Source organism: Paenibacillus sp. FJAT-27812 (assembly GCF_001273905.1).
Classification (GTDB): domain Bacteria; phylum Bacillota; class Bacilli; order Paenibacillales; family Paenibacillaceae; genus Pristimantibacillus.
In genome coordinates this window covers 6,482,461-6,538,063 of sequence record NZ_LIGH01000001.1, presented here as the reverse complement: position 1 = coordinate 6,538,063, position 55,603 = coordinate 6,482,461, and the positions used below count along the sequence as shown (strand labels likewise).

Here is a 55,603-nt window from a genome sequence, read left to right as displayed (position 1 = left end):
TGTCGTATTTATGTTTATACTAAACAAGTGGTATCTATAGCATTTCTATAGCTGATCACAACCGGAGGTAGTAGCTTGTTCTGGACAGTCATTTGGTTTTTCGTTAACATGCTGTTTGTCGCTTCGATTATTACCTATATGTTCATGCACCGATCCTTTACGGAAACAAAACGGCAATCAGGTGATATGGCGCTTATCAACAGGCTGAATACTAGGCGCAAGCTGTTTGGCATTCTTAGTATCGTTCTGTTCGTCGCGATGTCGGCAAGCTTTATGATTAACATGAGATTAAACGGTTAAGAGGCTCTCATTGACGAGAGCTTTTTTTTTCGTCATTATGGAGATAGACATTATAGAGTCCGGAGGTTCGACATATGCATACAATGGAAGACATTATAAGACGCATGTCAAGTCAAGGATTGCGAATTACCGATCAAAGAAAGACGCTGGCCAAGCTGTTTTCGGAGACGCAGGGTTATTTGGCTCCGAAGGAAGTTTACGAATATATGGGAAAATCCTATACCGGCTTAAGTTTTGATACCGTTTACCGAAACCTGCGTGTCATGGAAGAGCTGGGCGTGCTGGAGCAGGTCATTTTCGAGGATGGCGGCAAGTTTAAGCTTCACTGCAGAGAAAATGATCATCATCACCATATGATTTGTTTGCAATGCGGCATGACCTATCCGATTACATTCTGTCCGATGGAGCAGACTAACGTACCCGAGGATTTCCGAGTGGTGAAGCATAAATTCGAGGTATTCGGCTACTGCAAGGAATGTGCTCAGGATGAGCCGGCCGTAAGCGAGACCTAATGCCCAAACAGCGAATGATGCAACGGGTGACGCTGGCGCCGATTCATTTTTACCGCAAGGTCATCTCACCGCTCACCCCGCCGTCATGCCGTTTTTATCCGACCTGCTCGATGTATGCGCTGGAAGCGATTGAGAAGCATGGGGCTGCTAAAGGCTCATGGCTTGCGGCCAAGCGCATTGCGCGCTGCCATCCGTTTAATGCTGGGGGATACGATCCGGTACCGCCCGCAAAAAACGACAAGGCAGATGCTCCTTGACAGAGAGGGTTCTGTTTCGGTATATTTTGATTTATAAAGCATTCAAGTTATTTCTAGTAATCTCCATATATCCGAGGAATGGATAAGTACAATAGAACAACTTTTGCAGAGAGCCGGGATTGTTGGTGGAAGCCGGTAGGGGACACTATTGGAAAATGGTCCGGGAGGATTCGTTTTCGAGCCGCAGCATTTTTAATGGCTGGGTAAGGGGCGACGCGAAGCTGGCGTTAACGGCGACAGCCGCCATGAAGGCGGCACACGAAGCTTTCTCGATAAGCCCGATTTTACCGGCTGTTTTCGAGATCGAAATTTGGGTGGTACCGCGTGAGTTCAAACTCTCGTCCCATGATGGACGGGAGTTTTTTGCGTTTTTTTAAACCAAAAAAATCAAATAGGGGGATTCACATGACAAGTAAAAACACGTTTTATATTACGACGCCGATTTATTATCCAAGCGATAAGCTTCATATCGGCCATGCATATACGACGGTTGCCGGTGATGCAATGGCGCGTTACAAGCGGCTTCGCGGCTATGACGTATGGTATTTGACAGGGACGGACGAACATGGCCAGAAGATCGAGCGCAAAGCGAAGGAAAAGGATCAAACGCCGCAGCAGTTCGTCGATGATATCGTGGTAGGCATTAAGGATCTATGGGCGAAGCTTGAAATTTCCAATGATGATTTCATTCGCACGACTGAAGAGCGCCATAAGCTGGTTGTTGAGAAAATTTTCGCCAGGTTTTTGGAGCAGGACGATATTTACAAAAGCACCTATGAAGGCTGGTATTGTACGCCGTGCGAATCCTTTTTCCTTGAGCGTCAGCTCGTAGATGGCAATTGTCCGGACTGCGGCCGTCCGGTTGAGCTTGTGAAGGAGGAGAGTTATTTCTTCCGCATGAGCAAATATGCAGTCCGCCTGCTGAAGTACTATGAGGATAACCCGGATTTCATTCAGCCGGAATCGCGCAAAAACGAGATGATCAACAACTTTATCAAACCTGGCCTTGAGGACTTGGCTGTTTCGCGCACGACATTCGATTGGGGCGTTAAAGTGCCTGGAGATCCGAAGCATGTCGTTTATGTGTGGATCGACGCTTTGTCTAACTATATTACAGCGCTTGGCTACGCCAATGAGGGCAATGATCAGAAATTCCAAGATTTCTGGCCTGCTGACGTTCATTTGGTCGGGAAAGAAATTGTTCGTTTCCATACGATTTATTGGCCGATCATGTTGATGGCGCTTGAGCTGCCGCTTCCTAAGAAGGTATTTGCGCATGGCTGGCTCTTGATGAAGGATGGCAAAATGTCGAAGTCCAAGGGCAACGTCGTAGACCCGGTAATGCTGATTGACCGTTACGGCCTTGACGCGCTCCGTTATTATTTGCTGCGCGAGGTGCCATTCGGAGCGGACGGGACGTTTACGCCGGAAAACTTCGTTGAGCGGATCAACTTTGACCTTGCCAACGACCTTGGCAATCTGCTGAACCGGACCATTGCGATGATCGACAAATATTTTGACGGCGTCGTTCCGAACTTCGCAGGCACCGTTACAGCTTTCGACGATTCCTTGCAGAAGCTTGCGAGCGAAACCATCGTGCAAGTGGAGGCAGCGCTGGAAACGATGGAGTTTTCGGTGGCGCTGGCAACTTTGTGGCAGCTCGTAAGCCGTACAAACAAATATATCGATGAAACGCAGCCGTGGGCGCTTGCGAAGGATGAGGCAAAGAGCGGAGAGCTTGCTTCCGTTATGTACCATTTGGCGGAATCGCTTCGCATCGCATCGATTCTGCTTCAACCATTCTTAACGCATGCTCCGCGTGAAATGTGGAAGCAGCTTGGCCTTGAGCAGGGCGAGTTGACGGCGTGGGAGAGCACCAAGCAATTCGGATCGCTGCCAGGCGGAACGAAAGTAGTCAAAGGCTCGCCATTATTCCCTCGCCTTGATACGGCGGAGGAAGCTGCTTTTATCGCAGCGGCAATGGGCGGCGGTGCGCAGGCTGAGCCGGCTGCAGCGGAAGCAAAGGCAGAAAGCGAAACGCCGCAGGCAGCCGTAGAGTCGAAGGAAGAGATCGCGATTGATGACTTTGCGAAGGTAGAGCTGCGCGTAGCGCAAGTTATCGCGGCAGAGCCTGTGAACAAAGCGGATAAGCTGCTAAAGCTGCAGCTGGATCTAGGTTATGAGCAGCGCCAGGTTGTTTCCGGCATCGCTAAGTTTTACACGCCGGAGCAAATGGTAGGCCGTAAAGTGATTTGCGTGACGAACCTGAAGCCGGTGAAGCTGCGCGGGGAATGGTCGCAAGGAATGATCCTTGCTGCTTCGCATGGCGATCAGCTGACGCTTGCTACTGTGCCGGATGACATGCCAAATGGCGCGGTTGTTAAATAAAGCATACAGCCTATCTACGAAACGGAGTCGCCCTAAAAGTCATAAAGACTTTTAGGGCGATTCTATTTTTGTTACACGATTCTCAGTCGTTGCGAGCGACTACAGTATCCTGTCATATTTTTCTTTATTTTTGTCCATACAAGTAATTGAAGGGCAGTAGCTTTTCATGTCGCCTCTTTTTTTTGCGAAAGAAATAAGGTTGACAGTCTATTTAAAGGCATCGTATAATACAAAACGTAATAGTAACGATTACGAAGAAGAGAGAAACGGAATGGAGAGAACACCAAATGAAAGATTCGAAATCATCGATACGTAGGATGGCGCTTAGCCTGCTGCTGACAGCTATGCTGCTAGTGACGGCAGCTTGCGGCAATAGCAACCATGCAGGCTCACCGAATAATGCAGCGAATCCAACAAATGATAGCTCGGCTGCTGCAAACAAAGCAGAGAAAAATCAAGTCAGCGTCGTCACGAGCTTTTATCCTTTATATTTTCTAGCATCGGAAATCGGCGGGGAACATATTAAAGCCGTAAACCTTATCGCTGCCGGCGTCGAGCCGCATGACTGGACACCGAAAAGCCGGGATTTGGACACAGCTTCGAAGGCACGGCTGTTTCTGTATCACGGAGCGGGCCTTGAGGGCTGGGTGGATGGATTTTTGAAGGGATTATCCAAGGATAGCGCGGTCGTAACTAAAGAGATTAGCGACGGGATAACGCTTATCGAGGGCACGGAAGAAGAGCATGAAGAAGAGCATGCGGATGAAGCAGGACATGATCATGGCAGCATTGATCCGCATACTTGGGTTAGCCCAAAATCAGCGCTTAAGCTAGCTGAGAATGTGAAAAATAGTTTAATTGAAACCGATAGCGCAAACCAAGCCGATTACGAGAAAAACTATGCGGCGCTCAAAACAAAGCTGGAAGCTATCGATGCGGATTATTCCGCCAAGCTTGCACAGGTCGCAAACAAAAATATTGTGACATCTCATCAAGCATTCGGGTACTTAGCACGCGACTACGGCTTAAAGCAAATATCCATTATGGGTCTTAGCCCGGATGCCGAGCCGCGCGCGCAGGATTTGCTGGACATCGCGAAGTATGTTAAAGCAAACAACGTCAAATATATTTTCTTTGAAGAGCTGGTATCCGATCAACTGGCTAAGACGCTCGCAAGCGAAGCTGATGTCGAGACAATGGTGCTTAACCCGCTTGAAGGCTTAACGCCAGAGCAGGATAAGAAAGGCGAAACCTACTTAACGCTTATGGAGCGCAACTTGCAAAATCTTGTGCAAGCATTACAATAGAACAAAAGGCTAGCCTGCGGAGCTGATCTAAGCTCCGTATTGCTGTGAGGAGAGAAATTATGGCGCAATCGAATCGAATAACTAACGCCGACACTAGCTGCCACCAAGAGGTTATCTCATTGGAGGACGTCTCCTTTTCTTTTCAGCAGCAGAATGTCATTACGGATTTAAGCTTTGCGGTGAAGGAACGTGACTTCATTGGCTTAATAGGTACGAATGGCGCTGGAAAAACAACGCTGCTGCGCATGATTGTTGGCTTGCTCAAGCCAACGAGCGGCACGATCCGTTTATTTGGAGAGAGAGTGGATAAGTTTAAGCAGTGGGAGCGCATCGGCTACGTTCCGCAAAAAAATTCTTTAAATCCTTTGTTTCCGGCAACCGTGCGCGAGGTCGTGATGTCGGGACTTTATGGGCGAAGCAAGCTGTTTAAGAAGATGAACAAAGCGGATTTCATTAAGTGCGAGGACGCGCTTCATGCGATGGGCATCGAGGATTTACAAGGTAAACGAATCGGCCAGCTGTCAGGCGGCCAGCAGCAGCGTGTGTTTCTAGCCAGAGCGCTGATCAACAGCCCGTCATTGCTCATTTTGGATGAGCCTACGGTAGGCATCGATACGGAAACGCAGGAGAGCTTCTTCCATATGATCAAGCATATGCATCAGCATCATAATATTACGTTTCTGATGGTTTCTCATGATTTGGATATGATTCGTTCTTATTTAGGGCAAGAACCGGCGGCATCGAACGGGAAGCTCAAGTTTCACATTAAGCATTCGCATGAAACGCAGGATTGCGTGGAAAATGACCTTGCGCATAGCCTGAAAGGGCTTAGGAAGCAAATGGAGAGCAGGAAAGAGGTTGTTTTGATTGGAGATCGTAACTAGCGAATTTTTTCAACGAGCCCTAATTGGCGGGTTGCTTATCGGCGTAACTGCCCCGCTAATGGGCTTATTTCTTGTGCTGCGCAGACTGTCCATGATAGGAGACACCTTATCTCATGTCTCTATTGCCGGCGTAGCGCTCGGTTTTTTGATCGGCGTATATCCCATTGCTGTGGGGCTGCTGTTCGCCATCGTTGCATCCTTTGCGATCGAGAAGCTTAGGAAAGCTTACAAATCCTATGCTGAGCTGTCCATCGCCATTATCATGTCCGGAGGGGTTGCCCTTGCCTCCTTGCTCTTTACGATGGGAAAAGGATTCAACAATAATGTGAACAGTTATTTGTTCGGCAGCATCTACACCCTCAATAACACCGATCTGTATGTGATAGGAGGCGTTACCATCATTGTGCTTGCGGCGATTTGGCTGCAGGTCAAGGAGCTTTTCCTCATTACGTTTGATGAAGACGCGGCTGCTGTGAGCGGCTTGCCCGTGAAATTTTATAATGTTATGATTAGCGTGCTTACCGCACTTATTATTAGCGTTTCTATCAAAATCGTAGGTGCGCTGCTCGTATCCGCATTGCTCACAATACCTGCTGCATGCAGCTTGATCATTGCCCGCAGCTTCCGTCAAAGCGTCATTACTGTCGTCATTATCGGCGAGCTGGCTGTAATCATCGGGCTGTTAATCGCAGGCGTATGGAATTTAGCGCCAGGCGGTACGATCGTATTGCTGCTAATTGCGGTGCTGCTATTGCTGCTTGTGTTCAGGCGTGGTGTTCGGGCAGGCAGTTGATTCGAATCGGGGTGAGAGAACTTGTCTGATATTAACATTTGGCTGGCTTTCGGCGCCGGCTTTGCATCGTTTATTTCGCCTTGCTGCCTGCCGCTGTACCCCTCCTATTTATCGTACATAACGGGTATATCGGTAGCGGACTTAAAGGAGAATTCGAATGCAAAACAAAAACGTATGCGAACGATGTCGCATACGCTGTTTTTCATTTTGGGCTTTTGCACCGTTTATTACGCATTGGGCTACGGAACAAACGTGTTTGCCGAGTTTTTCAGTGAATACAGGCAGCTTATAAGGCAGCTATCGGCTATTTTGATCATTTTGATGGGGCTTTTTCTAATCGGTTTATTCCAGCCGCAGCTTCTCATGAAGGAGCGAAGAATGAATCTGATTCCTAAGAAAGCGAACTATGTCAGCTCGTTTATTTTTGGAATCGGCTTTTCGGCAGGCTGGACGCCTTGTATGGGTCCTGCTTTGACCGCGATTTTGGGCCTCGCTGCAACGGAGCCTGGCACTTGGTTTCAGCTGACGACGGCATATGCGCTTGGGTTCGCGATCCCGTTTTTTGTGCTCGCTTTTTTCCTAGGGACGGCAAGATGGATATTAAAGTATTCCGCAACCGTGATGAAGATCGGCGGAGCGGTTATGATTTTGATGGGAATATTGCTGTTTACCGATCAGATGACAAAAATAACGATTTGGCTGAACGTCATTACACCCGAGTGGCTTACCTTTTAAGAGTCGCTGCTCACGTGAAATATTCGATTTTAGCTTCTGGAAAATGCTCAAAGATGCGCTCCGATATATACATACGGAGCGCATTTGCTTGTTCATCCGGGTAAACGTATTTCCCTTGGCCCCAGCGCCCCCATTTATATTTTCGTTTTTCGATGTCCATCTCAAGCTTTGTGCGCGGATATCGTTTTTCGATTACCGATTTTGCCGTTTTAGTAAAACGATGCTGGATCAGCTCGAAGGTGAGATCTTTCGTTACCTCGGCAGGGAGTGCAGCCGCAAGCGATGATATAAGCTCCCCATAGCCTTCCTCCCAGCCTTCATGCCAAATAATCGGAGCAATAATGAAGCCCATTGGGTAACCTGCTCTTGCCACCTTAGCGGCGGCCTCAATTCGTTGTTCGAATTTTGACGTGGCAGGCTCAAAATGTTTAATGACGTATTTATCGTTGACGCTGAAGCGTATGCGCGTATGGCCGTTATGCTTGGCGTCAAGGAGCGAGTCCACATGATGGAATTTGGTTACGAATCGCAGCCTGCCATATTCCAGTTTGCCCATAAATTCAATTAATTCGCGCAGGCTGCCCGAAATGGGCTCAAGCCCAACAGGATCAGAGGTACAGGCCGCTTCAAATCGCGTAATCTCAGGCTTTCTTTCGTCAATGTAACCCTGTGCAGCCTCCATAATATCGTCAATATTGACATACACTCGGATATAAGGCTTAGCGCCTAATGTCGTTTGCAAATAGCAATAATGGCAATGTGCCATACAGCCTGTCGCGATGGGAATGGCATATTCGGCTGAAGGCTTGGAGGTGTCGAATTTCAACGTTTTGCGAATGCCAACGACAAGCGTGCGCTTGGCGATTTTATATTGCTCCAGCTCCGTATCGCCAGGCAAATTCGTAATGCGGTTATGCGAGGTCGTCATTCGGTAAGGTATGCCTTCCTTCTTCACCCAGTCAAAAATACGCTGACCTTTTGGATAATCGAGCGCAGAAGGCTCAAAATAAACGAGCTCAGGAACGAAGGAGAGGGTGGAGCGATCTGTTTTTGGCCGGTCTGTAATGGCTGTACTCATCAGTCATTCCTCCTGTTGATCAATCACAAACGAAATCATCTTATTGTATGGAGGAGGTGATCGCGTCAAACTGGTAAGTTCAAGCTTGGTTTGCGCTTCATAATCGATTGAGGAATCGTGAACAGGTTGCAGTGAACATAATGAACAGTGTATGATACATAGAGTAACGCCTAAGAGACAAGGTGAAGAAGTATGGTTAGGGGGTTCTTCAGTGCCGACACCGAGCATGGAAGACTACTTGGAAAGAATTTATAAGCTGATTGATGAAAAAGGGTATGCGCGTGTTTCAGACATAGCAGAAGGACTCGAGGTGCATCCTTCATCGGTCACCAAAATGATTCAAAAGCTCGACAAAGATAATTATTTGATCTATGAGAAGTATCGCGGGCTTGTCCTAACCAATAAAGGCAAGAAAATGGGGAAACGGCTTGTAGACCGCCATCAGCTGCTGGAATCGTTCCTAACGACAATTGGCGTACAGGACGAAAATATTTATCAGGATGTCGAAGGCATCGAGCACCACTTGAGCTGGGATTCAATTACTTGCATTGAGACGCTGGTTGAATATTTTCGCCGGGACTCACAAAGAATGGACGAGCTTCGCGCTGTTCGTGCGGAAATGGACAGTGAGTAATTACATAGGGTGTAGGATGAGCGAACAAAAAGAAGGTCTGCAGCAATTATGCCGCAGACCTTCTTTTTGTTCATTAATGATATTTTGGCAGATCGTCGTCATCCTTGCCGCCTTCAATAACGCGGAACGGCACGGTTTTGGAACGGGGTTTGTTTGCTTTCATTTTAGCAGCGGTCGCACGGCTTTGCTTAACCTGAGTCCGGCCCTGCTGCGTGCTGTTTCCTCTTAAGAAGGAAGGCGGGTATTTATAAAGCAGGAAAATACCGCCTAGCACCACGATCGGAATAATAAATGCTGCCGGGCTTTGAAGAACACTGTACACGAGGCCAATCGCCAGCAACGCCAGTAAAGTGATGGACCAAACATTCCATTTGCTCGGTATTCTGCTCATTGTAATACCGCCTTTCCTTTTTTAAACTTCGTTTCGATTATTTCATTTGTTTATCAAGCTCAAGCATCCGTTTAAAAGAAGCAATGGACACGGCTACTTGCTCGTCACGGGGCTCTTTGGTCGTAAGCAGCTGCAGCCACAATCCCGGATATCCGAGGTAGCGCAGAACTGGAATCTCACGCAAAGCGTTCGTCCAGCGAAGCACCTCATAGGAAATGCCCAGAACGAGCGGGAGCAGAAGAATGCGAATGTAGACGCGTTCCCAAATGCTATCCCATGTAAAGAACGGAAGCGAGTAGACAACCACGCCTACGATAACTGTAAATACGATAAAGCTGGAGCCGCAGCGATAGTGAAGACGGCTGTATTTTTGCACATTGCTAATACTAAGGTCTTCGCCGGCTTCATAAGCACTAATCACTTTATGCTCGGCACCGTGATACTGGAACAAACGCTTGATCAGCGGAGTCATTGAAATAAAGTATAAATAAGCGAGCAACAATATAATTTTGATAAGTCCTTCTAATAAGTTATGACCAACTTTGTTTTCAAATACCCCAGAAAATAGCAATTCTTCGAGCGCAGCAGGGGCTGCGGTGAAAATAAGCTTACCGAAAACAAATGAAAGCACGCCTGCGACGGCTACGCCAACCAGCATGCTGAGACTCCAGCCTTGTTTTTTCTCTTCCTTCGGCTTGACGGCTTGTTGTGCTGGCGCTGCTTCTTTTTCTTCGCCGGCTTCATCCTCTGCATAAGTCTCCATTGAGAAGTTCAAATGCTGCGAGCCTTTGGCGCTTGATTCCAAAATGCCGACAACGCCTCGAACGAGCGGGATTTTCTTTAGCGCTTGAATCCAGTTCTTCGATGTACGGGGCACCTCATAAAATACGATTTCATCATTTTTGCGTCGGACAGCCGTTACGTTAACGTGTTTGCCAGCAAACATTACGCCTTCAATAACCGCTTGTCCGCCATATATACTTCGGGAGTCTTGCGGCAAGTGCTTGTCACCTTCCTTGAGTGGAATATCGTCTTAGCTGATACGACGAATGTACCTTTAACTTTGTAAGTCTATTGTACTTTATCTATAGGCCAATTGCCAACGTCAGCATGTTGGAAGCGGACTCGCATTAATGGAAGCAGCGGTTATGGATCGGAATTATTTCACATACTAAGCTTAGCAAAGATGAAAATAGAATGGAGGCTCTTTCGTTATGGGCATGCAGAAGCAGAAAAGCGACTATGAGGAGCATCATACGAACCCATGGTTATTTTCGATAAAAATCGGTTTTTTCGCAGGCCTCATCTGGGGCATTGTACGCTGGATGTTTTATGAAATGAAGTTTACGAGCGTGCTTCCCGGGTTTGCCGCAGATCCTTTCTTCAAGGCTTCCTTTCTAAAAACTGCATGGGGCGAGGTCGTAGGAATTGGCTTTTACGTCCTCTTCTCCATCCTTGCTGCATTACTTTATAAGGTGGTGCTCGGCCGATTGCGAGGGGCGTGGCCGGGAGTTTTGTACGGCGCAGTATGGTGGGCAATCCTCTTTGCCGCTATAGGCCCGATGCTCGGCATTATGAACGTCGTAACGAAAGCAGGCTGGAATACGCTTTATACCGAGCTTTGCGTCTCCTTGTTATGGGGCGTGTTCATCGGTTACTCCATCGCGTTCGAGTTTACGGATGAGGCATCGAGGGAGCCGATTAAAGCACAATAATGAGTTCTACTTCTCAAGGCACGGACATTTGTGGTAAAATGGCTAATGATCTTTGAACCTATGATGGATTCGGTTGCTTGGGAGGTGCATTCATGCACAAAATCGTTGTATTAAACGGACCGAACCTTAACATGCTCGGCATTCGCGAGCCTGGTGTGTACGGGACAGAAACGCTTGGATTCATTGAATCGCTCTTGAGGGATAAAGCCGAGGCGCTTGGCGTCTCCGTTGAATTTTTCCAAACGAATCATGAGGGCGAAATGATTGATCGAATACATAGTGCGTATGGAAAGGCTGACGGTATTCTCATAAACCCTGGCGCTTGGACGCATTACAGCTATGCGCTGCGCGATGCACTAAGCACGGTAGGGCTGCCGATTATCGAAGTGCATATGTCGAACATTCATAAGAGAGAATCGTTCCGGCATGTATCCGTAGTGGCTGCGATCGCGGTCGGTCAAATTGCCGGCTTCGGGTCACAGAGCTACGAGCTCGGACTTACTGCACTCGCACGTCATTTGCAAAAATCGTAAACGATTTAAGAAAGGGTGAAGCGGTTATGCCAAACGATAGAGTAAAGCGATTGCGCAAGCTGATGGAAGAACATCGCTTTGAAGCGATATTAATTGGAAGCGAGCATAATCGTCGCTACATAAGCGGCTTCACTGGCTCGTCAGGCATGGTGCTGATTACGCTTAGCGAAAGCTATTTGCTAACTGATTTCCGCTATCGCACACAAGCGCCGCAGCAAGCGGTTGGCTTTCAAATTATCGAGCATGGGGCAAACCCGCTTGAGAATGTGCACGAGCTGCTTAAAGAAGGCAAGCTGACAAAGCTGGCATTCGAACAGGATCATGTCGTGTACAGTGAATTCACTGCGTGGTCAAAAACATTGAGCGGCATTACGCTTGAGCCTGCTACGGGTCTAGTAGAGAAGCTTCGCATTATTAAAGACGAGTCTGAGCTCAGAATTATGCAAGAAGCCGCTGACCTTGCGGACAGCACCTTCAACCATATTTTGAAGATCATCCGTCCTGGCGTCCGTGAAACCGATATTGCCCTTGAGATGGAAGTGTATATGCGCAGTCATGGCGCGACATCCTCTTCCTTCGATACCATCGTTGCGTCGGGCGAGCGTTCCGCGCTGCCGCATGGCGTAGCCAGCGACCGCATTATCGGCAATAACGAGTTCGTTAAGCTTGACTTTGGCGCCTATTACAATGGCTATTGCTCCGATCTGACGAGAACAGTCGTAGTAGGCACACCGACAGCCAAGCATCTGGAAATTTACAACATCGTGCTCGAAGCGCAGCTGCATGCGCTTGAGAACATCAAGCCGGGAATGACTGGCCGCGAAGCCGATGCTTTGTGCCGCGACATCATTACGAAATACGGCTATGGCGATCTATTTGGACATGGCACCGGTCATGGGCTTGGCATGGAGATTCACGAAGCGCCAAGATTGTCCAAATTAAGCGAATCGATTTTAACCCCCGGCATGACGGTCACGGTTGAACCCGGCATTTACGTACCAGGCTTCGGCGGCGTACGCATTGAGGATGATATCGTTATAACGGAAACCGGTATTAAAATATTAACCTCGTCCCCGAAGGATCTAATCACTCTGGGGTAAGGACTATTCATTCAGGAGGGAATCAGCAATGATTTCAGTAAACGATTTTAAAACAGGCTTGACCGTGCAAGTAGACACAGATATTTTCACCGTTCTTGACTTTCAACACGTTAAGCCGGGTAAAGGCGCGGCTTTTGTACGCTCCAAGCTGAAAAACCTTCGCAACGGCAACGTTGTTGAGAAAACATTCCGCGCTGGCGAGAGCATCGGACGCGCGATCATCGAGAACCGTGAAGTACAATACTTGTACAACTCCGGTTCGGAGTACACGTTCATGGATAACGAAACGTTTGACCAGTTCAACTTGGACAAGAAGCAGCTTGAATGGGAGCTTAACTTCCTGAAAGAGAACATGAACGTAAACATTTCGAGCTACCAAGGCGAAATTCTTGGTATTCAAATGCAAAACAGCGTTGAGCTGAAAGTTATTGAAACAGAGCCGGGCGTTAAGGGCAACACGGCGCAAGGCGCAACAAAAACAGCTAAGGTTGAAACTGGCCTTAACGTTCAAGTTCCACTGTTCATTAACGAAGGCGACGTTTTGCTGATCGACACTCGTGAAGGCAAATACATCTCGCGCGCTTAGCAGCAGCTTGATTTAACCGTCCGATGCAACTCGGACGGTTATTTTTTTGGAGGCGGATATACCCATAAGGGCGCCTGTTGTGGTATAATATTGACTTGTATGTACATGTCAGGGTTGGGAGTGAATCGGCTTTGTCGTTAATCGTGATGAAGTTTGGCGGCAGCTCCGTAGGAACGCCGGAGCGGATGCAGCGCGTAGCAAAACGTATAATTGATCGGCAGCAGGAGGGCAACGATATCGTCGTTGTCGTCTCTGCCATGGGAGATACGACTGACGATTTAATCGATCAGTCCAAACAGCTTAATCCAAATCCGCCGGCGCGGGAAATGGATATGCTATTAACGGTTGGCGAGCAGATTTCGATAGCTTTGCTGTCGATGACCGTTCACGAGCTAGGAGCAAAAGCCGTATCCTTTACCGGATGGCAAGCAGGCATTCGCACAGAAGCGGTGCATGGCAAAGCGAAGATGACGAATATTCATCCGGAGCGTGTGTTCAAAGCGCTGGAGCAGGGCAATGTAGCTATTATCGCAGGCTTCCAAGGGATGACGGAAGACGGAGAAATAACGACGCTTGGTCGCGGCGGCTCCGATACAACGGCGGTCGCAATGGCAGCTGCTATGAACGCTGACGTTTGCGAGATTTATACGGACGTGGACGGCATTTATTCTACCGATCCCCGCGTCGTAAAAAATGCCCGAAAGCTAAACGAAATTTCTTACGATGAAATGCTTGAGCTCGCAAATCTGGGCGCTGCTGTATTGCATCCGCGTGCAGTGGAATACGCTAAGCATAACAATGTGAAGCTTGTCGTGCGTTCAAGCTTTACCCAAAACGAAGGTACAAGTGTGAAGGAGGAAGCGGTCATGGAGCAAGGCGTGGTCGTTCGCGGCATCGCGTTTGACAAAAATGTAGCTAGAATTAGCATTATGGGTGTTGAGGATGTACCGGGCGTGCTTGCAAATGTGTTCGGCGCGTTGGCAAAGAACGGCATCGACGTCGACATTATCGTACAAAGCGGCGTGCAGGACGGCAAGGCCGACTTCTCCTTTACGGTATCCGGTGATGACGAGGATAAAGCAATCTCGGTTATCGAAGGCATTCGCAGCACGGTTCCATACCGTGAGACAACTTCGGAATCCAACCTTGTGAAAATATCCATCGTGGGCGCAGGCATGGTCAGCAATCCAGGCGTTGCAGCCAAAATGTTCGAAACGATTTCTACGCTTGGCGTAAGCATCAAGATGGTAAGCACTTCGGAAATCAAATGCTCATGCGTCATTACGTCTGAGCCGCTGAGCGATGTTGTGCGCGCGCTTCATACGGCGTACGGACTTGATACGGCAGAGCAAGCATTCGTTGGCGGTCCTCAAGACCGTCGCTAATAGATTAGCGCATGTTCCTACAATAGCAAACGAGCCATAGAAGCGATTCTGTGGCTCGTTTTTTTGTTGCCTTGCCTACATTTTGTCTTCGTGCATTCTAAAGGCTCATTCTTGTTAATTGATCGCCATTTAATCGAGGGACCTCGTTATATATGTCAATAGCGGAGCAAGCTTCAATATCTTTTCGCATCCCCAGCTTCAATAGTTTTTTCCCCGTCATTCCATTCATGATCGTATCTCTGACTTGGCTTGAGCGATTTCGGTACAAAGCCAGCATCGCTGATCCAAAATCATCCATTTCAACTGTAATTTGACTTAATGCTTGAAGCCTATCGAGCACAAGCCCTGCGCATAATCCATCCTCAATCGCAAATTCATCATGACTGCCCGCGCACAAAATAACGACATCGCGCCGCAGTTCGATCGCCGTGCGGGCACACGCCTCAGCATTCAGAAGCGAAGCGGTTATCACATGATCCGCCCGCATCGATTTGTGGATGGCACGCGTGCCGTTGGTCGTGGTAAGCACAATTCTTTTGCCCGCAACGACCTGCTCCGTATACTCCTCCGGCGAATTGCCCAGATCGAACCCAGCAATTTTTCGGCAAAAGCGCTCGCCGCCAAGCAAATCGCCCGGACGCTGCAGCGCTCGCGCTTCCATAACCGTCTCAGCCGGGATAATGCACGATGCGCCGGCAGCAATCGCGGTAACGATGGTGCTTGTCGCTCTAAGAACGTCGATGATGATCGCCGTTTTATGATGAAATCTTGCTGAGCTAGCCTCGTTTACACTTGAAATAACCTGTACTTGCATGCTCATTACTCCGCCCTTCCTTCATTCCATGCTGTACTATATGCGTTTGCTTATGGGCAGGTGCCCGTCATGAAAGGTAGACAAGCGTGCATATGAATAAGGAACAGTTGGAAATGTGAAGGGAGGTCATATAATCATGCTGAACAAAATTGTATTGACGATGGCGTCACTGCGTCTTACTTCTGGCACGATCGAAATCTGCGCTGCGCTGCTGATGCTGCGACTAAACCAAATCGACAAAGCGCTGATCGTTAATTCGTCGCTAGCTTTGGTTGGTCCGCTCATTCTAATCGCGACAACAACGGTTGGGCTTGTTGGAATGTCAGACAAGCTGTCGCCGTCCAAGTTTCTATGGGTGGGAGCGGGCGTTATCTGCTTGATGATAGGCATTATTAAGAAATAATAGAGTTGACTCTAGCAATTGATAGATGAAGCAGTCATATTTTCGCCGCGCAAGCATACAAATAGGAACTACGAAGGACAAACATCCGGGAGTGAGGATAACATGCTGGCACGCGTAGCACATTTATTGCCCCTAGAGCTGAAGTCGCTGCTGGAGCGCCTTCCTGAACAAATGCAGGAGCAGCTTGAGGAAATTCGGATTCGAGAGGGACGGCCGCTTGAAATAGGCTTTCGCGGACAGTCTCGATTTATGATGATTGACGGGACGCTGCGCCAAGCTGCAGATGGAGCATACAAGCCATCGGCAGACACATGCCGCAAGCTGCTCGAGCGCATAACCAACTATTCGTTGTACGCAATGGAGGAGGAGCTGCGCAGAGGCTTCATAACCGTATCAGGTGGCCATCGGATTGGACTTGCTGGCAGAACGATCTTGGACAGCGGAGTGGTACGCGGCATTCGCGACATTGGCGCATTCAATATCCGAGTTGCTAGAGAAGTGATCGGAGCGAGTACGCATCTGCTTCCGAAGCTAATTGACCGAACAAGAAAAACGCTGCACTCGACGCTTATACTGGCTCCTCCGCAGCAGGGAAAGACGACGCTAGTAAGGGACATCGCCAGGTCCGTCAGCTATGGCTTGTGGCCTACGCTTGAGGCTAGCGGCTGGCAGGGAAGAAAGGTCGGCATCGTAGACGAGCGTTCGGAGATTGCGGCTTGCGTCCGCGGCATCCCAACGTTCGATGTTGGGCCAAGAACGGATGTGATGGACGCTTGTCCGAAGGCGGAAGGCATGATGATGCTGCTTCGATCGATGTCCCCCGAGGTGCTGATTGCCGATGAGATCGGCAGGCCGGAGGACGGGGAGGCCATTCGCGAGGCCAGCCATGCTGGAATAAGCGTAGTCGCAACGGCGCATGCCTACGATTTGCAGGATGCAAGAGGCAGGCCCGTCCTGCTGAAGCTGCTGGAAGAGGGCGCTTTTACGTACGTCGTTGAGCTGAAGCGGACCGAGCAAGGCATTATGCACCGCGTTGTGCCTGCCGAAACGATTGCTCTACGGACATCCTCCCGCGAGCATGCGCCATCGCATCGCGCGGTGGCGGATTCGGCGCACGCCTTTGCCGGACGGCATCGAGCTGATGATCCGTGATTAAGCTGCTGGGAGCTGTACTGGTTTTGTTTGCAGGCACGATGATCGGCTTCCAGCAAGCGGCGAAATTCGCCGAGCGCCCAAGGCAGCTAAGACAGCTTGCACATGCGCTGCAGCGGCTGGAGACGGAAATCGGATATGGGCATACCCCGCTGCCGGAGGCGCTGGAGAGAACGGCATCGGCTACGCCGGAGCCGCTCGCGACCATTTTTCGCAAGGCGGCAAGCGGCGTTTGGGAGACGGAGAGCTTTACCTTCCGCGACAGCTGGGAGCAGGCGATTCAATCGCAATGGGATTCCACCTCCATGCGGAAGAATGAGCAATCCGTGCTCATACGGCTAGGCTCAACACTCGGAATTAGCGATAAGGAAGACCAAATGAAGCATATACATCTTGCGTTGTTGCAGTTGAAGGCTGAGGAGGACGCAGCGAGAGACGATCAGGGGCGTTACGAGAAGATGTGGAAGAGTCTCGGTATTTTGATCGCTGTGCTGGTCGTCATTTTGATGGTGTAGTGGGGTGCCGCATAGATGAACATGGATGTGAGCGCCATTTTCCAAATTGCCGGGATCGGAATTGTTATCGCCATGATACATTCGGTGCTTAAGCAAATGGGAAAGGAAGATATGGCGCATTGGGTTACGGTCATTGGTTTTGTTGTCGTCTTGTTTATGGTTGTTCGGCTCCTGAATGAATTGTTCCAAGAAATAAAAACGATATTTTTGTTCCAGTAGACGTCTTCAGTCGGACGTGCATGCAAGCAGGTGAGCGAGATGGAAATGATTCAAATTGTCGGCCTTGGCCTGATGGCTACAGTACTCATACTTGTCGTTCGGGAGCAAAAGCCGATGTTCGCTTTTTTGCTCGCTGCATTTACGGGCTTGTTCATCTTCCTGTATTTGATCGGCAAAATCGAAATCGTCATTACCGTGCTGGAGGATCTGGCTAATCGATCGGGCATTCCTTCCATTTACTTGAAGACGATCTTGAAAATTATCGGGATCGCGTACATTGCGGAGTTTGGAGCTCAAATCGTCAGGGACGCAGGCCAAGAGGGTATCGCATCAAAAATCGAATTTGCCGGCAAAGTGTTTATTCTCGTCATGGCCGTTCCGATTATTAGCGTGATCGTCGAGACGGTTATCGGGCTGCTGCCGGAGGGGGGCTGAGGCGTATGATCAAGCTCACTCCCGCACGGGACAGGGCCAAGCTGCTCCTCCTCATCCTTGCAGCGACGTTTCTGTTCTCCTTTGTTCCAAATGTCGGTTATGCCATCAGCGGAGAAAGCTCTCTGCCCGCTGCGGATGATCAAGCTAGGGCTGATCAGCTTTCCAAGGAGCTGGCAGCCGAGCAGGTGGGCGGATTGGAGACAGAAGCTGTTGAGTCTTATTGGAATAAGCTTCGGAACGAGTACGGCGGCTACTTTCCGCAGGAGCATATTCCAAGCTTTATGGAGATGATCGTTCCAGGCGGCAAAGGGCTTAAGTTTACCGATATGGCGCAAGGATTAGTGAAGTACTTGTGGCATGAGGTGTTATATAACGGCAAGCTGCTCGTAACCATAGTGATGCTGACGGTGTTCAGCATGGTGCTGGAGACGCTGCAAAACGCATTTGAGAGAAATGCAGTCAGCAAAGTTGCCTACTCAATCACGTATATGGTTCTCATCATTATTGCGGTGAACAGCTTCCATGTTGCGATGGGCTACGCCAAAGGCGCGATAGAGAGCATGATCCAGTTCATGCTGGCGATGGTTCCGCTGCTGCTTACACTGCTTGCCTCGATGGGCAACGTCGTTACGGTATCGGTTCTGCACCCGCTGATCATTTTTATGATACATGCCGTCGGTACGCTCATTTACACGCTTGTTTTTCCGTTGTTGTTTTTCTCGGCGGTCCTTCATATCACGAGTGCATTGTCGGAAAAATTCAAGGTTACGCAGCTGGCAAATCTGCTTCGCAACATTGGCGTAGGCGTACTGGGCATTCTGCTGACCGTTTTTCTCGGAGTCATCTCCGTGCAAGGGGCAACCGGTGCAGTCACGGACGGCGTAACGCTTCGAACGGCAAAATTCGTTACGGGAAACTTCGTTCCGGTCGTAGGCAGAATGTTCTCCGATGCGGCGGATACCGTTATCTCGGCGTCCATGCTAGCCAAAAATGCGATAGGTCTCGCCGGCGTAATCATACTGCTCTTCATCAGCGCGTTCCCTGCAATCAAAATATTGACGCTGGCGCTCATTTACAACATAGCCGCTGCGGTCATGCAGCCATTGGGAGATTCGCCGATTGTAACCTGCCTGGAGACGATCGGTAAGACGATGATTTATGTTTTTGCAGCGCTGGCTGCGGTCAGTCTCATGTTTTTCCTCGCGGTAACGATCATTTTGACTGCAGGAAATGCGGCATTGATGGTGAGGTAAGGAAGGAGACGAGAGCTGTGATTGCTTGGTTAAGCGATTGGCTGAGAGACATCATCGCAGTCATCCTGCTGGCGGTGTTCGTCGAGCTGCTGCTCCCAAACAAAGCGATGCAGCGTTATGCGCGGCTCGTGGTCGGCTTGTTCATTTTGCTGACGATACTCTCTCCGATATTGAAGCTCATCCAAAGTGATATAGGAGCGAAGCTGGATGAAGGAATGAAAAGCTGGAGTGAATCTGCCATGACCAAAGAAGTTCAGATGACAAGTTTAAACCAAATTAAGCGGGATGCGGAAGCGATGAGCGAGAAGCGTACGCTCGAAGCGGCTAAGCTAACCGAACGGACGCTAGAAGCATCGATTCAAAACGAGCTGAACGAGCGTACGAAAGTGCCGGTCGCCGAGGTGGATGCGCTGCTGAAGTGGGTGACCATTTCGGGCAAGCAAACGCCATATATCAGCCAAGTGGTTGTCACGCTTAAAGCGGCAGACGAGAAAAACGGATCAGGGAATGCCCCTGCGGTAGAAGCTGTGCAGCCCGTTATCGTGGATGTGACAATCGATCCGGTTGGCGAGAATGAAGCAGCATCGCCAAGCGGTAAAGATGAAAGCAAAGATCCCGACAAAGCGGGAGAGGCGGATCAGCCAGAGGGCAGGTGGTCTAGGGCCGATCCTGCCACTGCTTCCGCAATCAGCAGCGTTATCGTGAAAGGGTGGGGCGTTGATGTAGACCAAATCGTCGTAAGGCAGCCGGCGCAGCAGAAGATTGCCAGGTGAGAGGTTAGGTATGGAGAGGAGGTAAGGCGCGGTGGCCAAATGGCTGGAAGGCATAGAATCAGCGGTTGGCGGCGGTCCCAGCGGTCCGAAGCGTGTGCGGACGCTGCGAATTTTGCTAATCGTTGGGGGGATTGGCGCGGCGCTAATGATTATGAATTCATTTTTAACCTATAAGCAAGTAGAACCCTCGGCACAGGACCCGAACCCGCCGCCTCAAACGGAGGAAGCTTGGAGTGGTTCGGTTTCTTCGTCGGGATCCGTGTTTGCCGTGATCGAGCATTCGATGGAAACAAGGCTGAAGGAGATTTTGGAGAAAATCGTAGGCGTTGGTACGGTTGACGTGCTCATCACGGTTGATTCTACGGAAGAAATCGTCGTGCAGAAAGAAGGACAGGATTCACAGCAGGTAACTGACGAGAATGATCCAAACGGCGGCAGGCGGCATATAACCTCGATAACCAATGATGGACGGGTCGTATTGTATGAGGTTTCGGGCGACCAGAAGCCCATCGTGACCAAAACGATTAACCCTCGCATACGCGGCATTCTGATCGTCGCCAAGGGCGCTGAAAACGCGACGGTAAGACGCCTCATCATCAGCGCGGTCGAGAAGGGCGTCAACGTGCCGGTTAACCGAATATCTGTTGTGCCAAGCAAGCAATAAACCAAATTCAATTGTTGGGGAGGGTGTTCTCATGAACACGAAAAGACAAACGGTATGGCTCGTATCAATGCTTAGCTTAATGGTGGTATTGTCCGCATATTACTTATTTACTCAGGATATAGAATCGCCGGATGTGCTGACAGACGGCACGAAAACAGAGCAAGCGGCACAAAATGCGACAGAGGCGGCAACCAAAGGTGATGGGCTTGTTGTCAATGAAGTACAGCAGCCTTCCGGCGAAGTCGCGCTAAGTGATGCAGATAAAGAGGCATTGAATTTAGTCGAGGAGCAAGGGCTTGCGGCAGGCGGGTTGTTCAGCGAACTGCTTGCGAAGCGGGAACTGAAAAACTCTGAGGATGAGAACCGCATCATGGCGGCCATTGCTGAAACGCAAACGAAGCAAGAGGAATCCGTAGCTGCGATTGCGGAGCTGGATATGCTCGAGGAGAAAAATTCGAAATTGACCGGCATTGAATCAGAGCTGTTGAAGCAATTTGAAAATGTTGTCATCGATGAAGCAAATGACAAGTTCAATGTTGTTGTATCAAGCGAAAAGCTGGAGAAAAAGCAAGCGGCCGACATCATCAAATTGGTGATGAGCACGCTTGATGTAGGAGCGGATCAAGTATCCGTTCGTTATATTCCTTAAGGAAACAATTGCTTTAGTCCTTAATTGAGGTCCTGTCGTTCCCTGCATGATGCGGGGGGCGGCAGGGGCTTTTTTTGTGGCAGCGCAGATGCTTGTACAAAAAATGATTCGTGTTCAGGCGTGTTTATGATATAATGTTAAACGTTATGTGAAAGAATTGGTTATATTGGTATGGAAACTATTTATGCTTTCACGCTATGGAAGCCATTGTGCTATCGCAAATTTAAGGAGTGAAAATATTCATGTTCAAATTGAGCGAGATCAAAGAGTTGATCAAATTGGTTGATCAAACTTCCGTTCATGAGCTGGAGATCGAAAACGAAGGGACACGCCTGCTCATCCGCAAGCCTGGCAAAACAGAAGTGGTGAATGTGCAAGCGGCCCCACTTACGCATACATACGCGCCTGCACCATTACAAGCTCAGCCGACTGCTCCGGCAGCGCAGCCGCAAGCCGCGCAAGAAACGGCGCCAGCACGTCCATCTACAGACCATCTGCATCAAATCGTATCGCCTATGGTAGGCACATTCTACAGCTCGCCGACTCCAGAAGCGGCTGCTTTCGTCAAAATCGGCGATCGCGTCAACGATAAGAGCGTCGTTTGCATTTTGGAAGCGATGAAGCTAATGAATGAGCTGGAAGCGGAAGTACGCGGCGAAATCGTGGAAATTTTGGTTTCTAACGGACAGCTCGTTGAGTATGGTCAGCCTTTGTTTCTTGTTAAACCAGAATAATGAAGTGAGTTAACGTCCGAACAGGGAAACTGTCGTTTGAAAGGGGTTCCTACGTGAAATTTCACAAAATATTAATTGCTAACCGCGGCGAAATCGCGGTCCGAATTATTCGCGCTTGCCGCGAGCTTGGTATTAGCACTGTCGCTGTTTATTCGGAAGCGGATCGCGATTCGCTTCATGTGCGCTTAGCCGACGAAGCTTATTGCATCGGGCCTACCGCGTCGAAGGACAGCTATTTAAACTTAACGAATATTATGAGCGTTGCCACGATCACAGAATGTGATGCGATTCATCCCGGTTATGGCTTCCTAGCTGAAAATGCTGACTTTGCAGAAATTTGCGAGTCATGCAACATCACTTTTATCGGTCCTTCCCCGGAAGCGATTAATAAAATGGGTGACAAAGCGGTTGCCAAGCTGACGATGAGAACGGCAGATGTGCCAATCATCCCCGGCTCTGACGGACTTGTCGAGAGCATGGATGAAGCCATCAGCGTTGCGCGCGAAATTGGATATCCTGTCATTATTAAAGCGACTGCAGGCGGCGGCGGCAAAGGCATCCGGATTGCGGATGACGAGACGACGCTTGTCGCGCAGATTACGACTGCTCAGCAGGAAGCCCAAAAGGCATTCGGCAACGCCGGCGTATATCTCGAGAAATATTTGACGGGCATGAAGCATGTTGAAATTCAAATTATGGCGGACAAGCACGGCAATGCGGTTCATTTGTTTGAACGCGATTGCTCGGTTCAGCGCAGACGCCAAAAGCTGGTCGAAGAAGCGCCGTGCTCGGTACTTACTCCTGAGCTTCGTGATCGAATGGGGCAAGCAGCCGTTCGCGCCGCGCTCGCGGTAAACTACTCAGGCGCAGGAACGCTTGAATTTTTGCTCGGACCTGACGGTAACTTCTATTTCATGGAAATGAATACGCGCATTCAAGTAGAGCATCCCGTAACCGAGATGATCACGAACGTGGATTTAATTAAAGAAATGATTTCCGTCGCGGAAGGCAATCCGCTTTCCTTCGCTCAAAGCGATTTGAAAATTAACGGCTGGTCGATTGAGTGCCGAATTAACGCAGAGGATTCCGAGCGTAACTTCATGCCATCGCCAGGCAACATTCCCTTTTACTTGCCGCCAGGCGGGGCAGGGGTTCGTGTGGACAGCGCGGTATATCCGGGCTATACGATTTCGCCGCATTATGATTCGATGATTGCGAAGCTTATCGTCTGGGGCGCGACACGCGAGGAAGCGATCGCAAGAATGAAGCGGGCATTGTCTGAGTTTGCTATTGAAGGCATTCGGACGACGATCCCATTCCATTTGAAGCTGCTGAATCACCCTAAATTCGTAAGCGGAGACTTCGACATTAAGTTCCTTGAAGAGCATGATATTAACGCTCCGGAATAGAATTACGACAAAGATGTGAACAAGTTGTATCGATTGTCATATTTCTTGCCGAATGTTATAGTATATTAACAAGATGCGGTTAATTGCTTGGCTTCTTGCCGGGTACGCGCAACTTTAAGGAGGTGTACAGCCATCATGAGTACAATCGCTGCGGAGTATGAGAAAACGGACATTGGCACGATTCAAATTGCACCTGAAGTCATCGAAGTAATCGCTGGACTAGCGACGATCGAGGTGGATGGAGTCGCTGGAATGAGCGGTGGATTTGCCGGAGGCATTGTTGAGCTCCTTGGTCGCAAAAATTTATCCAAAGGCGTTAAAGTTGAAGTGGGTCAGCGCGAAGCTGCGGTAGATGTGTCCATTATCGTTGAATACGGAAACCGCATTCCAGAGATCGCTTCGGAAATTCAACGTAATGTGAAACGTTCTATTGAAATGATGACGGGACTCCACGTCGTTGAAGTGAACGTACATATTCACGACGTACATTTCAAGACGCCTGATAAACCGGAAGAAGAAGAATCCCAAAACCGAGTTAAATAAATATAAGAGTGTTAAATTAAATTCCGTACAACCCCCTCGTGAATGGGCATGCCGCTCGGCGCAAGGGGGTTTTCATTCGGCTTGGCAGGAGGAGGCGCTACGTTGGTTAAAGTCGTGGACAAGCTGCTTTTGTTTTTGTACAGCATCGTAATTGGTTGTTTATCCATCTTTCTGCTGGCAGTTGGATTTGGCGGGATATCTGAAGAGCTATTGAACGACTTCGTAGGCGATTTATATCGTAACAATCCTATCCAGATCACGCTTATTGTTACGGCCGTCATCGTCCTATTACTTAGCTTGAGATTTATCGTTGTATCGCTTCATCGCGGTTCGGCATCTGCTCCGTCTATTGACCAAAGAACGGATTTCGGCGACATTCGCATTTCTCTTGAAACGATCGAAAATTTGGCATTGAAGGCTGCTTCCCGCCAGCGCGGCGTAAAAGATTTGCGCGCTCGCATTCGTGCGACGGATGCAGGGCTAGATATCGTCATTCGTGCGGTTGTTGACGGCGAAAGCTCCATTCCTGTGCTTACTGAAGAAATTCAGCGCTCCGTGAAAGAGCATGTTGAGGATATTGCCGGCATACCGGTAACGAATGTTGCGGTCTATGTTGCGAACATCATTCAAACGGGGACATTTAAGAGTCGCGTGGAATAGAGGTGAGTTTGCTCATGTGGAGGGAGTTCCTAGCCATCTATGGGAAGCGCGCTGCTGGCGCTGCAATTGGATTGTTTTTTGGTTTGCTATATTGTTTTGTCGGTTTTTGGGACATGCTTTTTGTAGGGCTGCTTGTCTCAATCGGTTATTGGATCGGCTTACAGAAGGAAACAAGCAGCGGGCCTATTTTTCCTTGGCAGCGGCTTTGGTATGCTTTGCTAGAAAGATTTCGACCGTTTAAATGATCCTGTGGTCTCCTCCGTACTCCGGATTTCGGAAAGCCGCTAATTCGGGGCAGGGAGGAGATCATAGGTTTTTTTTGGAATATTGAGTTTACAAGAATTTAACCATTTTATCGGCAGAAAGCTGCCGCGGAGGTCACATGAAACGTAGATTAGCACGGGAAATTGCAGTATCAAGCTTATACCAAATGGAAATGAATGAGGTTTCGGCAGCAGAAGCCGTTGATATGCTAATGGACGAGCTTCGTCAAGAGAATGAAATTGGAGCCGATCCATCCGAGATTGGCAGCACAGACGAGTTCGCTCGTGAGATCGTATTAGGCGTAATGGAGCACAGACAGGCGATTGACGGCATGCTGCAGCAATATTTGACCGGCTGGCACATCGACCGTTTGTCGCGGGTTGATCGTCAAGTACTCAGATTAGCTTGCTATGAGATGGTATTCCGCGATGACGTTCCGCCTAAAGCAACAATTAATGAAGCGATTGAGCTTGCTAAACATTTTGGCACCGAGGAGTCCGGAAAGTTTGTTAATGGCGTACTCGGTAAATTGCTGACTGAAATTGAAGAGTTGAAATCTTAATCGCATTAAGCTAAACACGATCAATTGAAATCCAACATTCATCGATGCAAAAGGAGACTGGAGCTATGTGCGCACAAATCATTGAAGGAAAGAAAATATCCGACCTTATCCGTGAGGAAATGATTACGGAAACTGCAGACTTAAAAGAAAAAGGGATCATCCCTGGTTTGGCAGTTGTACTCGTAGGCGAAGATCCTGCTTCTAAAGTTTACGTTGGCTCGAAGGAAAAAGCTTGCCAGCAGCTAGGCTTCTATTCCGAGGTCCATCGTCTTGCGGCTGACACAAGCGAAGAAGAGCTGCTTGCCGTAATCGACCGTTTAAACAACCAAGCATCCATTAACGGTATTCTTGTTCAATTGCCGCTTCCTAAGCATATTAACGAGAAAGCTGTTATTGATGCCATTCATGTAGATAAGGATGTTGACGGCTTCCATCCGGAGAGCGTAGGCAATCTGGTTATTGGAGACGACAGCTTGCTGCCATGTACGCCTGCTGGCGTAATCGAGCTCATCAAACGCAGCGGTGTTGACATTTCAGGGAAACATGCCGTAGTTATCGGCAGAAGCAACATCGTCGGCAAGCCGGTAGCGATGCTGCTGCTGCGCGAGAATGCGACGGTTACGATTTGCCATTCGCGTACAGCGAACATGGAAGAAATCGCTAAACAAGCGGATATTCTTGTCGTTGCCATCGGCAAAGCGAAAGCGATCGACAGCAAATTCGTCAAACCAGGCGCAATCGTTATTGACGTAGGCATTAACCGACTGCCTGACGGGAAGCTTGCGGGTGATGTTGATTTTGACGATTGTTTGGATACAGCAGGCTACATTACGCCAGTACCGGGCGGAGTAGGTCCAATGACGATTACGCTGCTGATGAAAAATACGATTACAGCTGCAAAAAGGGCAAACGGAATTAAGGGGTGAGGGCAGGCATGGCAGATCAGCCTCGAATTTATTCCATAAAAGAACTTAATCGATATATTAAAATGAAAATGGAGTCGGATGCCCTGCTCGGAGATGTTTGGCTGCGCGGCGAGATTTCGAACTTCACGCATCATTCCAGCGGACATATGTACTTTACGCTGAAGGATAGCGACAGCCGGATAAAATCGATTATGTTTGCGTCTTATAACCAGCGCCTTCCATTTATCCCCAAAGAAGGCGCTAAAGTAATAGCTAGAGGGAATATATCGGTCTATGAGCGAGATGGCAACTATCAGTTTTATGTTAGCTCCATGCAGCCGGACGGGATTGGAAGCTTATATCTAGCGTTCGAGCAGCTTAAAAGCAAGCTAAGCGCAGAGGGGCTGTTCGCCGAGTCTCGCAAACGCGCTATACCGCTTTTTCCTAAAGCAATTGGTATCATCACTTCACCAACAGGAGCAGCAGTACGGGATATCATCATTACGTTGCAGCGGCGTTACCCTTTAATCCCCGTATATGTCTATCCCGTACTCGTACAAGGAACGCAGGCAGCGCCTTCTATAGTTAAAGCTATAGAAGCAATGAATCGTTTTGGCGAAGCTGACGTATTAATTGTTGGGCGCGGCGGCGGATCACTGGAAGAGCTGTGGGCGTTCAATGAGGAGTCGGTTGCCCGAAGCATCGCTGCCTCCGAAATTCCTGTTATAAGCGCAGTAGGGCATGAGACGGATTTTACGATTGCTGATTTTGCAGCTGATTTGCGTGCTGCTACTCCAACTGCGGCGGCTGAGCTTGCTGTTCCAAGCGTTACAGAATTACAGCAACAGCTGCAACGCCAGCAACAGCGCCTTGTTCAAGGCATTAGGTACCGCGTCCAAGACGAGCATAAGAAGCTTCAGCGCCTACGGCGCTCGCCGTTCTTCTTACACCCGCGAAGGTATTTGCTGGAGCAGGCAGAGCGGCTTGACCGGCTGTCGGAGCAGCTTGAGCAGCGGACAAAACGAATAGCCGACCGTGGACATACACGCCTTGCAAGACTGCAAACGACGCTGGCGGGGCATCATCCCGGCGACCGTGTCGCTTTTGCGGCAAAGAGGTGGCAGACGGCCAAAAAGCAGCTAGAGCAAGCGATGAATATGAACGTCAAAGAAAATAAGCATAAGCTGTACAGCACAATGAGACAGCTGGACGCTTTAAGTCCATTAAAGGTTATGTCAAGAGGATACAGCCTCGTGTATGACGAGCAAGAACAGCGGTTAATCAAATCGATTCAAGATGTAAAGCTAGGCGATATCGTTAAGGTGAAGGTAGCAGACGGTCAGCTGGACTGTCATGTAGATTCATTGAGAGGAGATCAAATCGATGGCAGCAACAAAAAAAACGGAGACTGAGCTTACTTTTGAACAGGCGATGGAGCGGCTTGATTCCATCGTAACTAAGCTTGAGAGTGGCGATGTGCCTCTTGAGACGGCGATTGAGTTGTTCCAAGAAGGCATGAAGCTGTCTCAGCTTTGCGGAGGCAAGCTAGAGCAAGTTGAGCGTAAAATCGAATTGTTGATCGAAACAGAGCAAGGCTTCCAGAAAAAACCGTTTGCGGATGTGAACGAAGATAAAGGGGAATAAGCTTGAACGAGAGGGCGGCAATAAAAGCGTATTTATCGCAATGCGTGGAGCTTATCGAGGCTTCGCTTAAACAATCGCTTCCGAGCTCATGGGATGTTCCTGTGCGACTGCGCGAGGCGATGCAGTATTCGCTTGAAGCAGGCGGCAAACGGCTAAGACCTGCACTCGTTTTATCGGCTGCAGAAGCTGTTTTTGGCAAATCGTCAGCTTTTGAAGCTGCCTTGCCCGTTGCCACTGCAGTAGAATTCATTCACACTTATTCATTAGTTCATGATGATTTGCCAGCGATGGATAATGACGATTACCGCAGAGGCAAGTTAACGAACCATAAAGTGTTTGGAGAGGCGATGGCGATTTTAGCTGGGGATGCGCTGCTTACGCACGCCTTCCATTTGATTCCTCAGGCGGCTCGCCAAGGCGGCATTGCGGCTGAGGTAGCGCTTGCGATCGTCGAGGATTTGGCTAAACTAGCCGGTGCTCCGGGCATGGTTGGCGGGCAGGTTGCTGACATGCTAGGCGAACAAGGGATCACTTCCATCGGTGAGCTCGAATATATCCACCTTCACAAAACAAGCGATTTGATTGTTTTCTCAGTGACAGCAGGCGGCAGAATCGGCGGAGCAAACGATAAGCAGTTAGAGCTTTTGGCGCTTTACGGCCGTAATATCGGTCTTGCTTTCCAAATTCAAGACGATATTTTGGATTTGATCGGCGACGAGCAGAAGCTTGGCAAAAAAACAAATAGCGATGTAGAACAAAATAAAGTTACCTATCCTTTCCTTATCGGAATAGAAGAGAGCAAGGCTCAGGTCGAACGATTGACACAGGAAGCAAAGTCAGCCGTGCTGGAAGCAGAGTTTGCAGCGCCGGATCGATTGCTTGAAATTGCAGACTATCTCGTCGGGCGCGACCATTGAGAATGTAGTGCTTTTTCCATTTTGGTTGGGAAACAAAGTTCAGTATGCTATAATAGGAAAAATGTAGATGTACATGGGACGGCAGTTTAAGGCTGTCCGCGAAAGCGAGGAAAGTAACGTGCTGCTTGACCAGATTAACGGACCTCAAGATTTGAAAGCTTTGACTACCGCTCAGCTAGAGCAACTGGCTGGTGAAATCCGTCAGTTCCTTATTGAGAAGCTTTCCGTTACGGGTGGTCATCTCGCTCCTAACTTAGGAGTCGTAGAACTGACCCTAGCCATGCATTATTTATTTAACAGTCCAGAGGATAAATTTATTTTTGACGTTGGGCATCAATCATATGTACACAAAATTTTAACTGGCCGCATGGATCGGTTTGATACGTTAAGGCAATACAAAGGGCTGTGCGGTTTCGTCAAACGCGCTGAAAGCGAGCATGACGTTTGGGAAGCCGGACATAGCAGCACCTCTTTATCAGCTGCAATGGGGATGGCGCTTGCCCGCGACCTGAAAGGCGAGAGCAATCGCGTGGTAGCGGTTATCGGTGACGGTGCGCTAACTGGCGGGATGGCACTCGAAGCATTAAATCATATCGGACACGAGAAAAAAGATCTCATCGTCGTTTTGAACGATAATGAGATGTCCATCGCTCCGAACGTTGGCGCATTGCATCATTATTTAGGGAAAATTCGGACTGATCGCCATTACCATAAAGCCAAAGACGAGCTACAGCAATTGTTGAATAAAGTACCGGCTATTGGCGGCAAGCTTGCCAAGACGGCTGAGCGCTTCAAGGATAGCTTGAAATACTTGCTTGTCAGCGGTATTTTGTTCGAACAATTTGGACTTACTTATCTGGGTCCGGTTGACGGCCATGATATCGAGCAAGTTATTGATATTATGCGCCAAGCCGATTCGATGCCTGGTCCTGTGCTCGTTCATGTGCTGACAATAAAAGGGAAAGGCTACTCGCCTGCAGAAGCTGATTCGTTCAAATGGCATGGCATTACGCCGTACAAGATCGAATCCGGCCAAGTTGTAAAAGCGGTCGGTCCTCCTGTATATACAGATGTATTCGGCAAGATGCTGATTGAATTAGCAGAGAAGGATGAGCGGATCATCGCAGTCACGCCTGCCATGCCTGGCGGCTCCGGTTTGCTTCCATTTGCAGCCAGATTCCCTAACCGAATGATCGATGTGGGAATAGCCGAGCAGCATGCCGCTACAATGTCCGCTGCGCTCGCTCTTGAAGGGATGAAACCCGTTTTCGCGGTTTACTCGACCTTCCTGCAGCGGGCCTATGACCAAGTTGTGCATGATATTTGCCGTCAAAACTTAAACGTCATTTTCGCGATCGACCGTGCGGGCTTCGTTGGCCCAGATGGCGAGACGCATCATGGCGTATATGATATCGCATTCCTAAGGCATATACCGAATTTGGTTATTATGATGCCAAAGGATGAGAATGAGCTTAGACAAATGCTGAAAACTGCCGTTGATTATAATGATGGCCCAATCGCTGTTCGTTATCCGCGCATTGCAGGACTAGGCGTAGCAATGGACGCCGATCCGCAAGCACTTCCGATCGGCAAGTGGGAGACGGTTCGCGAGGGAGATTCCGGCGTCATTTTGGCAATCGGACCTATGCTGCAGGTTGCTGAGGAAGCTGCTGAATTGCTGAAGCGTGAAGGTCTTAATATTCAAATCGTGAATGCTCGGTTTATTAAACCGCTTGACGAGCAGATGCTTTTATCCCTAGCTGCCGAAGGGAAACATATGATTGTGCTGGAGGAAGGCTCTGAGCTTGGCGGCATGGGAAGCGCGGTGCTTGAGTTCTATTCCCTCAAAGGCATCTATGGCCTTTCGATTAAGATTATCGGCGTTCCAGACATATTCGTGGAGCATGGTTCGATCAAAGAACAGAGAAAAGAAATTGGTTTGACATCTGAGAGAGTAGCGGCTGAGATGAAAGCCATGCAGCCAAAGCGCATGAAACGGGTTACTGGACAAAAGTAGGTTCGAGGGAGAAAGATGACAACAACAGCGAAAGAACGGATTGACGTGCTGCTTGTAGAGCGCGGGTTTTACGAAAGCAGAGAAAAAGCAAAAGCAGCTTTGATGGCAGGCCTGGTGCTTGTAAATGATGAGCCTGTCGACAAAAGCGGAATGAAAGTAGCGCGTACGGCAGATATTAAAGTAAAAGGGGCTTTGCATCCCTATGTCAGCCGCGGCGGCTTGAAGCTTGAGAAGGCCATTCGAAAGTTCGATATTGATTTGAAGGGACGCGTCATGCTTGACATTGGCGCGTCAACAGGCGGCTTCACCGATTGCGCGCTTCAAAACGGAGCATCTTATGTTTATGCGATTGATGTTGGCTATAACCAGCTTGATTGGTCGCTTAGACAAGATGAACGCGTTCATGTGATGGAGCGAACCAACTTTCGCTACACGCAGCCGGCTGATTTGGCGGGACCTTCGCCAACCTTCGCTTCTATCGACGTATCGTTCATATCATTGAAGCTCATTTTGCCTGCCTTATCTACGTTGCTTTCGGTTGATTCAGGAATTGTAGCTTTAATAAAGCCGCAATTTGAAGCCGGTCGCGAAAAAGTAGGCAAATCCGGTGTTGTTCGGGATTCGGCCGTGCATAGAGATGTGCTAAGGACGGTACTGACAGCAGCGGCAGAGCTTGGATATATGCTGCAGGATCTAACCTTCTCGCCCATTACCGGCGGAGAAGGCAACATCGAATTTTTAGCTTATTGGAAATGGGCTGCAGAACCAAACGCTGCAATTCCGGATGATGTTGCATTAGCTGATTTGGTCAAACAAGCGAACGAAACCTTTACTACAGGCAAATAAAACGACAAAACCAGGAAGGTGTCGAGCAGAGTTTTAGCTGCCCGGCATCTTTTTTTCTTTACAGCGCCCTGCACGATTTGATAAACTATAGAAAAGCAAACAAACGTTCGGTGTAATGAGCAAACAGGAATATACCCCCAGCGCAGCGAACGATTAATGAAACAATCCATTTACGAATGGGGGATGCTGGTGGGTACGTACGGAGATTGGTTCATTATGCTGGTTGCCGCTTGCTTGTTTGTATTTTGGATGTTCAGAATGTTTCATCGGTGGCTTCATGAGCCGGCAAGCGTCAATCGCCTCAAGCTTGGCAAAGGCGGGGTGCTTGATGCAGATGATGAGAACATTCGATTGCTGGAGCAGGCTGGTTACGAAGTAACCTCAGGAAAACATTTGGTTCCGATTCCGATTAAGCTGGACGATGTGCCGCTTGGCAAAGGAAGTCGGTTATATATTGATTATATTGCGGTAATGGATAATAGTACGTATATCGTGAAAACAGCGCGTGATCGGATGCCGATGGATTGGTCGGCAAGCGGAGTTAGAGATCGATTGCTCGTGTATTCACTGCTCTTGCCTGAATGCGATGGCGTCTTGTTCGTTGACGCAAGGGAGAGGGTCATCCGTAAAATTACGTTTCACATTGCAGACTAAACAATGGAGGTTTTTTCATGAAAGGGATTCGCCAATTTCGAATCAAGGAAATTATTACGAACCGAGTGATCGAGACGCAGGAGGATCTTGTAGAGGCGCTGAGGGATTCCGGCATGCAAGTAACGCAGGCAACGGTATCGCGCGATATGAAGGAACTGATGCTCATTAAGGTGCCCGCTGGAGAAGGAAGATATAAATATTCGATACCGCAGGATCAACAGCGTCCGAATCCGATCCATAAGCTTAAGCGTGCGCTGCTTGACCATTTTGTACATATCGATTTTACCGACAATCTTGTCGTAATGAAATGTTTTCCCGGAACGGCCAATACGATATGTGCGTTGATCGACAATATGGAATGGTCAGAAGTTATGGGTACAATCTGCGGCGACGATACGATTCTAATGATCTGTCGCACCAAGACGCAGAGCGCGGAAGTTGTAGAACGCTTGCTTGAACTTTTGAACTAGGGAGGATATTAAACCATGCTGCGTGAGTTGTCTATTAGGAATTTAGCGGTAATCGAAGAAGTAAACGTTACATTTCATCATGGATTTCATGTATTGACAGGAGAAACAGGTGCAGGTAAATCAATATTGATTGATGCGCTAAGCTTGCTGGTAGGCGGCAGGGGCTCAGCAGACATGGTACGGTATGGGTGTGACAAAGCCGAGATGGAGGCGATGTTTGACCTGTCAACCGGCCATCCGGTTTGGAACGTGTTGAATAAGCTTGGTGTGCATGCGTCATCCGAGGAGATGCTTGTCATAAGACGCGAGCTCTCGTCGCATGGGAAAAGCAGCAGCCGTGTGAATGGACAGCTTGTGACGATGACGATGCTTCGAGAGATCGGCGAATGTCTTGTCAATATCCATGGTCAGCATGAGCATCAATCGCTGCTTCGAACCGAGCAACATCTGGAATGGCTGGACTTGTTCGCAGGCGATTTGTTGATTGAACGCAAGCAAAATTACCGGATGATATTCAGCCAATTGCAGCAAACGCGCGCGTCACTGCGCGAGCTTGAAAATTCAACGAGGCAAAATGTGCAAATGCTTGATTTGTACCGTTTTCAAATTGAAGAAATTACGAATGCCCAGCTCAAGCCGATGGAGGATGAATTGCTTACGGAACAGCGACGCAAACTAATGTATGCAGGGAAAAGGATGGATGCCGTTTCCGAAGCCTATTCCTTGTTATACGGTGGCAAGGGTCTTGATATGGTCAGCAAAGCGGTAGCCAAGCTAATCGACATTCAATCCTATGACGCTGCAAAGCTCGGACCTTTGTTGGAACAGCTGCAATCTGCCTTTTATCAAGCCGAGGATGCTGCCTTTCAATTACGCGATTACCGCGACGGCATCGAGTCCGATCCGGATCAGCTTTCTCAGGTTGACGACAGGCTTGATTTGATCAATGGCTTGAAACGCAAATACGGCGAATCCATTCCTGACATTTTAGCTTATTTGGAACGCACGATTGTTGACCGTGACAAAATCGAAAATCGCGACCAGCTGCTTGAAGAATTTAGAGCAGAAGAAACACGCTTATATGATCAAGCACTTGTACTGGCGCAAGAGTTATCGCAGCTCCGGGAGCATGCGGCAGCAAAGCTGTCCGAAGCTATCGAGAATGAGCTGGTTCAGCTGCAAATGCCTTCGGCCAAGTTCCGTGTCCAGATCGATTCCTCTGTCGGAGACGCTGACGAGACGAAGCAAGTTCGATTGCACATAAATGGAATGGACGAAGCGATATTTATGCTTACTACAAATCCGGGCGAACCGTTAAAGCCGCTTAGCAAAATTGCTTCAGGAGGAGAGATGTCACGGATAATGCTCGCCCTAAAGAGCATTTTCGCAGAAATCGATCAAGTTCCGGTACTTATATTTGATGAGGTTGATACAGGCGTAAGCGGTCGTGCAGCGCAAGCGATCGCGGAGAAGATGTCAAAGCTAGCCTTGAAATGCCAGATTTTTTCGATTACGCATTTGCCGCAGGTAGCATGCATGGCTGATCACCATTATGAAATTCGAAAACAAGTTATTGGCGCTCGAACATCTACATCCGTGACAGAACTGATCGGAACGGTTCGAATCGAAGAGCTTGCGCGCATGCTTGGCGGCGTAGAGGTTACAGAAAAAACAAGGCATCATGCACAAGAAATGCTTGATTTGGCTCACAGACAGAAGGGAGCGTAATGGAAGCCAATTAGGGAATGTTTTTGCGGACATAAAACGACCGGGTGAGGGTAACTTAAAGGTACGCCAATGGCGACTTAGCCTTCTACGTCATGCGATGGAATAACAGGGAGCGTGAAATCATTGAACTCCAGTAAAAGGAAGCGATGGTTTGGCCTAGTTCTCGTTTTCTTCATTTGCATGATCGGAAGCTCCACCCCGTTTCAACACTTTGCCGCAATCCCGAATGAACTTCGTTTATTCTCCGGGCAACTGAAACGACTACAATACGGAGTGCCCGTTCATGCAGAAGTAACGGTCGATCCTCAAATGCTTCAGATTAACGGATCAAAAAGCCATTCATTATCCGTAAATTTGAACGAACCACTGTCATTGCAGCCTAGTCAAAGCGGTCAAACCAAGATGAAAGTGAAATTATTTGGTAAAATTCCATTCAAGACTGTAAAAGTTAATGTTGTGCCTGATTTACGCGTTATTCCAGGTGGGCAAACGATTGGAGTTAAAGTCAAATCCTCAGGCATCTTAGTTGTAGGCCATCATCAGGTTGCAGGCAGCGACGGCATGAAACAGTCGCCTGGAGAAGCCGCAGGTTTGCGGCTAGGCGATTTGATTGTCAAAATCGATGGGACAAGCATTAATCAAGTCCACAGGGTTGCGGAGCTAAGCGAAAAGGCTGGCACCGACAAGAAGCCGCTTGAAGTCACTTATAAACGTGACGGGCAACTGAACAAGACGCTTCTGAATCCCGTTTTTGATGCAGAGGATAAAGCATGGCGGCTTGGCTTGTATATTCGTGACTCAGCAGCAGGTGTTGGCACATTAACCTTTTATGCTCCAGATCAAGGCGTGTATGGGGCGCTGGGACATGTCATCACAGACATGGATACCCAAACGCCGATAGATGTAGGCGAAGGTCAAATTTTACAATCAAGCGTGACGTCCATTAACAAGAGCCAAAATGGCGAGCCGGGAGAAAAAAGAGCGCATTTTGTGAAAGAAAGCAAAATATTGGGTAATGTAGAGCGTAATACTCCGTTTGGCATTTTCGGCAAAATGAATGAAGTTCCTACGCATAGCTACAGCGATAAATCTTTGCCGGTAGCCTTTGCCGAAGATGTCAAAGAAGGGCCAGCGCAAATTTTGACTGTTGTAAATGGACAGAAGGTTGAGCGATTTGATATTGAGATTGTTCATGTATCGAAGCAAACCGGTCCAGCGACAAAAGGAATGGTCATTAAAATTACGGATAAACGTCTGCTAAGCAAAACAGGCGGAATCGTTCAAGGGATGTCAGGCAGTCCGATAATCCAAGACGGAAAATTAGTGGGGGCTGTAACTCACGTTTTCGTAAACGATCCTTCATCGGGATATGGTTGCTTCATTGAGTGGATGCTGCAGGATGCGGGCGTGTTGCTCAAATCGGCTAATGGCCGAGTAGACAAGGCTGCTTAAAGTTGAAAAAAGCTATTTAAAGGACGTCTGCTAAAGCTGATTGTGGGCTGAGGCAGACGTTTTTATTATGTTTTCGATTAAACTAAAAAACGCGCGGCAGTACAAATCAGCGATGAATTTTGTCGAAGAAGAACGAACGGAATCGGTAACTGTAATAAATTTTTAATTATATCGAAACGCAGTAAAAAAATAAAGAAAAATAATTTTCGACAGGAGGAATTCAACTTCACATGTCGAAAACTTTAAGCAGACAACTAGTGAGCGAAAAACATCAACATCATTTAAGGGAGGACTACAACTTGCATAAGATCGAAGTATTATTAGCAGATGACAACCGTGAATTTACTAACCTGTTATCGGAATACATATCCGAACAAAGTGATATGAGTGTAAGTGGAGTCGCGTATAATGGAGAAGAGGTTCTAAGACATTTGGAGGAAACAAGAAAGGTTCCGGATGTTCTTATCCTTGATATTATTATGCCTCATTTAGACGGACTAGGTGTTCTTGAGCGTCTGAAGGAAATTAACATATCTCCAATGCCCAAGATTATTATGTTAACCGCATTCGGTCAAGAGAACATCACTCAGAAAGCGGTACAACTCGGAGCGTCTTATTATATTTTGAAACCGTTTGACATGGATATTTTAGCAAATCGGATTCGTCAGCTCGTTGGCAATCCTACGTATTCTTCAACGGGAAGCTTTACGACTGGCTCCTCCTCCTTGAAGTCTAATGTAGTGCCAATCGCCAAAGGCAAAAACCTGGATGCCAATATTACGAGCATCATTCATGAAATCGGAGTGCCTGCTCATATTAAAGGGTATCAATACTTGCGCGAAGCCATTACGATGGTTTACAACAACATCGAAATTTTGGGTGCGATTACAAAAACGCTTTATCCGGCCATTGCCGAAAAATTCAAAACAACGCCTTCCCGCGTTGAACGCGCTATCCGCCACGCCATTGAGGTGGCATGGACACGCGGCAACATCGACAGCATCTCTCATCTGTTCGGCTACACAATCAACATCAGCAAATCGAAGCCTACTAACAGCGAGTTTATCGCAATGGTGGCTGATAAGCTGCGGATTGAGCATAAAGTCAGCTGAAAGGGGGAAGATTAGCGGATTTGTTTTATCCAATAAACTTCTAAACAAAAATAAAAAATACCACTTATTTATTGGTTACTTCAAACCGTAAATAAGTGGTATTTTTATTTTTAGAAATAATCCGAAAAATACGGATGCTCCTGATGAATCAGCTGCTCAAGCATGCGGATAGAGGCGTCATTAGCCTGCATCCGTCCGATGCGAGCGAGGTAAGTTGGTCGCTTGTAACCCATTAACATGGTAGTGAGCGTAGGGATGTCGATGACAACGGTTGCGTCGAGGCCCCCTTGCTGCAAGGTTCCTTTGCCGGATGTATCAACCGTTAAGATGAATATACCTTGATTCCATTCCAGCATGGGATCATGCAGGTTCATAACGAGCCTGCATTCCTTCTCTTGGCTCAAGAACGGATATTGCTCAATGAACAAAACGATATCCACTATCCGTGCCATATAGTAAGGGGCAATGGTTTCCTTAATATCCCCATCGTCTAATAGGAAAGCAAGCGGCTCATCCTTATAGATGTCCCCTTTGACAAGCGTGATCATGGAGAAATGGGCGCTGATAAAATTCCATAGCCCAGTCCGAGCCTCTTCAATAATGTAAACCATCTCTTTGATATAAAATATTTCTTCAGCTATCCAATACAGCAGATAACCCATTGGCGTATCACTGCTGTCATAGTAGATCGCTACAGTCATATCGTCGAGATCCCAACGCAAATATTCTTCCCAAGCAAGCTCATTGCGCAGCATAGCTCCATGATGAAGCAGTGCAAACTGCTTATAGATCGTTTTAATATCAGGATGCTCAATTGTTACGCGTTCCACGTTGCCCGGCACGTTTTTGAGCTTTGGCAACTGGGTATCAGGAACTTCAAATGAGATTTTATCGGAAATGATCTCCCAGCCCTTGCGTCTATAATAGGGGATGGAATACGGATAGAGGTACGAGATGGACTGCCTCCGATCCCTCATTTTACTTAAAGCCGTAAGCATCAGCTTATTCATTAATCCCAAATTGGCATACTCAGGGTAGGTTCCAACGCCGGTTAGTCCGCCCATATCATAAATGTGTCCAAAAATGTTCACTTGGAACGGGTAAACGGCAAGCTGTGAAATGAGCTTTTCGCCATCAAACCAGCCCAGAACGTCAGCATGCTTGAGAACCGGAAGCTTGGATTGCGCTATCTCCCTATTTTCCCAGCCGAAGGTTTGCAAATCGCGGTTGGTTACTTGAAAAACATAACGCAGCAAATTGTTGAATTGCTCGCCATGTACGGTTTCTACATTTTTCAACTTGAGTCTATCTTGCAATTTCCGGCGACTCATCGGTTATTACCTCCATTTATTCAAGCATATCCAACAGTTTACCATGCAGCTGGAATACGAACAAATCAGGCCCTCGGAGTGAGCGGGACCAAGTGACATTATTCATGTAATACTTACAATTAGATGGGCGAGTGGGAAGAAAACTTGACTTTACAAGCTAAAGTTACTTAAATTAAGGATGATTATACGAGGCATGGTTGGAGGGGAGCTAAGCTCGAGTTGGTCATTTCAGTTCTCTTCGCTAAAACAAAAAAAGGCTATCGTAGGATGCCTCAGTTGTAAACCACTCTTCGGTTTATATAAACGTTGCTGCCGTATTTTTGGATTAGACCGGATGCTTCCGTTTTGATAAAGCTGCGAATTTCATTTAAGCGCTGGCTTTGCGGTTGAATAGTTTCTTTTACTTTACCGTCTACGGTAACGTCGAACACGATTTTCATTTGCGCACCTCGTTTCTTTTGATGTTCTAATCATAGTGAAGTTGTATTACGGAATGATAAAATGAAATAGTGCGAATTGTAATTTTATACGAAAAGCGTTATCGCAATGTAAACTAAACCATTCGAGGTGATTAGATGAGAGCTGTGTATGCAGGTAGCTTTGACCCCATTACGCTTGGACACGTATCGGTAATCGAGAGGGCATTCCAACTATTTAGCGAGGTTCATATTATCGTCGCCAATAACAGGTCGAAGAGGCATCATTTTACGATAGACCAACGGACTGAGCTTGTTGCTTTGTCTGTACCGCAGGATGAAAAAATTCAAATTATCCCGTATGAGGGCATCGTAGCGGATTACATTAACGAGCATGATATCAACGTTGTTATTCGGGGTATACGCAATGCAACGGATCTCGAATATGAGCTTCAGCTTGAGCAATACATTCGCAATACGACGATGGCTGATACGATTTATTTGTCTCCCTACACGCATTACATGCAAACGAGCAGCTCACTTGTCCGAATGTTTCTGATGTCCGATAAGACAGAGCTGGCTGCTTCGTACATGGTGCCTAAAGCGTATATGAAAATGCTTGAATACGAGGATTAACAAAAAAACCGCTGAGCGAGGATCAAATGGGATCCGTGCCTGCGGTTTTATACGCTAAAGAAGTAATATCACACATAATCGTATTAGCTCTGAGGCTTAGGCGGACGTGGGCGTTTTTGCTTAAAGCGCGGTGCCACATAGTTTCGTTTGCGATCGCGGAAAAAGGTCCAGCCAGCGATAAACCCAGCGCCTGCGGCAAACATAATAAATCCGAGCAGAAATTTCAGCCAATCAAAATCGGGAGTGATGGCTTCATTTCCGAAATCGGAGAAATAAACAAAGACGGAATCTTTCATTTTGAGAAAACCAAAGCAAGCGAGCAGACCGGGAATTACAAGCATGAGGATTGCGATAAAACGGGCAGTAACTAATTTCATAAATACGGTGTCTCCTTATCGGTCAAAATATACAGTTAGCTCTATCATACCTTTTTACGCGGATAGTGTCTATTTCGTAAAAGGACGATGCCATCGCGGGTAAAAACAGGTACAATAGGAATGAATGTCATGTTACAATGCGATTGGGCAAAAAAAGAACAGGCTTCACCAGCATATATTGAAGGCAATTATGAAGGGAATGATAGTTATGGCTATACAGGTGGACGTAGCAGTTCTTGGAGGCGGCCCTGGCGGCTATACAGCTGCGATTCGAGCAGCTCAGCTAGGCAAGTCGGTAGCGATAGTCGAAATGGATAAGCTCGGAGGCACATGCTTACATAAAGGTTGTATTCCAAGCAAGTCGCTGCTTCGCAGCGCAGAGGTATATTCAACGCTTCTCGAGGCGAGCTCATTCGGCATTCAAGTTGCAGAAGGAGCTATTTCACTCGATTATGATAAAGTCCAGCTACGTAAGGATCAAACGGTAGAGCAGTTATACCGTGGACTACAAAGCTTAATGAAAAAAAATGGCATCCAGATCATTCAAGGCAAGGGCAGAGTCATTGGGCCTTCCATTTTCTCGCCAAAAAGCGGCTCGCTAGCTGTTGAGCTGCCGGATGGAGAAATGGAATCCGTCGTGTCAACCAATTTGATTATTGCGACTGGTTCCAGACCGCGTCATTTGCCGGGCTTGACGCCGGACGGTGAATATATTTTGTCTAGCGATGAGGCGCTTGTGATGGACAAGCTTCCTAAATCCATCATTATTGTAGGCGGAGGCGTAATCGGAGTAGAGTGGACGTCGCTGCTGCAGGATTTTGGCGTTCAGGTGACGCTGGTGGAAGCAGGCTCCCGCTTGCTGCCTGGCGAAGACACGGAGGTTTCCGCTGAGCTGACCAGAGTGCTTAAGGGACGCGGCGTTCGCGTTCTGACAGGCGTTCAGCTTCAAACGGATCAATATAAAGGCGAAAACGGCGAGGTTTCCATTGTAGCTGCCACGCAGGACGGTGATGTCGTTCTGAATGCGGAGAAGCTGCTCGTTTCTGTTGGGCGTCAGCCAAACGTTGAAGGAATCGGCCTTGAAAATACAGATATTCGCACGGTTAATGGCGCGATTGAGGTAAATGCATTCGGGCAAACGAGCGAGCCTCATATTTACGCAATAGGCGATGTAATCGGCGGCGTTCAGCTAGCGCATGCTGCTGCCCATGAGGGTTTAATCGCGGCGGAGCATATTAGCGGCCAGAAGCCGGCTGCCATCGAGGCGCATTTGATTCCTAGATGCATCTACTCACGGCCAGAGATTGCATCGTATGGCTTAACTGAGGACGGCGCTCGCGCGAAAGGGCATGACATTAAGACGGGCAAAATTCCTTTTCAAGCGATTGGTAAAGCGCTTGTGCTTGGCGAGAAGGACGGCTTCGTGAAGGTAATTGCCGATCGCAAGACAAACGATATCGTTGGCGTCCATATGATTGGAGCGCATGCGACGGATCTTATTTCCGAAGCCGCGCTGGCTGGCGTGCTTAATGCAACGCCTTGGGAAGTCGGCCAAATGATCCATCCGCACCCGACGTTAGCAGAGGCGCTGGGCGAAGCTATGCTGGCTGTTGACGGCAAAGCGATTTCGTTCTAAGCAAGACTGTTTTCTTTTTGGAACAAATGGAGTTATAATGTATATGATCAAGTCTTAGTACCAGGTTATAATAGTACGTAAAAGGAGGAACACCTTATGACCCAACCTGCATCTACTGGGCAAAATGTTCGTCATTTGGAACTCGGGCTCAGCAATGAGCAAGCAATTGATATGTATGCAACGATGGTGACGGCACGCAAGTTTGACGAGCGAATGCTGCTGCTGCAGCGCGCCGGTAAAATCAATTTCCACGTATCCGGTGTAGGCCAAGAGGTTGCTCAAGTAGCGGCAGCTTACGCGCTTGATCGCGATAACGATTATTTTCTGCCTTATTATCGGGACTATGGCTTTGTCCTCTCCGTAGGGATGACGCTGCGCGATTTGTTATTGTCAGTGTTCGCGAAGGCGGAGGACCCAAATTCCGGCGGACGCCAAATGCCTGGCCACTTTGGTTCGAAGAAGCTTCGCATCGTAACGGGTTCAAGCCCGGTAACGACTCAGGTTCCGCATGCGGTAGGCATTGCGCTTGCAGCAAGAATGAAAAACAAGCCGCTAGTCAGCTTTGTTACCTTCGGAGAAGGATCGAGCAATCAAGGCGACTTCCATGAGGGCTGTAACTTTGCAGGCGTACATAAGCTGCCTGTCATTTTTATGTGTGAAAATAATCAATATGCCATTTCCGTACCTATCCATAAGCAGCTAGCCGGTACGGTCGCTGATCGTGCGCTCGGCTATGGCTTCCCTGGCTATCAGGTTGACGGAAACGATGCGCTTGAAGTGTTCCGGGTCGTGAAGGAAGCGCGTGAGCGCGCAATCGCGGGCGAAGGTCCAACGCTGATTGAAGCGCTTATGTACCGCATCTCGCCTCACTCCACATCAGATAACGATCTCGCTTATCGTACGAAAGAAGAGGTTGATTCCAATCGTGCGAAAGACGGCATACCTAAATATAAGCAGTACCTGATTGACAGCGGTATTTGGTCAGAGGAGCTCGATGTAGAGCTGCAAGCGAAAATACGCAAGCTGCTTGACGAGGCTACCGAATATGGCGATAAAGCGCCATTCCCGACGCCGGAATCTACATTGCTGCACGTGTATGCGGATGATGCTGAGCAAGGAGGCAGGGAATAATGGCAGTAATCGAATATATTGATGCAATTCGCCAAGCGATGAAGGAAGAAATGGAACGCGATGACGATGTCTTCGTGCTTGGTGAGGACGTTGGCCTTAAAGGCGGCGTATTCACGACCACGAAGGGGTTGCAGGATCAGTTCGGCGAGTCTCGAGTGCTCGATACGCCGCTTGCGGAATCTGCAATAGCGGGCGTAGCAATTGGTGCGGCAATGTATGGCATGAAGCCGATCGCAGAAATGCAATACTCCGACTTCATGTTCCCGGCAACCAATCAAATCATTAGCGAAGCGGCAAAGGTGCGTTACCGCTCGAATAATGACTGGACATGTCCGCTCGTAATCCGCGCGCCGATCGGCGGCGGTATATTTGGTGGTTTATACCATTCACAATGTCCAGAATCCGTGTTTTTCGGGACGCCTGGCTTAAAGATCGTTGCCCCCTATCGGGCTTACGATGCGAAAGGTTTGCTGAAGGCCGCTGTTCGCGACCCGGATCCGGTGCTTTATTTTGAGAATAAAAAATGCTACAAGCTTGTTACGGGTGAAGTTCCGGATGACGATTACATCGTTCCAATCGGAGTTGCTAACGTACTGCGCGAGGGCGAAGACATTACCGTTATCGGCTACAGTCTTCCGCTTCACTTTGTAGAACAAGCTGCAGCCGAGCTTGAAGGCGAGGGCATCAGCACGCATATTCTCGACCTGCGTACGCTCCAACCGCTCGATAAAGAGGGGATTCTTGAGGCAGTTCGCAAAACGGGCAAGGTGCTTATTATTCACGAGGACAACAAGACGGGCGGCGTAGGAGCCGAAGTGTCTGCAATTATCGCTGAGGAGCTGCTTTATGAGCTGGATGCTCCGATCATGCGCCTTTGCGGGCCGGATGTGCCGGCAATGCCGATTAACCCGCCGGGCGAGAAATTTTTTATGCTTAACAAAGAAAAAGTAAAAGAAGCCATGCGGCAACTAGCACTTTATTAAAATATAAGAAAGTATAAGTGTTGATTTTATACGAGGCTTATATGTCACCGCGAAACGTATGCTGCGCCGCCAGAGGACGGCGGTAGCCGTTTACGCCTTGGGCCAGTAGGGAGATGTGAACTATGAAAACAATGACGGAAATCGTCGTGCCGCAGCTTGCGGAATCGCTCGTATCGGCTACAATTGATAAATGGCTGAAGCAGCCAGGTGATTGGGTTGACGTATACGAGCCTGTCTGTGAAATCATTACGGATAAAGTGAATGCGGAATTGCCTTCAACAGTAGCGGGCAAGCTTGTCCAAATCTTGGTTGGCAAAGGTGAGACCGTTCCGGTCGGAACACCAATCTGCATCATCGAAGTCGAAGGCTCAGCGGCTCCATCTGGAGACGCACCGGCACAATCCCAAGCAGCAGGAGCTGCTTCCGCTGCACCACCGTCTGAGATCGCATCGGATGACGCGCCTATGCGCAACCGATTCTCGCCGGCTGTGCAGCAGCTTGCAGCAGAGCATGCGATACGCTTGACCGATGTTCCTGGAACGGGTCTTGGCGGTCGGATTACGCGCAAGGACGTACTCGCTTACGTTGCATCCGGAGCGGGCAAGACAAGCAATGCGGCAAGCGGAAACGCTGCTGCGCCAGCACCGCATACGGTCGACTCGGCTGCACAGGTTCGTTCCTCCGGTCTGCATTTGACGGAAACGCCTAGATTTCCAAAAATCGAGGTGGAGGGCGCAACGGGAGCTGGACGAGGCGATAACTTTATTGATGTAACGCCCATCCGTAATACGATTGCCCGCAATATGAGGCAGAGCGTGAGCGAAATTCCGCATGCTTGGACGATGATTGAAGTGGATGTAACGAATCTAGTTCTACTTCGCAACAAGCTTAAAGATGATTTCATGAAGCGCGAAGGCATCAATTTGACTTATTTGGCTTTCCTGCTCAAAGCAGTCGTCAATGCGATCAAAGATGTGCCTATTATGAACTCCATGTGGGCGGTAGATAAAATAATCGTGAAGCGGGATATCAATATCGCGCTTGCCGTTGGTACGGAGGATTCCGTTCTAACGCCCGTTATCAAAAATGCCGATCACAAAAACGTTGCCGGGCTTGCCAAAGAAATTGAGGAGCTTGCACGCAAGACTAGGGAAGGCAAGCTGACCTTGTCCGATATGCAAGGCGGAACGTTCACGGTCAATAATACAGGGTCGTTTGGTTCGATTTTGTCATATCCGATCATTAACTATCCGCAAGCAGCGATTCTGACGTTCGAGTCCATCGTTAAGCGCCCGGTTGTCATTAACGACATGATTGCGGTTCGCTCAATGGCTAATCTGTGCCTATCGCTGGATCACCGGATTTTGGACGGCGTTATTTGCGGACGTTTCTTGCAGCGCGTGAAGGATAACTTGGAGAGCTTTAACCTAGAAAGCAAATTGTATTAGAAAAGGGGAACACCATCATGTCTGACGCGGATAACGCAAATGGCTTAAGACGGCTGGACGCCCACTATATAGGCATGCTCGAATACGCGCAGGCGTGGGAGCTGCAAAAAGCATACGTAAAGCAAATTGATCAGGAGGAGCGCATGCAGACGCTCCTCCTTCTTCAGCATCCGCCTACCTATACGATGGGCTCTGACAAGCATCCTGAACATTTGCTTCTGGATGAAGCGGAGCTTAAGGAGCAAGGCATTACGCTGTTCCAGATCGACCGCGGCGGAGATATTACCTATCATGGGCCTGGACAGCTAGTTGGCTATCCGCTGCTTTATCTGGAAGCGGAGGGACTTGATTTGCATGCTTATTTGCGCAGTTTGGAGCAAGTCATTATTAATTGGCTAGCCGAGTATGGTATAGAGGCGGGCAGAAAACCGGAATATACAGGAGTATGGGTAGCGGATCAGAAGATTGCGGCTATCGGGGTGAAATTTAATAAAGCCCGGCATCGGCGGGGCTTTATTACGAGTCATGGATTTGCGCTCAACATCAAATCAGGGATTGCAGCAGAAGGTTTTAGCGGAATCGTCCCTTGCGGCATTCAGCAATTCGGCGTGACTTCCTTCAATGATTTGACGGGGCTTGAGCTATCGGTTGAGGAAGCGGCTAAGCAGTTGCTCCCTCATTTTGTCAAAGAATTTAAATGTCAAATGGACCTAGTATAGAAATAACGATCCAAGGCCTGCTAACAAGGACGATAACACGAGTGCGGATACGAGCAAAATGGCAACAATTCGAATCAATCGTTGTCTGCGCATTTGGAAAACCCCTTTCATGATTTAGAACATAACAGCTTTATGATAGCTTGTCACTTACTCTATTGTATACGAAAGTAATGGACGGAGGAAACGTTAATGATTGAAAAAGATCGTTTGGTAAATGAATTCATGGAATTAGTGAAGATAGATAGCGAGACGAAGCATGAGCAGGAAATAAGCCGCGTGCTCAAACAAAAGTTCGAAGCGCTGGGCTTGCAAATCAGCGAGGATGATGCCGCAGCAAAAACGGGGCACGGGGCAGGCAATCTGTTTGCGATTTGGGAAGCAGAGGGTGCGGATGCTGCTGCGCCGACGATTTTCTTCACATGCCACATGGATACCGTAACGCCAGGCGTTGGCATTAAGCCGCAGCTGGATGCGGACGGTTATATTAGAAGCGACGGCACGACTATTCTTGGCGCCGACGACAAAGCAGGCATTTCCGCCATTTTTGAAGCGATACGTGTCGTGAAGGAGCAAGCAATACCTCATGGCCGCATTCAATTCGTCATTACAGTTGGCGAGGAGTCTGGTCTTCTAGGGGCGCGCTCGCTTGATGCGTCGAAGCTGGAAGCGAAGTTCGGTTATGCGCTGGATTCCAACGGAGCAATCGGAGATATTGCGGTAGCAGCGCCAACGCAAGCTAAAGTAACGATCAAAATGTATGGCCGTTCTGCACATGCAGGCGTGAATCCAGAGGATGGCATAAGCGCGATCCAGGTCGCTGCCAAAGCGATCGCAAGAATGCCGCTTGGCCGGATTGATAATGAAACAACAGCGAACATCGGCCGGTTCGAGGGCGGCGGCGCTACAAATATCGTGTGTGACTACGTGAAGCTGGATGCAGAGGCAAGAAGTATTGTTCAGCATAAGCTGGACAGCCAAATCGAAGCGATGCGCAAAGCAGTGGAGAGCGCAGCAGAGGAATTTGGAGCGCGCGGCGAGCTGGAGAGCGAAATTATTTACCCGGCTTATCAATATGATGATGAGGATTCCGTCGTACAGCTGGCGAAAAAAGCGATAGTTGCGATCGGTCGCACGCCTCGCACATTCCATTCCGGCGGCGGCAGCGACGCGAATATCTTTAACGGGCTAGGCATTCCTACCGTCAATTTGGCTGTTGGCTATGAGCATATCCATACGACAAAAGAGCAAATTAAAGTGGAAGATTTGGTCAAAACGACCGAGCTCGTCGTAGAAATCATCAAACAAGCGGCGACTGTAGAATAACAAAAGCGCTGCGCTCGCGGCATGCTTTGCCGCTACATGACAGAAAGCCCTTCAATCCCAATGTTCAGCTAAAGCTGATGGCGGATGGAGGGTTTTTTGTCTAAAAATCATTTTTAAATGTAGAAGGCTGATTAATTCGTTTTGTCTAGAGGAAGGCGGCGCACGCTGATGACATTCGTATATTCGGACATCGGAGTTCTGGAAAGGGAAGAAGCAGAAAGCTTGCGCAGCTGATGACGGATTTCCCAGCCTTTACCTACTAATCGCAAATGATTAACCGCTACATATTGTTTCATATTATTCGCCCCTGTCAATTTGATATAATGATAGTTATGCAGGTGCAGGACAAGTTATGCGCAATAAGCATGCAGTACAAAAAGGAGCGATCACGATTGGAAGAACAACAGCCAGCTGCGCTATGGCGCGAGGAAACGATTAAGACCGAGCCTATTTTTGAAGGCAAAATGATTACGCTACAGGTAGATACCGTTGCTCTAGCTGATGGCAGAACCGCCACAAGAGAAATCGTAAAGCATCCAGGTGCCGCAGCCGTTATGGCGTTATTGGATGGCAAGCTGCTCGTCGTCGAGCAATTCCGCAAGCCGCTTGAAAAATTTCAAATCGAAATCCCGGCAGGCAAGCTTGATCCCGGCGAAGACCCGCTTACCGCAGCAGCCCGCGAGTTGGAAGAAGAGACAGGCTATCGCTCAGATGACCTGAAGCTGCTAAGCGCTTTTTACACCTCGCCTGGCTTTGCTGACGAGAAGTTATACATCTATTTCACGGACAAAGTCGAGCAGGGCGTTCAAAATCCGGATGAAGATGAGGATTTAAAGGTAGAAGCGATTACTCTCGAGCAAGCCGAAGCTTACATACAAGAAGGCCGCATTAGCGACGCCAAAACGATTTTAGCTGTCTACGCATGGAAACTATACAATCTGACAGGTCGGCTTTAGCCGACCTTGTCTTCCCTCAACAAACCCGTCATACCCCTCTAAACCCCCTCATACAATACACTAGTAAGACAACCTATGCGTAAAACCATATCTCCATATTCATTAGTTATGTATGCTAACTAACTAAATTTGTATTGATCTAATTTTTAAACCTCTATAACACCTTTTCAAACAACTTTGTTAAATAAACCTAATTATTAGATCATGCACAATCTTCCAGCGTGTCCCGAAGGGACGAAAGCGCTCCTAGGCAGTCCATGCTCACACCCATCTCTATCCCTTCATCGTTAGTCCAATTGCGGGTGTCCAGAGGGTGCAACCCTTGGGGCCCTCCCTTGGAAGGGAGGGTTTGGGTGGGTTCGAAAAGGTTTGAAACGCCTTTAAGGCTTTTGGGTTTTGGGTTTTGGGTTAAAGGGTTCTGAGCTACAATCCGAATTTTCTATAAAATAAAACCTTTGAAGGCAAGGTAGAAACCCTTCAAAAGGGCAGGGGTTCAAAGTAGCTGAAAGGATTGGTGAGCGTCATCAAAAATCAACTATCGCTGTATGTTTTCGTGTCGGTATTGTTTGTGGTAGGCGCCATATTTGGCGCACTCATGGTCAACGCGCTTACGCTCGAGCAACAGCAGGAGCTTGCCCAGGATGTAGATCAGTATCTACAGCTGATGAATGATGGCGCCGGAATTGGAGAAGCGCATTCGTTCTGGGAACGGTTTTTTTTCCATAGCAAATGGCTGCTTGTATTGTGGGTGCTCGGCATCACCGTTGTCGGAATACCGGGAGTGCTTGCGCTTAATTTCTTAAAAGGTGCGCTGGTTGGTTTTTCGGTGGGTACGCTTATCAATCAATATGCATGGAAGGGCGTTCTTTTCTCGCTGGTGTCGATCGCGCCTCAAAACTTAATTGCCGTTCCGGCGATTATTATAACGAGCGCTGCCGCCATTTCCTTCTCTATCTTTGTGATCAAAAACAGGCTGCTTCGCCAGACAGGCGAGCTTGCGCCCCAGCTAGGCTCCTTTACGTCGACCGCTATGCTCATGCTGATCCTTTTTGCCGGAGCGGCGCTGCTTGAAGCCTATATTTCACCAACTCTAATTGCCTGGGTTTCCCCTCTTCTTTCGTCCGGTAACGCCACGATATGACACCAAAATGTTTGACTTTATTACAGGTTAGCACCTATAATGAAAGGAAACGTTTCCTGAAAAAGGCGCAGTCATGTGGTAGGGGGGAAATCATGGAAGCCCGGATTGAGAAGATTAAACAACAGTTGCAGTCGCAGGGCTACAAATTAACCCCGCAGCGGGAAGCAACGGTACGTGTTTTGCTTGAGAATGAAGACGACCACCTAAGCGCTGAGGATGTATTCATGCTAGTAAAGGATAAAGCTCCCGAAATCGGGCTTGCAACGGTTTATCGGACATTGGAATTGCTAAGCGAAATGCATGTTGTCGAAAAATTGAATTTCGGCGACGGTGTAGCGCGGTATGATCTGCGTACGGACAGCAACAAGCATCACCATCATCACCTAATATGTGTGCAATGCGGCTCAATGGATGAGATCAAAGAAGACTGGCTTTTGCCACTCGAGGAGCGGCTTGAGCTGGAATACGGATTTTTTGTAGTTGACCATCGCCTAGATTTTCAAGGTATATGCCGTCGCTGCAAAGAAAAAAATGATATCGCAAACCCAACTGAAAATCAATCTTAAACGGCTTGGCTGCCCAGCATAACTGGACGGCAAGCCGTTTTGGCGTTTTATTGGCATCAAATGTTTTTAAAAATGCGATCCAGCTGCAAAAGCCCTGCGCCTTGCGAGCGCGATTTGAATTTTTTAAGCTTGAATGCCCGCAAACGCAGCCTTTTTTTGATTGCTCGAGCGCTTATGCCTGGTTTGCCCGCCAGCAGCAACGCGGCGCCGCCTGCAACATGCGGAGATGCCATGCTGGTTCCAGAGAGAGTCATGTACTTGCCGTTCAGCCACGTGGACAAAATGCTGTCACCAGGCGCTGTTAACCCAATTCCTCTGCCTCTGCTGCTAAAGCCAGCCACTTTATTCGCTTTAGTAGAAGCGGCAACAGCAATCGTCTCCTTAAAGGAAGCAGGTACGTCTATTTGCTTGCTAGACTTACCGGAGTTACCCGCTGAGGCAACCATGACGATACCTTGCTTGGCTGCTCGTTTGATCGCATCATGAAGAGTACCGCTGTTATTAGAGTCAAGAATGCCAAAGCTCATGTTAATGACTTGCATCTTGTTCGTGATGCACCAGTTGATGCCGTCAACAATGTCAGATACAAAGCCATCACCGTATAGATCGAGCGCTTTGACCGCGTATAAACTTATCTCCGGAGCAGTCCCCGTTACTTTTCCGCTTTTGCCTGCAGCAGCTAGAATGCCAGCAACATGGGTACCATGTCCATTATCATCCGCATATGAACCGCCATTAATGGTATTAATTCCGCCTGCTATTCGCAAATCCGGGTGACTGGCGATGCCGGAATCGATGATGGCGACTTTAATCGATTTTCCGCGTGTAGTTGCCCAAGCTTCGGGTGCTTTAATGCGGCTTATGTTCCAAGTTAGCAGTGCCGGCGTCGTTGCAGGCGTCAGCAATGGAATCGAACGTCCCTTGAGCTTGATTCTCTTGCGCTTTGTGATCACACCGTGCGCGCGGATTTTGAAATCTTTTTCGATCAGCTTGACTTGGGGATGATTAGCTAAGTCATGCCAGGAAATGCTTTTATGAAAATGGCAGCCGATAATCCGGCAGCGTGAAACCGTTTTGAATGGTTTGATTCCGAGTTCCTTCAGTTGCCTTAGGCATCGCTTATATGCTTTCGCTGAACGAAACGTTATCAGCTTTCGATAAGTATGCTTAGAAGGCATACATGTCGCACAGCTTTTTAATAAGGCTTTAAGATCAGACAATGGACAAAGAACCCCCTATGATGGCATTTTTCTTAACCAGTTTATGGTAGAAGCATTGTTTTCGCATGGGTAATAGCCAGAATCACACATATTTTTTGAAATATAACAAAGCATAGTGAGGATGCCTGCGTTCGGGTTATATTTTCCGCAAAAAGGGTTAAGAAAGGACGATCATTCCGCGCCGATCGTTCATACAACATAGAAAGAGAATGTTTATGGCGTTATTAAAAAGAGGATTGCGCAGGAGGAGGAATAGTCATGATTGTAGGTGTGCCGAAGGAAATTAAACAAAGCGAGTACCGCGTAGCATTGACCCCTGCAGGCGTTACGGTGCTGGTTGCGGCTGGTCATAAAGTACTCGTTGAAACGGGAGCAGGAAGCGGTAGCGGCTTTGAGGATAGCGACTATGAGCGCGAAGGAGCAGAGCTGATAAGCACGGCTTCAGAAGTATGGGCGAGGGCCGAAATGATTTTGAAAGTAAAGGAGCCGCTATCCGAGGAGTTTGGTTATTTTCGGGAAGGGCTGCTCCTATTTACGTATTTGCATTTGGCAGCAGCGCCTGAGTTGACAAAGGCTCTGGTTAGTAAAGGCGTAACGGGTATTGCCTACGAGACGATTCAACTCGCAAACGGCAGCCTGCCGCTGCTTACGCCGATGAGCGAGGTTGCAGGCCGAATGTCTGTTCAAGTAGGCGCGCAATTTTTAGAAGCTTTTAATGGCGGCAGAGGCGTCCTGCTTGGCGGAGTGCCTGGCGTACCGCCTGCGGAGGTTGTTATCATTGGCGGGGGCATAGTCGGGACAAACGCTGCGAAAATTGCCCTTGGCATGGGGGCAAACGTGATCATTTTAGAAAGAAGCGCGGATCGGATGAGGTATTTGGATGATATTTTCGGAGGCAGAGTCCGCACGTTGATGTCAAGCCCCTATCATATCGCCGAAGAGGTATCCAAAGCGGATTTGTTGATTGGAGCCGTTCTTATACCTGGCGCGAGAGCTCCGCATCTGGTGACGGAGCAAATGGTGCAAAACATGAAGAAAGGGTCGGTTATCGTAGATGTTGCCGTTGATCAAGGAGGTTCGATCGCTACCGTAGACCGACCGACGACCCACAAAGACCCGATCTATGTGAAGCATGGCGTCGTTCATTATGCTGTTGCTAACATACCTGGCGCTGTGCCTCGTACTTCAACGTTTGCGTTAACGAATGTCACGATACCATATGCGCTGGAGCTTGCAAATCATGGCATGGAAGCTGTACGCAAAAGCATTCCGCTGCAAAAAGGGGTAAATACGCACGCAGGCAGCGTAACCTACGAGCCGGTCGCGAATGCGGTTCAATTGCCGTTCACGCCGCTTGAGAAATGGTTGGACAGTGTTTCCTACGACAGCTTGCAGGGTTAATGGCATATTCGGATAAGCCTCCTCATATGGTGATACGGATGGACATTCGTATTGGCATCATAAGGAGGCTGGTTTGTATGGTTTTCTCAATTCGGAGATGGACGAGCCGTATTTTTTTTATCATTGTGTTTTCTGTATTGCTATTGGCTGTTACAGGCGGCTATCGCTGGCTTGCAGATGCGATATCTCCCATTCATCCTTATCGGGAGCCTAAAGGTGCTGCCCTTAAAGTTTTTGTGACCGACCCAGACTCGCCAGACAGCAAAAACGCCGCTGACCGATTGCGCTGGTTTTATTGGTACGGGGAATAATGGGCCAGACAGCTGATACGGAATATTGCTGAAAGCAGGATTTTTGGCGTCGAATGTTGAATTGTTTTGTAGAAATAAACCTGTCAGAAACGTGCCATATGTGAAAGGAAGTCCAATGAAAGCTCATTTAAATCAGTATATTCAATATTTACGCTTGGAGAGAGGGTTGTCAGCAAATACTCTTTCATCATATGAACGGGATTTGAATCAATTTATTTCATATGTGCAAGAGCTTGGTCTAATAGAGATTGCCGATGTGCAGAGACATCATATTTCAAGGTATATGCTGCATTTGAAGGAACAGGGAAGGAAGGCTGCGACGCTGTCACGCCATATTGTTTCTGTGCGTGCTTTTTTTCACTATTTAATAACGGAAGGGATTATCGTGAATAATCCGTCCATTTATATGGAAGCGCCGAAGCAAGAGAAAAAACCTCCGAGCATTTTGAGCGTCGATGTCACGAGCGCACTCCTTGAAACGCCAAACAGTGCAAGCGCCGCAGGCAAGCGGGATAGAGCGATGCTGGAGCTCATTTATGCAACAGGCATTCGTGTTACTGAGCTTGTATCGCTTAATCTGGAGCATATTAATATGCAGCTTAGATTTGTGCAGTGCATCGGCACGAACCAGAAGGAGAGGCTCGTTCCGTTCGGAAGGTTAGCCGCTGAAGCATTAACGGATTATTTGCAGTCGGGCAGAGATGAACTAACTTCGCTGAGAGAGTCGCAGTCGGCGTTATTTCTAAATCATTTGGGCACGAGATTGACAAGGCAAGGATTTTGGAAGACGATTAAGAAGCATGCAAAGGAAGCCGGGATTGCTGAGGAGATTACGCCTCATACGCTTAGGCATTCGGTTGCGGCACATTTGTTGGATAATGGCGCGGATATTCGTGCGGTGCAGGAGCTGCTTGGGCATGCGGACATTTCGACAACGCTCAAGTACACGCAGGTTCCCAAAACGCGCATGAAGGAAACCTATAACCGTGCGCATCCGCGAGCTTAAATAGCAAGCGAGATGCATCCACTTACAGAGGAGGGAATTATACATATGAAATTTGATCGTATTGCCGTTATCGTTTTGGACAGCGTGGGAATAGGCGAGCTTCCTGATGCTGCTGCATTTGGGGATGTGGGCTCGCATACGCTTGGACATATTGTAGAGAGAGTGCCTGGAACAAAGCTTCCGAATTTGCGTAGATGGGGTTTGGACCGTATAGCGTCCATTCATGATTGGAAGCCGTCAGAAGAGACTCCGGCAGCTTATTATGGCAAAATGGCCGAGGTGTCAGTTGGCAAGGATACGATGACTGGCCACTGGGAGCTGATGGGACTTGAACTAACTGTTCCGTTCCAGACGTTTCCTGAGGGCTTTCCGCCTGAGCTGCTGGGACCGTTCGAGGAACGCACAGGCCGCAAAGTGATTGGCAACAAGCCCGCGAGCGGCACGGACATTTTGGATGAGCTCGGAGCAGAGCAAATGGAGACCGGGGCATGGATCGTTTATACATCGGCCGATAGCGTCTTTCAAATCGCGGCGCATGAGGATATCATCCCGCTTGATGAGCTGTACCGCGCTTGCGAAATCGCGAGAGAGCTGACGATGGATGACCGCTTTACGGTTGGCCGCGTTATTGCAAGGCCTTATTTAGGCAAGCCGGGCGATTTCAAACGTACGCCGAACCGTCATGATTATGCGGTGAAGCCGCCTCAGCCTACTGTTTTGAACGCATTAAAGGACGCCGGTTTCGATTCGATTGCGGTCGGGAAAATCAATGATATCTTTGATGGAGAAGGCATTACAGCCTCCTTGCCGACCAAAAGCAACGTTGACGGCATCGAAAAAACGATTGAGCAGCTAAAGCAGCCATTCAAAGGATTGCTGTTCACAAATCTAGTTGAATTTGATTCGCTATACGGGCATCGCCGTGATCCGGTTGGCTATGCCTCTGCTTTGGAGGAATTTGATCTTGCCGTTCCCGAATTGGAGAGTCAGCTAGGCGAGCGGGACTTATTGATCGTAACCGCTGACCACGGGAATGATCCCGTTCATCCAGGTACGGATCATACGCGCGAATACGTTCCTATTTTATTGTATAGCCCATCGTTTAAGCAGCCTCGTCAGCTAAGCATCCGTTCGACCTTCTCTGATCTTGGGGCGACGATCGCCGATAACTTCGGTGTGCAAGCACCTCCGAACGGGACAAGCTTTTTGTCCGAGCTATAATCTCAAGAAATTTAGGAAGCACTAGTTACAATCTGGCATTTACCTTAGGAGGAATTATAATGAGTTCGATTACAGCAGCAGGTCTAACTGCAGCACATATTAAAGAAGCGGCAAATTTTATCGAGGCACAAACGGAGCAAAGACCAGAAATCGGATTGATTATGGGCTCAGGCCTTGGCGTATTAGGCGATCATTTGGAAAGTGCTGTGACGATTCAATATCATGATATCCCGCACTTTCCGATTTCTACGGTTGAAGGTCATGCAGGCGAGCTGCTGATCGGAACGCTTTCCGGTAAAACAGTAATTCTAATGCGCGGACGTTTTCACATGTATGAAGGATACGGCCCGGAGCTGACCGCATTTCCGGTACGCGTCATGAAGGCGCTT

At 48.4% G+C, this 55,603-nt stretch carries 67 protein-coding genes (2 of these 67 running past the window's edge); 57 read left to right on the top strand and 10 right to left on the bottom strand.

The genetic code is table 11. The features are described 5' to 3' along the window. The 10 genes from ADU23_RS28060 to ADU23_RS28015 form a co-directional block, all read left to right on the top strand. On the top strand, positions 1-40 hold the final stretch of the coding sequence (locus tag ADU23_RS28060) for a hypothetical protein (protein WP_053376776.1). It extends 161 nt beyond the left edge of the window; the window shows 40 of its 201 coding nt (coding positions 162-201); the start codon falls outside the window, past its left edge; it ends in the stop codon at positions 38-40. A gap of 35 nt (positions 41-75) precedes the next feature. Next, a complete protein-coding gene (locus ADU23_RS28055; RefSeq protein WP_053376775.1) occupies positions 76-300 on the top strand; it encodes a hypothetical protein in 225 nt (74 codons plus the stop codon). Between the two features lie 74 nt (positions 301-374). Further along, entirely contained in the window at positions 375-812 is a 438-nt protein-coding gene (locus tag ADU23_RS28050) for a Fur family transcriptional regulator (protein ID WP_053376774.1), read from the top strand. A gap of 17 nt (positions 813-829) precedes the next feature. Further along, positions 830-1,069: a membrane protein insertion efficiency factor YidD gene (gene yidD / locus ADU23_RS28045; RefSeq protein ID WP_053377867.1), complete on the top strand. Its 240-nt coding sequence runs from the start codon at positions 830-832 to the stop codon at positions 1,067-1,069. Positions 1,070-1,224: 155 nt separating this feature from the next. Next, positions 1,225-1,446, top strand: a complete 222-nt coding sequence (locus ADU23_RS34425; RefSeq protein ID WP_053376773.1) for a hypothetical protein — start codon at positions 1,225-1,227, stop codon at positions 1,444-1,446. 28 nt (positions 1,447-1,474) lie between these two features. Then, a complete protein-coding gene (metG, locus tag ADU23_RS28035; protein WP_053376772.1) occupies positions 1,475-3,457 on the top strand; it encodes a methionine--tRNA ligase in 1,983 nt (660 codons plus the stop codon). A gap of 287 nt (positions 3,458-3,744) precedes the next feature. Continuing rightward, positions 3,745-4,764 carry a metal ABC transporter solute-binding protein, Zn/Mn family gene (locus ADU23_RS28030; protein ID WP_053376771.1) on the top strand — a complete coding sequence of 340 codons (1,020 nt, stop codon included), beginning with the start codon at positions 3,745-3,747 and terminating at the stop codon, positions 4,762-4,764. Positions 4,765-4,823: 59 nt separating this feature from the next. Beyond that, entirely contained in the window at positions 4,824-5,648 is an 825-nt protein-coding gene (locus ADU23_RS28025; protein WP_053376770.1) for a metal ABC transporter ATP-binding protein, read from the top strand. Further along, on the top strand, positions 5,632-6,441 hold the full coding sequence (locus ADU23_RS28020) for a metal ABC transporter permease (RefSeq protein WP_053376769.1): 810 nt from the start codon (positions 5,632-5,634) through the stop codon (positions 6,439-6,441). The genes ADU23_RS28025 and ADU23_RS28020 overlap by 17 nt, the downstream gene beginning before the upstream one ends. A gap of 21 nt (positions 6,442-6,462) precedes the next feature. Further along, positions 6,463-7,176: a cytochrome c biogenesis CcdA family protein gene (locus ADU23_RS28015; RefSeq protein WP_053376768.1), complete on the top strand. Its 714-nt coding sequence runs from the start codon at positions 6,463-6,465 to the stop codon at positions 7,174-7,176. 10 nt (positions 7,177-7,186) lie between these two features. On the opposite strand, the gene splB is transcribed toward ADU23_RS28015, so the two are convergent. Further along, positions 7,187-8,254 (bottom strand): spore photoproduct lyase, encoded by a 1,068-nt coding sequence (gene splB, locus ADU23_RS28010; RefSeq protein ID WP_053376767.1) that lies wholly within the window; start codon positions 8,252-8,254, stop codon positions 7,187-7,189. Positions 8,255-8,465: 211 nt separating this feature from the next. On the opposite strand from splB, the gene mntR reads away from it, so the two are divergent. Further along, entirely contained in the window at positions 8,466-8,888 is a 423-nt protein-coding gene (gene mntR, locus ADU23_RS28005; RefSeq protein ID WP_053376766.1) for a transcriptional regulator MntR, read from the top strand. A 73-nt stretch (positions 8,889-8,961) separates the two neighbouring features. Here mntR and ADU23_RS28000 read toward each other — a convergent pair whose 3' ends face one another. Then, positions 8,962-9,279: a hypothetical protein gene (locus tag ADU23_RS28000; RefSeq protein WP_053376765.1), complete on the bottom strand. Its 318-nt coding sequence runs from the start codon at positions 9,277-9,279 to the stop codon at positions 8,962-8,964. A 37-nt stretch (positions 9,280-9,316) separates the two neighbouring features. After that, positions 9,317-10,279 (bottom strand): DUF1385 domain-containing protein, encoded by a 963-nt coding sequence (locus ADU23_RS27995; protein WP_053376764.1) that lies wholly within the window; start codon positions 10,277-10,279, stop codon positions 9,317-9,319. A gap of 214 nt (positions 10,280-10,493) precedes the next feature. On the opposite strand from ADU23_RS27995, the gene ADU23_RS27990 reads away from it, so the two are divergent. From ADU23_RS27990 to ADU23_RS27970, 5 genes are all read left to right on the top strand, one after another. Then, positions 10,494-10,994, top strand: coding sequence for a YqhR family membrane protein (locus ADU23_RS27990; RefSeq protein WP_053376763.1), 501 nt, complete (start codon positions 10,494-10,496; stop codon positions 10,992-10,994). 92 nt (positions 10,995-11,086) lie between these two features. After that, entirely contained in the window at positions 11,087-11,527 is a 441-nt protein-coding gene (gene aroQ, locus ADU23_RS27985) for a type II 3-dehydroquinate dehydratase (RefSeq protein WP_053376762.1), read from the top strand. A 26-nt stretch (positions 11,528-11,553) separates the two neighbouring features. Next, complete coding sequence (locus ADU23_RS27980; protein ID WP_053376761.1) at positions 11,554-12,627, top strand: M24 family metallopeptidase; 1,074 nt, start codon at positions 11,554-11,556, stop codon at positions 12,625-12,627. Between the two features lie 28 nt (positions 12,628-12,655). Next, the gene (gene efp, locus ADU23_RS27975; RefSeq protein WP_053376760.1) at positions 12,656-13,213 is read left to right on the top strand and encodes an elongation factor P; all 558 of its coding nucleotides are present in this window, start codon (positions 12,656-12,658) and stop codon (positions 13,211-13,213) included. Between the two features lie 131 nt (positions 13,214-13,344). Continuing rightward, the gene (locus tag ADU23_RS27970; RefSeq protein ID WP_053376759.1) at positions 13,345-14,598 is read left to right on the top strand and encodes an aspartate kinase; all 1,254 of its coding nucleotides are present in this window, start codon (positions 13,345-13,347) and stop codon (positions 14,596-14,598) included. A gap of 97 nt (positions 14,599-14,695) precedes the next feature. Here the strand turns inward: ADU23_RS27970 and ADU23_RS27965 are convergent, their stop codons facing one another. After that, a complete protein-coding gene (locus ADU23_RS27965) occupies positions 14,696-15,418 on the bottom strand; it encodes a 2-phosphosulfolactate phosphatase (RefSeq protein WP_331459295.1) in 723 nt (240 codons plus the stop codon). A 130-nt stretch (positions 15,419-15,548) separates the two neighbouring features. Here ADU23_RS27965 and ADU23_RS27960 point away from each other — a divergent pair, with 130 nt between their 5' ends. The 26 genes from ADU23_RS27960 (at position 15,549) to spo0A (ending at position 37,392) form a co-directional block, all read left to right on the top strand. Continuing rightward, positions 15,549-15,815 (top strand): YqhV family protein, encoded by a 267-nt coding sequence (locus tag ADU23_RS27960; RefSeq protein ID WP_053376758.1) that lies wholly within the window; start codon positions 15,549-15,551, stop codon positions 15,813-15,815. A gap of 102 nt (positions 15,816-15,917) precedes the next feature. Beyond that, positions 15,918-16,967: a stage III sporulation protein AA gene (spoIIIAA, locus tag ADU23_RS27955; RefSeq protein WP_082198575.1), complete on the top strand. Its 1,050-nt coding sequence runs from the start codon at positions 15,918-15,920 to the stop codon at positions 16,965-16,967. Further along, complete coding sequence (gene spoIIIAB / locus ADU23_RS27950) at positions 16,964-17,482, top strand: stage III sporulation protein SpoIIIAB (protein ID WP_053376757.1); 519 nt, start codon at positions 16,964-16,966, stop codon at positions 17,480-17,482. Before spoIIIAA ends, spoIIIAB begins: the two co-directional genes overlap by 4 nt. 15 nt (positions 17,483-17,497) lie before the next feature. Next, the gene (spoIIIAC, locus tag ADU23_RS27945; RefSeq protein ID WP_053376756.1) at positions 17,498-17,701 is read left to right on the top strand and encodes a stage III sporulation protein AC; all 204 of its coding nucleotides are present in this window, start codon (positions 17,498-17,500) and stop codon (positions 17,699-17,701) included. 39 nt (positions 17,702-17,740) lie between these two features. Further along, positions 17,741-18,136 carry a stage III sporulation protein AD gene (gene spoIIIAD / locus ADU23_RS27940; protein ID WP_053376755.1) on the top strand — a complete coding sequence of 132 codons (396 nt, stop codon included), beginning with the start codon at positions 17,741-17,743 and terminating at the stop codon, positions 18,134-18,136. 5 nt (positions 18,137-18,141) lie between these two features. Next, positions 18,142-19,389: a stage III sporulation protein AE gene (spoIIIAE, locus tag ADU23_RS27935; protein WP_053376754.1), complete on the top strand. Its 1,248-nt coding sequence runs from the start codon at positions 18,142-18,144 to the stop codon at positions 19,387-19,389. 17 nt (positions 19,390-19,406) lie between these two features. Beyond that, on the top strand, positions 19,407-20,162 hold the full coding sequence (gene spoIIIAF / locus ADU23_RS27930; protein WP_053376753.1) for a stage III sporulation protein AF: 756 nt from the start codon (positions 19,407-19,409) through the stop codon (positions 20,160-20,162). Positions 20,163-20,193: 31 nt separating this feature from the next. Further along, entirely contained in the window at positions 20,194-20,826 is a 633-nt protein-coding gene (gene spoIIIAG / locus ADU23_RS27925) for a stage III sporulation protein AG (RefSeq protein WP_053376752.1), read from the top strand. Between the two features lie 31 nt (positions 20,827-20,857). Beyond that, positions 20,858-21,475: a SpoIIIAH-like family protein gene (locus ADU23_RS27920; protein WP_053376751.1), complete on the top strand. Its 618-nt coding sequence runs from the start codon at positions 20,858-20,860 to the stop codon at positions 21,473-21,475. A 242-nt stretch (positions 21,476-21,717) separates the two neighbouring features. Next, complete coding sequence (accB, locus tag ADU23_RS27915) at positions 21,718-22,209, top strand: acetyl-CoA carboxylase biotin carboxyl carrier protein (RefSeq protein ID WP_053376750.1); 492 nt, start codon at positions 21,718-21,720, stop codon at positions 22,207-22,209. Between the two features lie 53 nt (positions 22,210-22,262). After that, positions 22,263-23,618 (top strand): acetyl-CoA carboxylase biotin carboxylase subunit, encoded by a 1,356-nt coding sequence (accC, locus tag ADU23_RS27910; RefSeq protein WP_053376749.1) that lies wholly within the window; start codon positions 22,263-22,265, stop codon positions 23,616-23,618. 135 nt (positions 23,619-23,753) lie between these two features. After that, complete coding sequence (locus ADU23_RS27905) at positions 23,754-24,161, top strand: Asp23/Gls24 family envelope stress response protein (RefSeq protein WP_053376748.1); 408 nt, start codon at positions 23,754-23,756, stop codon at positions 24,159-24,161. A gap of 102 nt (positions 24,162-24,263) precedes the next feature. Continuing rightward, a complete protein-coding gene (gene amaP, locus ADU23_RS27900) occupies positions 24,264-24,821 on the top strand; it encodes an alkaline shock response membrane anchor protein AmaP (protein WP_053377865.1) in 558 nt (185 codons plus the stop codon). 14 nt (positions 24,822-24,835) lie between these two features. Further along, complete coding sequence (locus ADU23_RS27895) at positions 24,836-25,066, top strand: DUF2273 domain-containing protein (protein WP_053376747.1); 231 nt, start codon at positions 24,836-24,838, stop codon at positions 25,064-25,066. A gap of 137 nt (positions 25,067-25,203) precedes the next feature. Then, on the top strand, positions 25,204-25,647 hold the full coding sequence (gene nusB / locus ADU23_RS27890) for a transcription antitermination factor NusB (protein WP_053376746.1): 444 nt from the start codon (positions 25,204-25,206) through the stop codon (positions 25,645-25,647). Between the two features lie 65 nt (positions 25,648-25,712). Next, positions 25,713-26,573, top strand: coding sequence for a bifunctional methylenetetrahydrofolate dehydrogenase/methenyltetrahydrofolate cyclohydrolase FolD (folD, locus tag ADU23_RS27885; RefSeq protein WP_053376745.1), 861 nt, complete (start codon positions 25,713-25,715; stop codon positions 26,571-26,573). An 8-nt stretch (positions 26,574-26,581) separates the two neighbouring features. Continuing rightward, entirely contained in the window at positions 26,582-27,964 is a 1,383-nt protein-coding gene (xseA, locus tag ADU23_RS27880; RefSeq protein ID WP_053376744.1) for an exodeoxyribonuclease VII large subunit, read from the top strand. Continuing rightward, the gene (gene xseB / locus ADU23_RS27875; RefSeq protein ID WP_053376743.1) at positions 27,936-28,196 is read left to right on the top strand and encodes an exodeoxyribonuclease VII small subunit; all 261 of its coding nucleotides are present in this window, start codon (positions 27,936-27,938) and stop codon (positions 28,194-28,196) included. The genes xseA and xseB overlap by 29 nt, the downstream gene beginning before the upstream one ends. A 2-nt stretch (positions 28,197-28,198) precedes the next feature. Next, the gene (locus ADU23_RS27870) at positions 28,199-29,113 is read left to right on the top strand and encodes a polyprenyl synthetase family protein (protein ID WP_053376742.1); all 915 of its coding nucleotides are present in this window, start codon (positions 28,199-28,201) and stop codon (positions 29,111-29,113) included. Positions 29,114-29,180: 67 nt separating this feature from the next. Beyond that, a complete protein-coding gene (gene dxs / locus ADU23_RS27865) occupies positions 29,181-31,130 on the top strand; it encodes a 1-deoxy-D-xylulose-5-phosphate synthase (protein ID WP_442950633.1) in 1,950 nt (649 codons plus the stop codon). Positions 31,131-31,145: 15 nt separating this feature from the next. Continuing rightward, the gene (locus tag ADU23_RS27860; protein ID WP_053376741.1) at positions 31,146-31,976 is read left to right on the top strand and encodes a TlyA family RNA methyltransferase; all 831 of its coding nucleotides are present in this window, start codon (positions 31,146-31,148) and stop codon (positions 31,974-31,976) included. Positions 31,977-32,132: 156 nt separating this feature from the next. Beyond that, the gene (locus tag ADU23_RS27855; RefSeq protein ID WP_231637549.1) at positions 32,133-32,630 is read left to right on the top strand and encodes a hypothetical protein; all 498 of its coding nucleotides are present in this window, start codon (positions 32,133-32,135) and stop codon (positions 32,628-32,630) included. Positions 32,631-32,647: 17 nt separating this feature from the next. Continuing rightward, a complete protein-coding gene (ahrC, locus tag ADU23_RS27850; RefSeq protein WP_053376740.1) occupies positions 32,648-33,100 on the top strand; it encodes a transcriptional regulator AhrC/ArgR in 453 nt (150 codons plus the stop codon). Positions 33,101-33,115: 15 nt separating this feature from the next. Then, positions 33,116-34,828 (top strand): DNA repair protein RecN, encoded by a 1,713-nt coding sequence (gene recN / locus ADU23_RS27845; protein WP_053376739.1) that lies wholly within the window; start codon positions 33,116-33,118, stop codon positions 34,826-34,828. Positions 34,829-34,951: 123 nt separating this feature from the next. Continuing rightward, positions 34,952-36,280: a SpoIVB peptidase gene (gene spoIVB / locus ADU23_RS27840; RefSeq protein ID WP_053376738.1), complete on the top strand. Its 1,329-nt coding sequence runs from the start codon at positions 34,952-34,954 to the stop codon at positions 36,278-36,280. Positions 36,281-36,579: 299 nt separating this feature from the next. Continuing rightward, on the top strand, positions 36,580-37,392 hold the full coding sequence (gene spo0A / locus ADU23_RS27835; RefSeq protein ID WP_053377862.1) for a sporulation transcription factor Spo0A: 813 nt from the start codon (positions 36,580-36,582) through the stop codon (positions 37,390-37,392). A 110-nt stretch (positions 37,393-37,502) separates the two neighbouring features. Here spo0A and ADU23_RS27830 read toward each other — a convergent pair whose 3' ends face one another. Next, entirely contained in the window at positions 37,503-38,723 is a 1,221-nt protein-coding gene (locus ADU23_RS27830) for a GNAT family N-acetyltransferase (RefSeq protein WP_053376737.1), read from the bottom strand. Positions 38,724-38,995: 272 nt separating this feature from the next. Next, positions 38,996-39,163, bottom strand: a complete 168-nt coding sequence (locus tag ADU23_RS33015; protein WP_141680466.1) for a mechanosensitive ion channel protein MscL — start codon at positions 39,161-39,163, stop codon at positions 38,996-38,998. A 135-nt stretch (positions 39,164-39,298) separates the two neighbouring features. Between ADU23_RS33015 and coaD the strand changes: the two genes are divergently transcribed. Continuing rightward, positions 39,299-39,775: a pantetheine-phosphate adenylyltransferase gene (gene coaD, locus ADU23_RS27825; protein WP_053376736.1), complete on the top strand. Its 477-nt coding sequence runs from the start codon at positions 39,299-39,301 to the stop codon at positions 39,773-39,775. 83 nt (positions 39,776-39,858) lie between these two features. On the opposite strand, the gene ADU23_RS27820 is transcribed toward coaD, so the two are convergent. After that, complete coding sequence (locus ADU23_RS27820; protein ID WP_053376735.1) at positions 39,859-40,152, bottom strand: DUF2627 domain-containing protein; 294 nt, start codon at positions 40,150-40,152, stop codon at positions 39,859-39,861. 208 nt (positions 40,153-40,360) lie between these two features. Between ADU23_RS27820 and lpdA the strand changes: the two genes are divergently transcribed. From lpdA to lipB, 5 genes are all read left to right on the top strand, one after another. Beyond that, a complete protein-coding gene (gene lpdA, locus ADU23_RS27815; RefSeq protein ID WP_053376734.1) occupies positions 40,361-41,788 on the top strand; it encodes a dihydrolipoyl dehydrogenase in 1,428 nt (475 codons plus the stop codon). Between the two features lie 96 nt (positions 41,789-41,884). Beyond that, positions 41,885-42,919 (top strand): thiamine pyrophosphate-dependent dehydrogenase E1 component subunit alpha, encoded by a 1,035-nt coding sequence (locus ADU23_RS27810; protein WP_053376733.1) that lies wholly within the window; start codon positions 41,885-41,887, stop codon positions 42,917-42,919. Further along, positions 42,919-43,902, top strand: coding sequence for an alpha-ketoacid dehydrogenase subunit beta (locus tag ADU23_RS27805; protein WP_053376732.1), 984 nt, complete (start codon positions 42,919-42,921; stop codon positions 43,900-43,902). The genes ADU23_RS27810 and ADU23_RS27805 overlap by 1 nt, the downstream gene beginning before the upstream one ends. Before the next feature lie 122 nt (positions 43,903-44,024). Next, a complete protein-coding gene (locus ADU23_RS27800; protein WP_053376731.1) occupies positions 44,025-45,350 on the top strand; it encodes a dihydrolipoamide acetyltransferase family protein in 1,326 nt (441 codons plus the stop codon). Between the two features lie 17 nt (positions 45,351-45,367). After that, positions 45,368-46,069 carry a lipoyl(octanoyl) transferase LipB gene (gene lipB, locus ADU23_RS27795; protein ID WP_053376730.1) on the top strand — a complete coding sequence of 234 codons (702 nt, stop codon included), beginning with the start codon at positions 45,368-45,370 and terminating at the stop codon, positions 46,067-46,069. Here the strand turns inward: lipB and prli42 are convergent. After that, complete coding sequence (gene prli42, locus ADU23_RS33010; protein WP_169081880.1) at positions 46,061-46,162, bottom strand: stressosome-associated protein Prli42; 102 nt, start codon at positions 46,160-46,162, stop codon at positions 46,061-46,063. The two genes, lipB and prli42, sit on opposite strands and share 9 nt — an antisense overlap. 96 nt (positions 46,163-46,258) lie before the next feature. On the opposite strand from prli42, the gene ADU23_RS27790 reads away from it, so the two are divergent. After that, positions 46,259-47,392: a M20/M25/M40 family metallo-hydrolase gene (locus ADU23_RS27790; RefSeq protein WP_053376729.1), complete on the top strand. Its 1,134-nt coding sequence runs from the start codon at positions 46,259-46,261 to the stop codon at positions 47,390-47,392. A gap of 131 nt (positions 47,393-47,523) precedes the next feature. Here the strand turns inward: ADU23_RS27790 and mciZ are convergent, their stop codons facing one another. After that, positions 47,524-47,688 (bottom strand): Z-ring formation inhibitor MciZ, encoded by a 165-nt coding sequence (gene mciZ / locus ADU23_RS34105; protein WP_082198572.1) that lies wholly within the window; start codon positions 47,686-47,688, stop codon positions 47,524-47,526. A gap of 96 nt (positions 47,689-47,784) precedes the next feature. Here mciZ and ADU23_RS27785 point away from each other — a divergent pair, with 96 nt between their 5' ends. The 3 genes from ADU23_RS27785 (at position 47,785) to fur (ending at position 50,055) form a co-directional block, all read left to right on the top strand. Next, entirely contained in the window at positions 47,785-48,348 is a 564-nt protein-coding gene (locus tag ADU23_RS27785; RefSeq protein ID WP_442950632.1) for an NUDIX hydrolase, read from the top strand. Between the two features lie 514 nt (positions 48,349-48,862). Then, positions 48,863-49,489: a stage II sporulation protein M gene (gene spoIIM / locus ADU23_RS27780; protein WP_231637548.1), complete on the top strand. Its 627-nt coding sequence runs from the start codon at positions 48,863-48,865 to the stop codon at positions 49,487-49,489. 92 nt (positions 49,490-49,581) lie between these two features. After that, positions 49,582-50,055: a ferric iron uptake transcriptional regulator gene (fur, locus tag ADU23_RS27775; RefSeq protein ID WP_053376727.1), complete on the top strand. Its 474-nt coding sequence runs from the start codon at positions 49,582-49,584 to the stop codon at positions 50,053-50,055. A gap of 56 nt (positions 50,056-50,111) precedes the next feature. Here the strand turns inward: fur and ADU23_RS27770 are convergent, their stop codons facing one another. After that, the gene (locus ADU23_RS27770) at positions 50,112-51,275 is read right to left on the bottom strand and encodes a S8 family peptidase (RefSeq protein ID WP_053376726.1); all 1,164 of its coding nucleotides are present in this window, start codon (positions 51,273-51,275) and stop codon (positions 50,112-50,114) included. A 258-nt stretch (positions 51,276-51,533) separates the two neighbouring features. Here ADU23_RS27770 and ald point away from each other — a divergent pair, with 258 nt between their 5' ends. The 5 genes from ald to ADU23_RS27745 all read left to right on the top strand — a co-directional run. Beyond that, positions 51,534-52,676, top strand: a complete 1,143-nt coding sequence (gene ald, locus ADU23_RS27765) for an alanine dehydrogenase (protein ID WP_053376725.1) — start codon at positions 51,534-51,536, stop codon at positions 52,674-52,676. 77 nt (positions 52,677-52,753) lie between these two features. Next, the gene (locus ADU23_RS27760) at positions 52,754-52,987 is read left to right on the top strand and encodes a YqzK family protein (protein WP_053376724.1); all 234 of its coding nucleotides are present in this window, start codon (positions 52,754-52,756) and stop codon (positions 52,985-52,987) included. Positions 52,988-53,102: 115 nt separating this feature from the next. Further along, complete coding sequence (gene xerD / locus ADU23_RS27755; protein WP_053376723.1) at positions 53,103-53,993, top strand: site-specific tyrosine recombinase XerD; 891 nt, start codon at positions 53,103-53,105, stop codon at positions 53,991-53,993. Between the two features lie 45 nt (positions 53,994-54,038). Next, positions 54,039-55,214: a phosphopentomutase gene (gene deoB, locus ADU23_RS27750; RefSeq protein ID WP_053376722.1), complete on the top strand. Its 1,176-nt coding sequence runs from the start codon at positions 54,039-54,041 to the stop codon at positions 55,212-55,214. Positions 55,215-55,273: 59 nt separating this feature from the next. Next, positions 55,274-55,603, top strand: partial view of a purine-nucleoside phosphorylase gene (locus tag ADU23_RS27745; protein WP_053376721.1) — the 5' end (the start) only. The gene runs 510 nt beyond the window's last position; only the first 330 of its 840 coding nucleotides appear in the window; the start codon lies at positions 55,274-55,276; its stop codon lies beyond the right edge, outside the window.

Excerpts from the sequence above, each read along its gene's own strand:
- ahrC (WP_053376740.1), top strand. The coding sequence starts at position 32,648 with ATGAAAGGGATTCGCCAATTTCGAATCAAGGAAATTATTACGAACCGA.
- prli42 (WP_169081880.1), bottom strand. The coding sequence starts at position 46,162 with ATGCGCAGACAACGATTGATTCGAATTGTTGCCATTTTGCTCGTATCC.
- lipB (WP_053376730.1), top strand. The coding sequence starts at position 45,368 with ATGTCTGACGCGGATAACGCAAATGGCTTAAGACGGCTGGACGCCCAC.
- xseA (WP_053376744.1), top strand. The coding sequence starts at position 26,582 with ATGGCAGATCAGCCTCGAATTTATTCCATAAAAGAACTTAATCGATAT.
- ADU23_RS27920 (WP_053376751.1), top strand. The coding sequence starts at position 20,858 with ATGAACACGAAAAGACAAACGGTATGGCTCGTATCAATGCTTAGCTTA.
- recN (WP_053376739.1), top strand. The coding sequence starts at position 33,116 with ATGCTGCGTGAGTTGTCTATTAGGAATTTAGCGGTAATCGAAGAAGTA.
- spoIIIAA (WP_082198575.1), top strand. The coding sequence starts at position 15,918 with ATGCTGGCACGCGTAGCACATTTATTGCCCCTAGAGCTGAAGTCGCTG.
- aroQ (WP_053376762.1), top strand. The coding sequence starts at position 11,087 with ATGCACAAAATCGTTGTATTAAACGGACCGAACCTTAACATGCTCGGC.
- splB (WP_053376767.1), bottom strand. The coding sequence starts at position 8,254 with ATGAGTACAGCCATTACAGACCGGCCAAAAACAGATCGCTCCACCCTC.
- dxs (WP_442950633.1), top strand. The coding sequence starts at position 29,181 with ATGTACATGGGACGGCAGTTTAAGGCTGTCCGCGAAAGCGAGGAAAGT.
- ADU23_RS27790 (WP_053376729.1), top strand. The coding sequence starts at position 46,259 with ATGATTGAAAAAGATCGTTTGGTAAATGAATTCATGGAATTAGTGAAG.
- ADU23_RS27830 (WP_053376737.1), bottom strand. The coding sequence starts at position 38,723 with ATGAGTCGCCGGAAATTGCAAGATAGACTCAAGTTGAAAAATGTAGAA.
- ADU23_RS28025 (WP_053376770.1), top strand. The coding sequence starts at position 4,824 with ATGGCGCAATCGAATCGAATAACTAACGCCGACACTAGCTGCCACCAA.
- ADU23_RS27800 (WP_053376731.1), top strand. The coding sequence starts at position 44,025 with ATGAAAACAATGACGGAAATCGTCGTGCCGCAGCTTGCGGAATCGCTC.
- efp (WP_053376760.1), top strand. The coding sequence starts at position 12,656 with ATGATTTCAGTAAACGATTTTAAAACAGGCTTGACCGTGCAAGTAGAC.
- fur (WP_053376727.1), top strand. The coding sequence starts at position 49,582 with ATGGAAGCCCGGATTGAGAAGATTAAACAACAGTTGCAGTCGCAGGGC.
- ADU23_RS27855 (WP_231637549.1), top strand. The coding sequence starts at position 32,133 with ATGAAACAATCCATTTACGAATGGGGGATGCTGGTGGGTACGTACGGA.
- xerD (WP_053376723.1), top strand. The coding sequence starts at position 53,103 with ATGAAAGCTCATTTAAATCAGTATATTCAATATTTACGCTTGGAGAGA.
- xseB (WP_053376743.1), top strand. The coding sequence starts at position 27,936 with ATGGCAGCAACAAAAAAAACGGAGACTGAGCTTACTTTTGAACAGGCG.
- ADU23_RS27895 (WP_053376747.1), top strand. The coding sequence starts at position 24,836 with ATGTGGAGGGAGTTCCTAGCCATCTATGGGAAGCGCGCTGCTGGCGCT.
- spoIIIAC (WP_053376756.1), top strand. The coding sequence starts at position 17,498 with ATGAACATGGATGTGAGCGCCATTTTCCAAATTGCCGGGATCGGAATT.
- ADU23_RS27965 (WP_331459295.1), bottom strand. The coding sequence starts at position 15,418 with ATGAGCATGCAAGTACAGGTTATTTCAAGTGTAAACGAGGCTAGCTCA.
- spoIIIAE (WP_053376754.1), top strand. The coding sequence starts at position 18,142 with ATGATCAAGCTCACTCCCGCACGGGACAGGGCCAAGCTGCTCCTCCTC.
- deoB (WP_053376722.1), top strand. The coding sequence starts at position 54,039 with ATGAAATTTGATCGTATTGCCGTTATCGTTTTGGACAGCGTGGGAATA.
- folD (WP_053376745.1), top strand. The coding sequence starts at position 25,713 with ATGTGCGCACAAATCATTGAAGGAAAGAAAATATCCGACCTTATCCGT.
- ADU23_RS34425 (WP_053376773.1), top strand. The coding sequence starts at position 1,225 with ATGGTCCGGGAGGATTCGTTTTCGAGCCGCAGCATTTTTAATGGCTGG.
- coaD (WP_053376736.1), top strand. The coding sequence starts at position 39,299 with ATGAGAGCTGTGTATGCAGGTAGCTTTGACCCCATTACGCTTGGACAC.
- ald (WP_053376725.1), top strand. The coding sequence starts at position 51,534 with ATGATTGTAGGTGTGCCGAAGGAAATTAAACAAAGCGAGTACCGCGTA.
- ADU23_RS28000 (WP_053376765.1), bottom strand. The coding sequence starts at position 9,279 with ATGAGCAGAATACCGAGCAAATGGAATGTTTGGTCCATCACTTTACTG.
- spoIIIAD (WP_053376755.1), top strand. The coding sequence starts at position 17,741 with ATGGAAATGATTCAAATTGTCGGCCTTGGCCTGATGGCTACAGTACTC.
- ADU23_RS27810 (WP_053376733.1), top strand. The coding sequence starts at position 41,885 with ATGACCCAACCTGCATCTACTGGGCAAAATGTTCGTCATTTGGAACTC.
- ADU23_RS27760 (WP_053376724.1), top strand. The coding sequence starts at position 52,754 with ATGGTTTTCTCAATTCGGAGATGGACGAGCCGTATTTTTTTTATCATT.
- ADU23_RS27980 (WP_053376761.1), top strand. The coding sequence starts at position 11,554 with ATGCCAAACGATAGAGTAAAGCGATTGCGCAAGCTGATGGAAGAACAT.
- lpdA (WP_053376734.1), top strand. The coding sequence starts at position 40,361 with ATGGCTATACAGGTGGACGTAGCAGTTCTTGGAGGCGGCCCTGGCGGC.
- mciZ (WP_082198572.1), bottom strand. The coding sequence starts at position 47,688 with ATGAAACAATATGTAGCGGTTAATCATTTGCGATTAGTAGGTAAAGGC.
- ADU23_RS27820 (WP_053376735.1), bottom strand. The coding sequence starts at position 40,152 with ATGAAATTAGTTACTGCCCGTTTTATCGCAATCCTCATGCTTGTAATT.
- yidD (WP_053377867.1), top strand. The coding sequence starts at position 830 with ATGCAACGGGTGACGCTGGCGCCGATTCATTTTTACCGCAAGGTCATC.
- metG (WP_053376772.1), top strand. The coding sequence starts at position 1,475 with ATGACAAGTAAAAACACGTTTTATATTACGACGCCGATTTATTATCCA.
- ADU23_RS28030 (WP_053376771.1), top strand. The coding sequence starts at position 3,745 with ATGAAAGATTCGAAATCATCGATACGTAGGATGGCGCTTAGCCTGCTG.
- ADU23_RS27905 (WP_053376748.1), top strand. The coding sequence starts at position 23,754 with ATGAGTACAATCGCTGCGGAGTATGAGAAAACGGACATTGGCACGATT.
- ADU23_RS27990 (WP_053376763.1), top strand. The coding sequence starts at position 10,494 with ATGGGCATGCAGAAGCAGAAAAGCGACTATGAGGAGCATCATACGAAC.
- ADU23_RS33015 (WP_141680466.1), bottom strand. The coding sequence starts at position 39,163 with ATGAAAATCGTGTTCGACGTTACCGTAGACGGTAAAGTAAAAGAAACT.
- ADU23_RS28050 (WP_053376774.1), top strand. The coding sequence starts at position 375 with ATGCATACAATGGAAGACATTATAAGACGCATGTCAAGTCAAGGATTG.
- nusB (WP_053376746.1), top strand. The coding sequence starts at position 25,204 with ATGAAACGTAGATTAGCACGGGAAATTGCAGTATCAAGCTTATACCAA.
- ADU23_RS27960 (WP_053376758.1), top strand. The coding sequence starts at position 15,549 with ATGCTGAACAAAATTGTATTGACGATGGCGTCACTGCGTCTTACTTCT.
- ADU23_RS27805 (WP_053376732.1), top strand. The coding sequence starts at position 42,919 with ATGGCAGTAATCGAATATATTGATGCAATTCGCCAAGCGATGAAGGAA.
- accB (WP_053376750.1), top strand. The coding sequence starts at position 21,718 with ATGTTCAAATTGAGCGAGATCAAAGAGTTGATCAAATTGGTTGATCAA.
- ADU23_RS27860 (WP_053376741.1), top strand. The coding sequence starts at position 31,146 with ATGACAACAACAGCGAAAGAACGGATTGACGTGCTGCTTGTAGAGCGC.